46 protein-coding genes (1 of these 46 running past the window's edge) are annotated in these 55,990 nt (G+C 41.9%); 38 read left to right on the top strand and 8 right to left on the bottom strand.

Features of this window, described 5'->3' with window-relative positions; genetic code table 11:
- Positions 1-214: 214 nt before the first annotated feature.
- Positions 215-2,710 carry a C1 family peptidase gene (locus ACTNB8_RS04720; RefSeq protein WP_441052730.1) on the bottom strand — a complete coding sequence of 832 codons (2,496 nt, stop codon included), beginning with the start codon at positions 2,708-2,710 and terminating at the stop codon, positions 215-217.
- A 191-nt stretch (positions 2,711-2,901) separates the two neighbouring features.
- The gene (locus tag ACTNB8_RS04715) at positions 2,902-3,345 is read right to left on the bottom strand and encodes an RbsD/FucU family protein (protein WP_441052729.1); all 444 of its coding nucleotides are present in this window, start codon (positions 3,343-3,345) and stop codon (positions 2,902-2,904) included.
- Between the two features lie 352 nt (positions 3,346-3,697).
- On the opposite strand from ACTNB8_RS04715, the gene ACTNB8_RS04710 reads away from it, so the two are divergent.
- The 6 genes from ACTNB8_RS04710 to ACTNB8_RS04685 all read left to right on the top strand — a co-directional run bounded on the left by ACTNB8_RS04710 (position 3,698) and on the right by ACTNB8_RS04685 (position 10,351).
- Positions 3,698-4,549 (top strand): class II fructose-bisphosphate aldolase, encoded by an 852-nt coding sequence (locus ACTNB8_RS04710; protein WP_441052727.1) that lies wholly within the window; start codon positions 3,698-3,700, stop codon positions 4,547-4,549.
- Positions 4,550-4,580: 31 nt separating this feature from the next.
- On the top strand, positions 4,581-5,588 hold the full coding sequence (locus ACTNB8_RS04705) for a LacI family DNA-binding transcriptional regulator (protein ID WP_441052725.1): 1,008 nt from the start codon (positions 4,581-4,583) through the stop codon (positions 5,586-5,588).
- Positions 5,589-5,619: 31 nt separating this feature from the next.
- A complete protein-coding gene (gene xylB, locus ACTNB8_RS04700) occupies positions 5,620-7,134 on the top strand; it encodes a xylulokinase (protein WP_441052723.1) in 1,515 nt (504 codons plus the stop codon).
- Positions 7,135-7,315: 181 nt separating this feature from the next.
- The gene (locus ACTNB8_RS04695) at positions 7,316-8,368 is read left to right on the top strand and encodes a galactitol-1-phosphate 5-dehydrogenase (RefSeq protein ID WP_441052721.1); all 1,053 of its coding nucleotides are present in this window, start codon (positions 7,316-7,318) and stop codon (positions 8,366-8,368) included.
- Between the two features lies 1 nt (position 8,369).
- Entirely contained in the window at positions 8,370-9,299 is a 930-nt protein-coding gene (gene pfkB / locus ACTNB8_RS04690; RefSeq protein ID WP_441052719.1) for a 1-phosphofructokinase, read from the top strand.
- 50 nt (positions 9,300-9,349) lie between these two features.
- Positions 9,350-10,351: an aldo/keto reductase gene (locus ACTNB8_RS04685; protein ID WP_441052717.1), complete on the top strand. Its 1,002-nt coding sequence runs from the start codon at positions 9,350-9,352 to the stop codon at positions 10,349-10,351.
- A 768-nt stretch (positions 10,352-11,119) separates the two neighbouring features.
- On the opposite strand, the gene ACTNB8_RS04680 is transcribed toward ACTNB8_RS04685, so the two are convergent.
- Positions 11,120-11,512: a VOC family protein gene (locus ACTNB8_RS04680; protein ID WP_441052716.1), complete on the bottom strand. Its 393-nt coding sequence runs from the start codon at positions 11,510-11,512 to the stop codon at positions 11,120-11,122.
- Positions 11,513-11,779: 267 nt separating this feature from the next.
- Here ACTNB8_RS04680 and ACTNB8_RS04675 point away from each other — a divergent pair, with 267 nt between their 5' ends.
- From ACTNB8_RS04675 to ACTNB8_RS04600, 16 genes are all read left to right on the top strand, one after another.
- Positions 11,780-13,399 (top strand): response regulator, encoded by a 1,620-nt coding sequence (locus ACTNB8_RS04675; RefSeq protein ID WP_441052714.1) that lies wholly within the window; start codon positions 11,780-11,782, stop codon positions 13,397-13,399.
- Positions 13,396-15,183 carry a cache domain-containing sensor histidine kinase gene (locus tag ACTNB8_RS04670; protein ID WP_441052712.1) on the top strand — a complete coding sequence of 596 codons (1,788 nt, stop codon included), beginning with the start codon at positions 13,396-13,398 and terminating at the stop codon, positions 15,181-15,183. Before ACTNB8_RS04675 ends, ACTNB8_RS04670 begins: the two co-directional genes overlap by 4 nt.
- Entirely contained in the window at positions 15,180-16,190 is a 1,011-nt protein-coding gene (locus ACTNB8_RS04665; RefSeq protein ID WP_441052711.1) for a substrate-binding domain-containing protein, read from the top strand. The genes ACTNB8_RS04670 and ACTNB8_RS04665 overlap by 4 nt, the downstream gene beginning before the upstream one ends.
- A gap of 179 nt (positions 16,191-16,369) precedes the next feature.
- Positions 16,370-17,341 carry an ABC transporter permease gene (locus ACTNB8_RS04660; protein ID WP_441052709.1) on the top strand — a complete coding sequence of 324 codons (972 nt, stop codon included), beginning with the start codon at positions 16,370-16,372 and terminating at the stop codon, positions 17,339-17,341.
- 48 nt (positions 17,342-17,389) lie between these two features.
- On the top strand, positions 17,390-18,886 hold the full coding sequence (locus ACTNB8_RS04655; protein ID WP_441052707.1) for a sugar ABC transporter ATP-binding protein: 1,497 nt from the start codon (positions 17,390-17,392) through the stop codon (positions 18,884-18,886).
- Between the two features lie 16 nt (positions 18,887-18,902).
- Positions 18,903-19,910, top strand: a complete 1,008-nt coding sequence (locus tag ACTNB8_RS04650) for an ABC transporter permease (RefSeq protein WP_441052705.1) — start codon at positions 18,903-18,905, stop codon at positions 19,908-19,910.
- A 93-nt stretch (positions 19,911-20,003) separates the two neighbouring features.
- Positions 20,004-21,107 carry a substrate-binding domain-containing protein gene (locus ACTNB8_RS04645; protein WP_441052703.1) on the top strand — a complete coding sequence of 368 codons (1,104 nt, stop codon included), beginning with the start codon at positions 20,004-20,006 and terminating at the stop codon, positions 21,105-21,107.
- A gap of 351 nt (positions 21,108-21,458) precedes the next feature.
- Entirely contained in the window at positions 21,459-22,562 is a 1,104-nt protein-coding gene (locus tag ACTNB8_RS04640; protein ID WP_296155142.1) for a substrate-binding domain-containing protein, read from the top strand.
- A 286-nt stretch (positions 22,563-22,848) separates the two neighbouring features.
- Positions 22,849-23,721: a glycyl-radical enzyme activating protein gene (locus tag ACTNB8_RS04635; RefSeq protein WP_441052701.1), complete on the top strand. Its 873-nt coding sequence runs from the start codon at positions 22,849-22,851 to the stop codon at positions 23,719-23,721.
- A gap of 105 nt (positions 23,722-23,826) precedes the next feature.
- Positions 23,827-26,217 carry a pyruvate formate lyase family protein gene (locus tag ACTNB8_RS04630; RefSeq protein WP_441052699.1) on the top strand — a complete coding sequence of 797 codons (2,391 nt, stop codon included), beginning with the start codon at positions 23,827-23,829 and terminating at the stop codon, positions 26,215-26,217.
- A 13-nt stretch (positions 26,218-26,230) separates the two neighbouring features.
- Positions 26,231-27,259: a GntR family transcriptional regulator gene (locus ACTNB8_RS04625; protein ID WP_441052697.1), complete on the top strand. Its 1,029-nt coding sequence runs from the start codon at positions 26,231-26,233 to the stop codon at positions 27,257-27,259.
- A gap of 25 nt (positions 27,260-27,284) precedes the next feature.
- Positions 27,285-28,667 carry a sedoheptulokinase gene (locus ACTNB8_RS04620; RefSeq protein WP_441052696.1) on the top strand — a complete coding sequence of 461 codons (1,383 nt, stop codon included), beginning with the start codon at positions 27,285-27,287 and terminating at the stop codon, positions 28,665-28,667.
- 23 nt (positions 28,668-28,690) lie between these two features.
- Positions 28,691-29,362: a fructose-6-phosphate aldolase gene (locus tag ACTNB8_RS04615; RefSeq protein ID WP_441052694.1), complete on the top strand. Its 672-nt coding sequence runs from the start codon at positions 28,691-28,693 to the stop codon at positions 29,360-29,362.
- Between the two features lie 17 nt (positions 29,363-29,379).
- Entirely contained in the window at positions 29,380-30,888 is a 1,509-nt protein-coding gene (xylB, locus tag ACTNB8_RS04610; protein ID WP_441052693.1) for a xylulokinase, read from the top strand.
- A 164-nt stretch (positions 30,889-31,052) separates the two neighbouring features.
- Entirely contained in the window at positions 31,053-32,453 is a 1,401-nt protein-coding gene (gene rhaB / locus ACTNB8_RS04605) for a rhamnulokinase (protein ID WP_441052691.1), read from the top strand.
- A gap of 21 nt (positions 32,454-32,474) precedes the next feature.
- On the top strand, positions 32,475-33,893 hold the full coding sequence (locus tag ACTNB8_RS04600; protein ID WP_441052689.1) for an arabinose isomerase: 1,419 nt from the start codon (positions 32,475-32,477) through the stop codon (positions 33,891-33,893).
- A gap of 65 nt (positions 33,894-33,958) precedes the next feature.
- Here the strand turns inward: ACTNB8_RS04600 and ACTNB8_RS04595 are convergent, their stop codons facing one another.
- Together ACTNB8_RS04595 and ACTNB8_RS04590 are read right to left on the bottom strand one after the other, a co-directional pair.
- Complete coding sequence (locus ACTNB8_RS04595; protein WP_441052688.1) at positions 33,959-35,815, bottom strand: sensor histidine kinase; 1,857 nt, start codon at positions 35,813-35,815, stop codon at positions 33,959-33,961.
- Positions 35,812-37,368: a response regulator transcription factor gene (locus tag ACTNB8_RS04590; protein WP_441052686.1), complete on the bottom strand. Its 1,557-nt coding sequence runs from the start codon at positions 37,366-37,368 to the stop codon at positions 35,812-35,814. Before ACTNB8_RS04590 ends, ACTNB8_RS04595 begins: the two co-directional genes overlap by 4 nt.
- 307 nt (positions 37,369-37,675) lie before the next feature.
- Here ACTNB8_RS04590 and ACTNB8_RS04585 point away from each other — a divergent pair, with 307 nt between their 5' ends.
- From ACTNB8_RS04585 to ACTNB8_RS04545, 9 genes are all read left to right on the top strand, one after another.
- A complete protein-coding gene (locus tag ACTNB8_RS04585; protein WP_441052684.1) occupies positions 37,676-39,181 on the top strand; it encodes a sugar ABC transporter ATP-binding protein in 1,506 nt (501 codons plus the stop codon).
- Positions 39,181-40,176 carry an ABC transporter permease gene (locus ACTNB8_RS04580; protein ID WP_441052682.1) on the top strand — a complete coding sequence of 332 codons (996 nt, stop codon included), beginning with the start codon at positions 39,181-39,183 and terminating at the stop codon, positions 40,174-40,176. The genes ACTNB8_RS04585 and ACTNB8_RS04580 overlap by 1 nt, the downstream gene beginning before the upstream one ends.
- Positions 40,177-40,178: 2 nt before the next feature.
- Positions 40,179-41,186, top strand: coding sequence for an ABC transporter permease (locus ACTNB8_RS04575; RefSeq protein ID WP_441052681.1), 1,008 nt, complete (start codon positions 40,179-40,181; stop codon positions 41,184-41,186).
- An 88-nt stretch (positions 41,187-41,274) separates the two neighbouring features.
- On the top strand, positions 41,275-42,303 hold the full coding sequence (locus tag ACTNB8_RS04570; RefSeq protein WP_441052680.1) for a substrate-binding domain-containing protein: 1,029 nt from the start codon (positions 41,275-41,277) through the stop codon (positions 42,301-42,303).
- A gap of 87 nt (positions 42,304-42,390) precedes the next feature.
- Positions 42,391-43,374, top strand: a complete 984-nt coding sequence (locus ACTNB8_RS04565) for an AraC family transcriptional regulator (RefSeq protein WP_441052678.1) — start codon at positions 42,391-42,393, stop codon at positions 43,372-43,374.
- Positions 43,375-43,389: 15 nt separating this feature from the next.
- A complete protein-coding gene (locus tag ACTNB8_RS04560) occupies positions 43,390-45,075 on the top strand; it encodes a hypothetical protein (protein WP_441052676.1) in 1,686 nt (561 codons plus the stop codon).
- Positions 45,062-46,357 carry a sensor histidine kinase gene (locus ACTNB8_RS04555; RefSeq protein WP_441052674.1) on the top strand — a complete coding sequence of 432 codons (1,296 nt, stop codon included), beginning with the start codon at positions 45,062-45,064 and terminating at the stop codon, positions 46,355-46,357. The genes ACTNB8_RS04560 and ACTNB8_RS04555 overlap by 14 nt, the downstream gene beginning before the upstream one ends.
- Complete coding sequence (locus ACTNB8_RS04550; RefSeq protein ID WP_441052672.1) at positions 46,354-46,995, top strand: response regulator; 642 nt, start codon at positions 46,354-46,356, stop codon at positions 46,993-46,995. Before ACTNB8_RS04555 ends, ACTNB8_RS04550 begins: the two co-directional genes overlap by 4 nt.
- 96 nt (positions 46,996-47,091) lie before the next feature.
- The gene (locus tag ACTNB8_RS04545) at positions 47,092-48,837 is read left to right on the top strand and encodes a hypothetical protein (protein ID WP_441052671.1); all 1,746 of its coding nucleotides are present in this window, start codon (positions 47,092-47,094) and stop codon (positions 48,835-48,837) included.
- A gap of 60 nt (positions 48,838-48,897) precedes the next feature.
- Here the strand turns inward: ACTNB8_RS04545 and ACTNB8_RS04540 are convergent, their stop codons facing one another.
- The 3 genes from ACTNB8_RS04540 to ACTNB8_RS04530 are packed head-to-tail and all read right to left on the bottom strand — an operon-like array spanning position 48,898 to position 50,655.
- On the bottom strand, positions 48,898-49,110 hold the full coding sequence (locus ACTNB8_RS04540; protein ID WP_296155177.1) for a hypothetical protein: 213 nt from the start codon (positions 49,108-49,110) through the stop codon (positions 48,898-48,900).
- A gap of 22 nt (positions 49,111-49,132) precedes the next feature.
- On the bottom strand, positions 49,133-50,107 hold the full coding sequence (bsh, locus tag ACTNB8_RS04535; RefSeq protein WP_441052669.1) for a choloylglycine hydrolase: 975 nt from the start codon (positions 50,105-50,107) through the stop codon (positions 49,133-49,135).
- A 14-nt stretch (positions 50,108-50,121) separates the two neighbouring features.
- The gene (locus tag ACTNB8_RS04530) at positions 50,122-50,655 is read right to left on the bottom strand and encodes a DUF3877 family protein (protein WP_441052667.1); all 534 of its coding nucleotides are present in this window, start codon (positions 50,653-50,655) and stop codon (positions 50,122-50,124) included.
- A gap of 182 nt (positions 50,656-50,837) precedes the next feature.
- Here ACTNB8_RS04530 and ACTNB8_RS04525 point away from each other — a divergent pair, with 182 nt between their 5' ends.
- From ACTNB8_RS04525 to ACTNB8_RS04495, 7 genes are all read left to right on the top strand, one after another.
- Positions 50,838-52,325 (top strand): citrate/2-methylcitrate synthase, encoded by a 1,488-nt coding sequence (locus ACTNB8_RS04525; RefSeq protein WP_441052666.1) that lies wholly within the window; start codon positions 50,838-50,840, stop codon positions 52,323-52,325.
- Between the two features lie 27 nt (positions 52,326-52,352).
- Positions 52,353-53,417, top strand: coding sequence for a tryptophan--tRNA ligase (trpS, locus tag ACTNB8_RS04520; RefSeq protein WP_441052664.1), 1,065 nt, complete (start codon positions 52,353-52,355; stop codon positions 53,415-53,417).
- A gap of 96 nt (positions 53,418-53,513) precedes the next feature.
- Positions 53,514-53,777, top strand: coding sequence for a hypothetical protein (locus ACTNB8_RS04515; protein ID WP_441052662.1), 264 nt, complete (start codon positions 53,514-53,516; stop codon positions 53,775-53,777).
- Positions 53,778-53,991: 214 nt separating this feature from the next.
- Positions 53,992-54,357 (top strand): BMC domain-containing protein, encoded by a 366-nt coding sequence (locus ACTNB8_RS04510; protein WP_296155192.1) that lies wholly within the window; start codon positions 53,992-53,994, stop codon positions 54,355-54,357.
- Between the two features lie 10 nt (positions 54,358-54,367).
- Positions 54,368-54,796 carry a BMC domain-containing protein gene (locus tag ACTNB8_RS04505; RefSeq protein WP_441052660.1) on the top strand — a complete coding sequence of 143 codons (429 nt, stop codon included), beginning with the start codon at positions 54,368-54,370 and terminating at the stop codon, positions 54,794-54,796.
- 15 nt (positions 54,797-54,811) lie between these two features.
- Positions 54,812-55,342: a EutP/PduV family microcompartment system protein gene (locus ACTNB8_RS04500; RefSeq protein ID WP_296155195.1), complete on the top strand. Its 531-nt coding sequence runs from the start codon at positions 54,812-54,814 to the stop codon at positions 55,340-55,342.
- A gap of 456 nt (positions 55,343-55,798) precedes the next feature.
- Positions 55,799-55,990: the beginning of a Gfo/Idh/MocA family protein gene (locus tag ACTNB8_RS04495; protein WP_441052657.1), read on the top strand. Its footprint extends 858 nt past the window's final position; only the first 192 of its 1,050 coding nucleotides appear in the window; the start codon lies at positions 55,799-55,801; its stop codon lies beyond the right edge, outside the window.

Here is a 55,990-nt window from a genome sequence, read left to right as displayed (position 1 = left end):
TTGCCATAACTTATCCTCCGTAATTGTAGTGAAATAGTCTAAATATCTTTCGCCTACAATTATAGAGGGAAACAGAGTGTTAGGAAATCCGCAGGAATATTTGGCGCTTACTGCTGATTTATCATAAAAAGAAAAATAAGTAATTAAAGTTAAAAATCCCGGAGATTATCCGGAGGTCATTTGAGAATGACTCCGGAATTTATCTCCGGGATTTTTATATACGTTTGATTGTGGCTGTTTTTGAGCGTTTCCGGAAAAGTTTCCGATAGGCTTTGTATTTTTTCTTTGGCACTTTGATCACCATTTTCTTAACGGATTTGTCAAAATTTCCGGATACAGTCCGGAGTTTCAGACTTCTGATGGTAATTGTGCAGTTACTTTTTACTTTTGTGAAAGCATGTGTGCTTATCTTGGTAAGTCCTGTTCCGATTGTTACTTTTTTCAGTTTGCTGCACTGGGCAAAGGCATATCCGCCAATAACAGAAACGTTGTTTCCGATGGTAACTGTGGTCAGTTTCTTTTTGCCTTTAAATGCATTGGCAGAAATGGAAGTCACACGATAGGTAACACCCTGATAACGGATTGTCGCAGGTATTTTTAACGTTTTAATTTTTTTATTTGTTGTGCCGATGCAGGAAACGGTAAAGGCGCCATTTACTTTATATTTCAGTCTGGAAACTGTAATACGGTAACCGAAAGGCTTCGCAGCAGGAGCTACAGTCTTTGGTGTTGCTTTCGGAGTCGGAGTAGCAGTTGGAACCGGAGTAGCAGTCGGTCTCGGAGTGGCAGTCACCGTCGGTGTTGGGGTAACAGTTGGAACCGGGGTAGCAGTCACCGTAGGAGTTGGAGTAGCAGTTGGAACCGGGGTAGCAGTCACCGCAGGAGTTGGAGTAGCAGTTGGAACCGGAGTGGCAGTCACCGCAGGTGTCGGAGTAACTGTCGGGTCAGGTGTATCGGTTCCGGAGTCAAGGGTGCGCGTATGGGCTTTCAGAGAAAAACAGCAATTATTTTTAACTGCCATATCCTGCCATGCTGTAGCCTGTGATGTTCTCAGAAAACTCTGATCCGAACTGATCTCAGGAACTGCCTGAAACCAGGACGTGTCTTTGACTGTAGTAGTTTTTTCAAAATAATAAGGAACCTTAACATTGCTGAGCAGGGTCACGATCACAGAATATCTGGAACCGGCTTTCAGAGTTACCGGTGTATCGAGGGTTACAGTATCAATTCCTGAATATTCTTTTGTATAGCTCATTGGTTCTTCGTAAGCGGGCGTTCCGCTGGTCGGATTCGAAGGATCAGTAAGATCTGTATAAACCTGAATCTGATAATTGATATTGTCCTCTTTGGCAGCGAGAACGATTTCTCCAAGTTCTTCATCTTTGCTGTTACCGGCTGAAGCGGTAAAGATGCTTGCAATGGAATCCCCCTGAGACAGCTGCCAGGTAAAACTTCCTGTAGATGCGCCGTCATAAAAATAATTATTCGTGTATAACGGAGTAGTAGTGCCCGTGTTGCATACGAGATTTTTCATAGGAGTGTTCTCGTATGATAAATAAAAATATCCATTATCTCCCCAGTCGGTACCATAGCTGTTTTTTACGATCCAGGCACCGTCAGAGGTAACTTTGGAAGCAGCTGCGAAATTGTCTTTTGAGTATGTGTCATCCCATCCTACTATAGTGACGGCGTGGTTGATCGTATTACCTCCATTTGGATAGCTGTAGGCAGCAGTGTTTCCATTCAGATAATTGGAATACATGAGGATCATCACAGAAACAGAATTATAGTTCATGATGAGCTCTTTCATTCGTGAGTTGCTGTAATCTGAAAAGACTGCATCTTCCATATACACATCAGTATCGTATGCAAGACTGTCATTATATGTCTGGCATGTCGCACTGAAAGGAAGCTTATCTTCAGTAGTCATACCAGACCAGGTGCTTAAGAAGAAGGAGGAAACCCAACCGTTTCCACTTTCGTGATAGCCTTTGTTTGGGGTGCTGGTATAAATGCGATTGATTTTGTCATTGGGCGTATTTCCCAGTGGATCATTCACACGGTTTGCCCAGAAGTAGGCCAGATGTTCTTCCGAAAGATCCCAGGTTCCAAGTCCCTGGCTCAAGAGACTGGTTTCAACATTGGAGATCTGGCTGAAAGCCCAGCACATATTTGTGCCGGACTGGTTTTTGACAGAAGTGACAAGATTCTGGCTGCGGGAATCGTATTTAGATGGAAAACTGCGGGCACTTCTGAACATGCTGCTGCCGCGTCCATTCCCGGAAAGACTGCTGCCTGCATCACTGTCTTCTATGGTATAGGGAACAAGGCTTTCAAGAGGAGCAAGCTGTGCTTCATATTCTTTCTGCGTCATGGGACGGCCGAGAATGTAATCCAGCTGATCGTCATCAGAGGTACCGGAAGAAAAAACAGCAGTGCTGTTGTCCGCTGAGAAATCCTCAGTACTGTCAGCAGGTTTTCCAGGAGAAGATTCAGTATCAGCAGAGGAATCTGTATCGTTTTCAACAGTTATTTCATTTTCTGAAAGTTCCGAATTCTGTATTGAATCAGAAGACTCGTCCTCTGATTCAAAAGATATCTCCGAAGAAAAATCATCGGCAGAAATGGCAGAAACATTTCCAAACAGGAGTGATGCAGTCAGAAAAAAAGCAAGTCCGGACCGGATTTCAGGTTTTCGAGTATGTTTCATTAAGAGTAACCTCCTGTGAATATTTGCATAAATATTACAAAAATATTACTTCCATAATATAACACAGAGATTGAAGAAATGTCCAGATATGGAAAGAAAAATTTGAACAGTAATTAAAAACCCTGAAAGTATAAAACTTCCAGGGTTGGTAGAAAAGATGTAACTTATAGAAGTTACTAAAGATGGCCGAATTAATTATTAATAACGACACCTTTCTGCAGCATGATGTTTGCATACAGAGCTTTTTCACTTGTAGCAATGATGCAGTAAGCTGTTTTTGCTTCATCATAGAAGCTGAAACGTTCGATATTGCCAACAGCGGCATCTCCTCTGTCATCATATTTACGAACGATTTCTTTGTATGTATCCCAGATAGGAGTTTCTACATTGTCACCCTTCATAACTTCCATCAGGTTTACCGGATGTTCTACATAAGTATCCAGAGGGAAAACTTTCAGGATAGCTTCGAGGATTTCCGGAACTCCATGTCCGTCACAGCGGATTGTGATGGCATTTTTGCCCATGGACTCAACCGGGAAGTTTCCATCAGCGATTACCAGGCGGTCACTGTGTCCCATTTCGCATAAAACTTTTAATAATTCAGGTGATAAAATTTCAGGAATTCCTTTTAACATGTCAATACCTCCGTTAATTACTATATCGTTACTGTTCACTCCGTTCACAGCAACTTGGTCAAAATCCATTCCAAATCACCTTCGGTGATGGGATTTTGCCCCCGTATGTCTCGGGATTTTGCCATATTCATGGCAAAACACCTCGCGGGATATTACCTGTGAACAGTTACACTATATCTTTTATCAATTTAACTTTTATCCGGAAATATTGCAAGGAAATATTTTCCTGTAAAAGATGAATATTTTACGGTTGACATGAAGAGAAGAAAGCACTATTATGAACTCAAACAGAAACGTTTCGGTTTCTGAAAATTCACGTAGATCATATGTCAATGATGAGGAGGAAAACATTATGCCACTTGTTACATCAAAGGAGATGCTGTTAAAAGCACAGGAAGGCGGTTACGCAGTAGGAGCTTTCAATGCGGAGAATATGGAAATGGTCAAAGCAATCATTCAGGCAGCAGAAGAACTGAAAGCGCCTGTTATGATCCAGACAACACCATCTACTATTAAATACGGAACAGTAGAGACATATGCCGCAATTGTAACAGCAGAAGCAAAAAAAGCATCTGTTCCGGTGTGTCTCCATCTGGATCACGGCAGCAGCTTTGAATTGGCAATGCAGGCAATGCATGCGGGATATACATCTGTAATGATCGATGGTTCCAAGCTTGATTTTGAAGGAAATATCGCAGAGACAAAGCGTGTTGCAGATGTTGCAAATGCACTGAACATTCCATGCGAAGCAGAGCTTGGCAAAGTAGGCGGAAAAGAAGATGACCTGGAAGCTGAGGCAGATACAAATACAGATCCGCAGGAAGCTAAAGAATTTGTAGAACGTACAGGTGTTACTTCTCTGGCTGTAGCAATCGGAACAGCTCATGGATTCTATGTTGGAACTCCTGTCCTTGACAAAGAAAGACTCAGCGAGATCCGCAAAGTTGTTGATATCCCGCTTGTACTTCACGGCGCTTCCGGATTAAGTGATGAAGATGTAAGTGACTGCGTTAAACGTGGTATCTGCAAGGTAAACTTTGCAACAGAACTTCGTGCAGCATACAGCAGGGCAGTAAAAGAACTTCTGGAAGAAAAACCGGATACGATAGATCCTAAGGCTTATGGAAAAACTGCAATCCAGGCAGTAAAAGAACTTGTTATGGCAAGAATGAAAGTCTGCGGATGTGACGGAAAAGCTGAATAAATTTTAATATATCGGATACCAGGGTGACAGCATGGCAGCAACAATGAAAGATATCGCCAATCGGACCGGACTGGGACTGGCAACCATTTCTTCTTATTTCAATGGAGGAAATGTCAGAGAAAAAAACAGAATAAAGATTGAAGAGGCAATCGAAGAACTTCATTATGAAGTGAATGAGGTTGCCCGCGGACTGAAGACCAATGCGACCAAGACGATCGGAGTAGTGATTCCTGAACTGAATAATACATTTTGTGCGGAGATCATTACCGGTATGGAAGATGTCCTGCGCAGTCACGGATATGCAACAATCGTCTGTGACTGCCGGACAGACAGGAAACTGGAGCGGGAAGCAGTGGAATTCCTTACTCGTAAACGGGTTGACGGAATTATCAATATGCCGGTAGACGGTGAGGGAAATCACCTGAAAAAATTCCGCAAAACCGGTAAACCTGTTGTACTGATCGACCGGAGCATACAGGGACTTGTCTGCGACAGTGTGCTTGTTGATAATCAGAAAGCAGCAGAAGATGCTGTGAATATTTTCCTCGAAAAAGGTCACAGATCCATAGGAATAATCGGAGGACCTGAGGATATTTTTACAGCACAGGAACGCCTGAAAGGTTACTGCAAAGCTCTGGAACATGCAGGAATACCGATCAGGGATTCTCTTATCAGTCATGGTGATTATACAATTCAGGGCGGTGTGAGAGAACTGGAAAAACTGGTCAGAGATAATCCGGATATGACAGCTGTGTTTGTTACTAACTATGAAATGACTATGGGAGCGATCATAGGTATTAATGAGCTGGGAATCAGCATACCGGAACAGCTTTCAGTGATAGGGTTTGACAATCTTCAGTTTGCCAGAGCATGCAATCCGAAACTGACTGTCGTATCACAGCCTACAGAGGAAATTGCCCATAAGGTTGCAGGAATTATTCTGAACCGGCTGGAACAGGGAAAAGATGAAAACCAGGAGCCGGTCTGCGAAAAACTGTTTACAGAAGTAATAAATGGAAAATCTGTGACAGCATTGTAACATGAATTCAGGAACATGGAGAAGGTCAATAATGACAAAGAAATATTTACTGGGAATAGACATAGGAACCAGTGCCTGCAAAGTTACTCTTTTTGACAGAGAGGGACAGGTTCTGGCAGCAGCTAACGGTGATTATCCGGTGTACTATCCTCATGAAGGATGGGCTGAGCAGAATCCGGAGGAATGGTGGACTGCAGTCTGTGGTGCAACACGTAAGGTGATCACACAGGCGGGAATACAGCCGGAAGAAATTGCGGGCGTGGGCATTGACGGACAGAGCTGGTCTGCAATCGCCATTGACAAAGAGGGAAAGGTTCTTACAAATACACCGATATGGATGGATACCAGGGCACAGTCCATATGTGACCGTCTGAATAAGGAAATCGGTGAAGAGAAGATTTTTGAGATTGCCGGGAATTCACTTCAGCCATCTTATACAACAGCAAAAATCCTCTGGTACAGGGAAAACCTGCCGGAGGTATATAAAAACATCTGCAAAATCCTGCAGTCAAACAGTTATATTGCATATCGACTGACAGATGCCATTACACAGGATGTTTCACAGGGATATGGAATTCACTGTTTCAATATGAAAACAGGTAAATGGGACTCTGAAATGTGCAGACTTCTCGGAATTCCGGAAAGCTTTCTTCCGGAAAAAATATGTGCATGCGATGAAATTGTTGGAACTGTAACAGCGAAAGCAGCAAAAGAAACAGGACTTGTGGAGGGAATACCCGTAGTTGCCGGCGGACTTGATGCAGCCTGTGGAACACTGGGAGCAGGGGTTATCCATCCTGGCGAGACGCAGGAACAGGGTGGACAGGCAGGTGGAATGAGCATCTGTCTTGACGATTACAAAGCAGATCCGAGACTCATCCTCAGTTTTCACGTTGTACCGGGACAGTGGCTCCTTCAGGGAGGAACTACCGGTGGCGGTGGAGTCATGCGCTGGTTCGAGCATGAGTTCGCAGATTATGAACGTATGATGAAAGCACAGACAGGTGAGTCTTCGCTGAACCAGCTGAATGATATTGCTGAAAAAGTTGCTCCGGGAAGTGACGGGCTGGTATTTCTTCCATATATGTCGGGAGAAAGATCGCCGATCTGGAACCCTTATGCAAAAGGTGTTTTCTACGGACTTGACTTTGCGAAGACAAAAGGTCATATGGTACGTGCCTGCATGGAAGGTGTGGCACTTTCTGTAAGACACAACCTTGAGATTGCCGAGGCGGCAGGAGCAAAAGTTGAAGTACTCCGTGCAATGGGTGGTTCCGCAAATTCACTTTTGTGGACACAGATCAAATCCGACATAACAGGAAAACCGATCGTGGTACCGGCCTCTGATACAGCAACAACACTTGGAGCGGCAATACTGGCAGGTGTAGGCTGCGGTCTCTACAAAGATTACGACGAGGCAGTATCCCTTACAGTAAAAGAAACACGGCGCCACGAACCAGATCCTGCTAATAAAAAAGTGTACGATGAAACATATAGAATATATCTCGAACTGTATAAGTCACTGAAACATATGATGTCCAGGTAGATAAATAATCAACAGAGTGTCTCCATACGGGATATCTAACATATACAAATATCTTTGAAAGAACACATAAACCCATACATTCTGATTTGAATAACTCAGATGATTTTTATAAAAATGCAGGGGGAGTCTGAGGGGGCGATGCCCGCCACCTCAGGGGCTTTCGCGAAAGGAGTAATTAAAAATGAAAGCAGCAGTAGTAGTAGCAAATGAAGATGTACAGTATCAGGAAATAGAAGAGCCAAAAGTAACAAAAGGCACTGTAAAAATCAAAGTAAAATATTCAGGTATCTGCGGATCAGATATTCCGCGAGTACTGCATAACGGTGTACATTTTTATCCGATCGTCCTGGGTCATGAATTTTCCGGTGATGTTGTAGAAGTCGGTGAAGGCGTTACAAAAGTAAAAGTTGGAGACCGTGTTTCAGGTGCACCGCTTCTTCCATGTATGAAGTGTGATGACTGTCAGAAGGGAAACTTCTCTCTCTGTAAACATTACAGCTTCATCGGTTCCAGACAGCAGGGTTCAAATGCAGACTATGTTGTAGTTCCGGAACAGAATGCAGTACCGTTTGACAGCTCAGTACCGTACGAGCAGGGTGCAATGTTTGAACCTGCAACAGTAGCGATCCACGGTGTATTCCAGAATGACTACCACGGCGGAGAATATGTTGCAATTCTTGGCGGCGGAACAGTAGGTATGTTCACAATGCAGTGGACAAAGATTTTCGGATCCAAAAAAGTAGTTGTTTTTGATATCAGTAATGAACGTCTTGACCTGGCAAAACGTCTTGGCGCAGATGAAGTTATCAATACAAAAGAAGAAGGATACATGGAAAAAGCCATGGCCATTACAGGTGGAAAGGGATATGGATTTGTATTTGAGACAGCAGGACAGGTTCCGACCATGCAGATGGCGTTTGAGCTTGCCGCAAACAAAGCAAATGTATGCTTTATTGGTACTCCTCATGAAAATCTTACTTTCACACCTGCAATGTGGGAGAACATGAACCGTAAGGAATTCAAACTTACAGGATCATGGATGTCATACAGCGCACCGTTCCCGGGACGTGAATGGGATCTTACCGCACATTATTTTGCAACTGGTCAGCTGAAATTTGATCCAGGTTTCATCTACAAGAAGATTCCTATGAGTCAGGCACAGGAAGCATTTCAGCTGTTCAAGACACCTGGACTTGTAAAAGGCAAGATTCTTTTATCTAATGAGGAAGACTGAGATGATACTTACAGTTACATTAAATGCCGCCATCGACAAAAGATATGTGGTAGATGATTTTAAAGTCGGAGAAGTAAACCGTGTACGTGAATGTTCTTATGTCCCGGGAGGAAAAGGGCTGAATGTTTCAAAACCTGCTTCTATTTTCGGAGCTGAGGTAGTAGCTACCGGATTTGTAGGCGGACATGCGGGAAATTACATAGAAGATGCGCTGAAGCCATTTGGAATAAAGAGTGCTTTTTATCATGTGGCTTCAGAGAGCCGTTCCTGTATCAATATCTGGGATGATGTAAATCATGTACAGACAGAATTTCTGGAGCCTGGATTTACTCTTACAGAAGATGATTTTCTGGGATTCGAAAAGAAATTCCGTGAACTTGTAAAAGACGCCGAAGTTGTTGCAATGTCAGGAAGTGTTCCAAAGGGACTTGACGGAACGGCTTATCAGCGTCTTGTAAAAATTGTCAAAGAAGCAGGAAAACCTGTGATCCTTGATACAAGTGGAAAACTTCTTGAAATGGGAATTGAAGCGGCACCGACTCTTATTAAGCCAAACATTGACGAGATCCGTATGCTGACAGGCAAACACTGCGATGATATCAATGATATTATCGAGGCTGCAAAGAGTATTCATGCGGGCGGTGTGGAAACCGTGGCAGTTTCACTTGGGGCTGATGGTTCTCTGGCGGTAGGTGAAGAGGGGATTTTCCGTGCAAGAGTCCCGAAGATTGATGCAGTCAATACGGTTGGCTGCGGAGACTCTATGATAGCGGGCTTTGCACTCGGACTGAGTGAGGGGCTTTCTCTTCCGGAAACCCTCAGAAGAGCAAGCGCAATATCAGCAGCTGCGGCAATGAGAGAAGAAACAGGATTTTTTGTAATGGAAGATATGGAAAAACTTCTTCCGCAGATCGAAATAGAAAAGCTTTAAAAAGTATAATAAAACGAAAATTATATAATGAATATCAGGAGGAATTAAAAATGGCAGAATTTGTTAATCCGGCAATCGTACCGAAAGTAACTCTTCCTTCAGGTGAAGAAGTACCATGTGTGGGAATGGGAACATTTGGTTCTGACCGTGTGAGCCCGGAAGATGTTTCAGGAGCAGTTGCAGGAGCTATCCGCAGCGGATATCGCATGTTTGACTGCGCTGCATGCTATGGAAATGAAGATCAGATCGGAGATGTTTTCAAAGAAGCTTTCGATGAGGGAGTTGTAGAAAGAAAAGAACTCTTTATCATGACAAAAGTATGGAATGATATGCACAGAAAAGTTGAAGAGGCATGTGATAAGAGTATCCATGATCTTAAATGTGATTATATCGATCTCTATTTCATTCACTGGCCATTCCCGAACTATCATGCACCATTCTGTGATGTAGATGCGAGAAATCCGGAATCAAAACCGTTCAGTGTTGAGGAATTTATGGATACATACCGTCAGTGTGAGGAATTGGTCAAAAAAGGAAAAATCCGTTATATTGGTATTTCCAACATGACAATCCCGAAACTTGAAGCTGTTCTTCCGTTAATGAATATCAAACCGGCTGCATGTGAACTGGAACTTCACCCATGTTTCCAGCAGCAGGAACAGTTTGATTATCTTGTTGCGCATAATATTCAGCCGGTTGGATATATGCCTCTTGGTTCACCGAGAAGACCGGAAAGAGATATCTGCCCGGAAGATGTTGCTGATATGCAGACACCAGAAATGCAGGAAATCGCAAAAGCACACGGTGTTCATCCGGCTCTGATCGCACTGAAATGGGCTCATCAGAGAGGTGAGATTTCCATTCCATTCTCAGTACATAATTATGTGAGCAATCTGAAATCTGTAACAGAGGATCCGCTTACAGATGAGGAGATGGCGAAGATCGGAACACTTGAAAGAGGAAACCGTCTTGTAAAAGGACAGGTATTTCTGTGGAAAGGCGCAAAAGACTGGCATGATCTGTGGGATGAAGATGGATTTATAGTTAAATAAATGTGAAGGACAGGGACAGGCTATGGCTTGTCTCTGTTTTTTATTTGTATCAGAAAACTGGAGAGAATCTTCTGCCCTTTATATGCAGTAAATGCAGTAACGCGCCTAGAAATATGATAGAAAGCTTCTGCCTTTTACATATATAAACCGTTCTGGAAACGGACTGCGTTTCCGGCTTCTCCCGTTCATCTATGGATTGCTGCTTTAGCAGAACTCGTGCTTCGCACTCAGACAAGCACAGCAGCAATCATTAGAACGGATCGAAGCTCGGAAGCCTCGCCAGGTTTCCATTACAGTTTATATATGTAATGCGGCAGCACAATTGCCGGATTCCTGAATCGTTACTGTATATAATACGGCAGCGCCAATCGGCTGTGGTTTCCGAAAAAAGAGAACGAAGGTTAGCCGTTCCCTGTCCTTGTGAAGCCTCCGGCGGGTAGTTAGCAGCTGCGCTGCGGTCCGCTGCCGCAGGCCCCGGAGTCAGCATCTGAAAATGATATGTTTATGAATTCAGGCAATCACGATTATTTCTTATGTAAGGGAACGCCAGCCTGAATTTTCAGGTAGAAAAACACTCACTTCCATGAGTGAGCACTAGCGATATTTTCTGTTTAGCCGTCGAGCATAGCTTCGGCTTTCGCAGCTTGTCTGAGCGTAGCGAGTTAGCGGAGAAAGTCGAAAATCAGCGGCGCAGACGGATAAGAAAATATTGCGTAGCGAACGGTGGAAGTGAGTGCTTTTTCTATCGTGAATTATAATTTCAACAAATCACAGATACTGACTGAACTCAACTTTCTCTTTATTTGGCCCTTCTATAGTGAAAAATTTCACCCCATTCTCCCAGTACGGAAGAAAATGAACTTCATCCTCCAGCGTATTCAGCCCCTTTTCACAGACAAGTTTATAAACAGCATCAATATCCGTAACATCAATAGCCACATGCTCAAGAGCACCATAACACATGGCAGCTTTGTCAATATCATAAACTTCCATAACCACATTCTGAAGCTTCATAAAACGAACTCTCTGTCCGGTCGCCTCATTGACAGTAGCATGAGCAATCGTGAAGCCAAGTGCCTCATAAAATTCAACAGTTTTTTCAAGATTTTCAGTAGGAACTCCAATGTGCTGAAGTCCAAGTGCATAGTCTTTGATTTCCATAAAAATAGCCCCTTTACATTATTTAATATAGAAATAGAATAACACTTTTTGTTTCATATTTCTACTTCATATGATAAAATGAATCTATTAGTTACTGTTCACAGGTAATATTCCGCGAGGTGTTTTGCCATGAATATGGCAAAATCCCGAGACATACGGGGCAAAATCCCATCACCGAAGGTGATTTGGAATGGATTTTGACCAAGTTGCTGTGAACGGAGTGAACAGTAACATTTATTATATAATGATTGGGAGAAATATACGTATATGTATAGAATATTACTGGTAGATGATGAAATTCTGGTAAGAGATGCCATAAAAGAAAATATAGACTGGGCAGGAATTGACTGTGAACTTGCAGGAGACTGCGAAAACGGTAAACAGGCAATTGAATTTGTCCAGGAACATCCGGTAGATATAGTACTTACAGATATACTGATGCCCTATGTAGATGGAATGGAACTGTGCCACTTCCTTCATGATAATTATCCGGATATTGTGATTGTCGTATTCAGCGGATTCGGAGAGTTTGAATACGCAAAGAAGGCAATTCAGTATAATGTCAGCGAATACCTTCTGAAACCGGTAACAGCAGTGGAACTTACCGGAGTGATCAATAAAATGAAAGAAAAAGTGGATCGGATACGCAGAGAAAAACAAAAAATGGAAAGTTTAACAAAAACCTCTGAAAACTACAGGGAAAACGTGCAGATGATCCGCTCCAAAGCAATAGAAGCACTTGTAAACTGTACAACAGATGTCCGGAAAAGCCTGGATCGACTTGAAAAAATGGGGATTGAACTATCAGCAGTCAGATACAGAGTAGCGGTATTTGACATAGATATATATTCAGGAATGTATGAGGTGGATCTTGAAAAACAGCAGGAAAGTGCGCTTATGGCATTTGTTCTCTACAATATCAGCGACGAGATTGCAGGAAGAGAAGGCGCAGGAATTGCCTATCAGGAAGGTAGCAACCGTGTCTGTATACTTTTTCAGGAAAAATGGAGCCATAATTTTACCGAGAAAACAAAAGCAATCTGTCAGGAAATACAACAGAAGATATATGAACTCATGGGAATCGATGTATCCATGGCAATCGGAAGCTGGGTCAGGAAACCGGAAGAACTGGTTACTTCTCACAATGAGGCAGTAGAGACACTTCAGTATCGTTATCTTCTGGGAGGCAGAATTCTTATTGACAGAGAAGAACAGCATTTCGGACAGAAAGCGGATCTGGAACAGTCACTGTTACAACTCAAAGATGCTGTGAAATATGGGGAAAAAGAAAGAATCAAAAAAACATTTCTTACAATAGAAGAAAAAATCAAACAGTCACTTGCAGAAAAAAGCCGTGTGTGCATGTACCTCCAGCAGGTGATCCGAAGCGTAGATTCCGCCTGTGAAGAAGTGTCCGCTGATATGAACAGGATCAGAGCAGGAAGAGAAGAACTTCTCCGCAGGATTACATTGCAGAATTCTTTTCAGGCAGCCTGTGAGATTGTAAAAAAACATATAGAAAACATCTCTGAGATTCTTGATGAACAGAATACCTCAAGCAGTGAAAAGCAGGCAAGAATGGCAGTGGACTATATTCAGAACAATTATATGGATCCTAATCTCAGCCTGAACAGCATCTGCTCATATCTGAATATAAGTACAAGTTATTTCAGTACCATATTTAAAGAAGAAACAGGTGAGACATTTACAGAAGTTCTAATACGAACCAGAATGGAAAAGGCGAAAGAATTACTGGAGAATACAACACTCAAAAACTATGAGATTGCAGAAAAAGTAGGATTTGCAGATCCGCATTATTTTGGAATTTCATTTAAAAAAATGACAGGCTGTACACCTACGGAATATGCAAGGGAGAAACGTAAATGAAAGATGGCAGGCTTTCCACAACGATCACAGGACGATTCAAAAGCATTCAGAGCGTTATTTCTGTTGCAATGGGAATTCTGATAGTCTGTGCAGTTCTGATCGTGACAGTGGTTTCTGTGCGGTTTACTAACAATTCTATTTTTGACAACTCATCAGAATATACACACACCATTATTGAACAGATGAACCAGAATATAGATTCCTATATTGATTATATGGAAAATATTGCATATCTGATCGCAAGCAATGAGGATGTACAGGATTATCTTTTTGGCAGAAGTATTGATATAGAAGCAAGGGCAAGACTCTTAAATCAGTTCAAGACTATTCTGGACAGTCGAAGTGATATACGTAATCTTGGAATAATTGGAAAAGACGGTCGTATGATCATCAATGAGGGAAAAGAATCTGTAAACTCTGATCTGGACCTTTCTACTCAGTACTGGTATACTCAGGCACTTGAAAGCCAGGAGGGACCGGTGCTTACATCTTCTCATGTCCAGCATATTATCAGCGGACAGCGCCCCTGGGTTATCACACTGAGCAGAGGAATCAGGGATAAGAACGGAAGTGGAGAAAAAGAGGGAGTTTTCTTTATAGACCTTAATTACAGTGCAATCAGTGAGTTATGTGATCAGAGTACCGTTGGAACAAAAGGATATGCTTTTATTCTGGATGCAGATGGAAATATTGTTTATCATCCACAGCAGCAGCAGCTTTATAACGAGCTTCAGACAGAAAAAATACAGATGATCATGGATACAGAGGAAGATACTGTTCTGACAGGGACAGGAAACAGTGACAAACTTTATTCTATTTCCAGATCCACAAAGACAGGCTGGACCGTTGTTGACTGTACAAGTGTCCGAGAACTTCTGAAACAGAGCCGGCAGGCAGAAAGCATCTATATGATAACAGCAGTGGCTCTTGTTGTGGTGGCGCTTCTTCTTTCAAGATTTATTGCCGGAAGTATCACCAGACCGATTCAGAAACTTCGTGATTCCATGAAACAGGTTCAGGAAGGTGATTTCAGTATTTCTGATGTTGTAGTTGATTCGAGAAATGAAATTGGAAGTCTGACGAAATCCTTTGATGTAATGACTCACAAGATTCAGGATCTTATGGAACAGAATGTGCACGAGCAGGAAGAAAAGCGTAAAAGCGAACTAAAAGCGCTTCAGTCGCAGATAAACCCGCATTTCCTTTATAATACACTGGATTCTATTATCTGGATGGCAGAGGGAAAGAAAAATGAAGAAGTTGTTCTTATGACTGCTTCACTTGCAAGACTGCTTCGACAGAGTATCAGTAATGAAGACGAAGTTGTGCCGATTTCACGGGAAGTGGAATATGCGAGGGGATATCTTACAATTCAGAAGATGCGCTACAAAGACAAACTGGAATTCCAGATAGAGGTTGATCCGTCAATCATGCACATACCACTGATTAAACTTGTTCTCCAGCCAATCATTGAAAATGCTATTTATCATGGACTTAAATACAAAGAAAGCAAAGGACTTCTTATTGTAAGGGGTTTTATGAGAAACGGAAATGCAGTACTTCAGGTGATCGATGATGGAGTTGGAATGGATGAAGAAACCCTGAAACACATTTATGACAGACACAAAGTAAATTATCAGTCCAACGGAGTTGGTGTTTATAATGTACAGAAACGTCTGAAACTTTATTATGGAAACGATTACGGAATTGTATATGAGAGTGAACCGGGCAAAGGAACAACAGCTACTATCACAATTCCGGGAACACAGGAGGGACAGGCATGAAAAAATACAGAAAATGGCTTGCCATTGGTATTATGATCTGTCTTGCCGCAGGTACAGTCGGGGGAGTCTGTCTGCACCGAAAGGAACTTAAAGAAAAAAGACTTTCACTTATTTATATCCCCAAAGTTGTTGACGGAACCAATGATTTCTGGACATCTCTTATCCAGGGAGCCAGGATTGCAGCAAAAGAATATAATTCGGATATTGAAGTTATGGCCCCTAATGAAGAAAATGATGTGGAAGGACAGAACAGACTTCTTGAAGAAGCTATTGCCGAACAGCCGGATGCCATACTGATTTCTCCCTCAAGTTTTACAGAATCGGACGAACTTCTGGAACAGGCGAAAAAAGCCGGAATCAGGATTTGCTTTATAGATTCCTATACAGATAAGAATGTTCAGGATCTTACAGTAGCCACAGATAACCTGGAAGCAGGGGAACAGCTTGGCAAATTTGCGTCAACGCTTCTGGGAGCCATGGATCAGATCGCAATTATTTCGCATGTAAAAGGCGTATCTACAGCTGTAGAAAGAGAAGAGGGATTCCGCAGGGGGCTTGGGGATCTTGAAAAAAATATTGTTGCAGTGGAATATTGTGATTCAAACTATAACAAGGCATATAAACTTACCCTTGAAGTTATGAAAAAGTATCCAAATCTCAAGATGGTGGCAGGTATGAATGAGTATTCTTCAGTGGGTGCTGCCAGGGCTGTAAAAGCTGCAATTGCACAGAACGAAATCAAGGTAGTCGGTATAGACAGTTCCCAGGAGGCAGTACAGTTGATGGAACATGGAGTTTTTAAAGGATTTGTGGTACAGAAAGCTTTCAAGATGGGATATGTGGGTGTCAGGGAGACGGTCCGTATGCTGCGAGGCGACACTTACCGCAAAGAAGTGAATTCAGGCAGTCAGCTGGTTACCCCCGAAAATATGTATTCTGAAGAGATAGAGAAGCTTCTTTTCCCCTTTAACACGTTAAAACTACCAACAGCAGACAGGGGAGATTGAAGATATTAGTCAATATTGCCAACATAAAAAGGTTAAAAATTTATGGTTACCGTAAATTTTTAACCTTTTTTTATAAAATATTCCATTTTTTTATTTTTATAAAAAATTTATAATAAGGAAGAATTAAGAGAGGGCGGCATCCAAAAACAGCCGTATTATTGGGAGTAGGAGGAATAGGAATGGGAAACTTAAAAAACAGCCCAATTGTTAAAAAGATTGGATTGAACCGAATCTTGCTGGTAGCAGTTCTGATCGTTATGTACGTGGCATTTTGCATTACGAGCCCGAATTTCTTCGGATTTACACGTATCCTTAACTTACTGAACTATGCATACTTCCTGGGATTCTTATCATTGGGCGTAACATTCGTAATTGCTACAGGAGGAATCGATTTCTCTATCGGACCGGTTATGTTCTGCTGTGCACTGATGGCAGGTTACTGCTTCACAAGCTATGGCGTTCCGATGGCAGCAGCAATGGTTATCAGCGTGCTGATCGGTATTGCGTTTGGTATCTTCAACGGATATCTGGTAGCTTACTGGTCAATCCCGCCATTCATTGTTTCTATGGCGAGTATGAACATTGCAAAAGGTCTTGCATCAGTATTCACAAAGACACAGTCAGTCAGCTGGCCACAGTCAACTGCTGAAGGCGGTTGGTACAGAAACCTTGTAAGATACGGAGATATTCCGGTAGGCCTTATTATTTTCCTTGCATTTGCAGTTGTATGTGCGATCATTCTTAACAAGACAAGAATCGGACGTTACATTCTCTGCCTTGGATCTAACAGAGAAGCAGTCAGACTTTCTGGTGTAAACGTTAAAAAATGGGAAATGGTAGCATACATCATCTGTGGTTTACTTGCAGGTGTCAGTGCAATCTTCTTTGTATCTGCTTACACAACTGTTCAGCCTGGCTATGGCGATCAGTACAACAATGAGGCAATTGCAGGCTGCGTTATGGGAGGTACTTCCATGGTAGGCGGTCTTGCTTCTATCAGTGGTACCGTAATCGGTGTATTCATCATTGCGCTGTTACAGGAAGGTATCCTTGCTCTCGGACTTAACAAGAACTACCAGTTGATCATCACAGGTATTATTGTTATCGTTGCAGTATACTTTGACGTACTCGGAAGACGTCGTAAAAACTAAGAGTCGTGAGATGTTGGTGTATAATAGCAGAAAGGCTGAGGTAAAGATATGGGCGATATTATTTTAACAATGAAGGGCATTGACAAGTCATTCCCCGGTGTTCATGCCCTGGATCATGTAGATCTTGAAATACGTAAAGGTGAGGTTCTTGCACTGATGGGAGAAAACGGTGCAGGTAAATCTACATTGATGAAGGTTCTGACAGGTATCTATACAAAAGATTCCGGAACCATTACATATGAAGGCAAAGAAGTAGAATTCCACAGTGCAAAAGAAGCACAGGACAATGGTGTTGTAATTGTACACCAGGAACTGAACATGGTTAACCACCTGACAGTTGCACAGAATATCTTCATCGGAAGAGAATTCAAAAAAGGCTTCGGTATTGATGATAGAAAAATGAATGAAGAAGCCAGAAAACTTTTCGACAGACTGAACATCGACATTGATCCTACAGAGACAATGGGAAATCTTACTGTTGGTAAACAGCAGATGTGCGAGATCGCAAAAGCAATTTCCCATGATGCAAAGGTTATCATCTTCGATGAGCCTTCAGCAGCTCTGACAGAAACAGAAATCGAAGATCTGTTCAAGATTATCCGCGATCTGAGAGAAAAACAGCTTGGTATTGTTTATATCTCACATCGTATGGATGAGATCAAGGTTATTACAGACCGTGTAACAGTTATGCGAGATGGTACATATGTAGGAACACTGATCACTAAAGACTGTACAAAAGATGATATCATTAACATGATGGTTGGTCGTGTTATTTATGAAGATCCTAAGACAGAAAACATGGTGCCGAAGGATGCACCGGTAGTTCTGAAAGTTGAACATCTGAATGCAGGTAAGATGGTACAGGATGTAAGCTTTGAACTTCACAAAGGTGAGATCCTTGGATTCTCCGGACTGATGGGTGCCGGACGTACAGAGACTGCAAGAGCAATCTTTGGTGCTGACCCGAAAGAAAGCGGAGATATCTACGTAAATGGTAAAAAAGTTACTATTAATAATCCACAGGACGCAGTTAAAGTTGGAATCGGTTATCTTTCTGAAGACCGTAAACGTTATGGCGTGGCAGTTCAGAAAACAGTTGCTGAGAATACAACACTTGCAAATCTTGAGGATTTCTGCAGTGGTCTCTTTATTGATAAAAAGAAAGAAAAAACTGCCGCTCAGAAACAGGTTGATGCACTTGCAACAAAGACACCGAGTGTTGATCAGCTTGTTGTTAACCTGTCAGGTGGTAACCAGCAGAAAGTCGTTATTGCAAAATGGCTGACAAAAGACTGTGATATCCTTATTTTCGATGAACCGACAAGAGGTATCGACGTCGGAGCGAAAAATGAAATTTACAAACTGATGAATAAACTTGCTGAATCTGGCAAAGCAATCATCATGATTTCCTCCGAAATGACAGAAATCCTTCGTATGAGTGACAGGATCGTTATCATGTGTGAAGGTAAGATTACCGGAGAAGTTGATATTTCCGAGGCAACACAGGAGCATATCATGAATCTGGCAACCAGAGAAATTCATTAGGAAGGAGAATAAGATCATGGCAAACAATACAGCAGTGCCGGCAGCTAAAAAGAAATCAGTTTTAGACAGGCTTGGCGGACAGAAGTTCATCGTAGTAATGGTAATCATTGTACTCTGTGCATTCTTTTCCATTAAGAGTCCGAACTTCAGAAAATATACAACAATTGTAAGTATACTGGATTATTCCTACTATATCGCACTGATGGCTATCGGTGTAACATTCCCATTGATTACAGGAGGTGTAGACCTTTCCATTGGTACTGGTCTTGTATGCTACTCACTGATTGGTGGATACCTGGTTTCCTTTAAGGGAGTTCCGGTTATTGTAGGTATCATTGTAACAATTCTCATTGGTGTACTTTTTGGTATCATCAACGGTGCGCTGGTTGCTCTTATGGATCTGCCGCCATTTCTGGTAACATTGTGTACATGTATGATTACCCGAGGATTTGGTTCCATCGTTGTTGGTGGTTTTGGTATTTCCTGGCCTACAGCAACAACTCCGGAAGGAGCATTCCGTAAAATCTTCAAACTTACAACTTCATCAGGAACTCTGATTCCACTTGGTATTGTATGGGTAATTTTGTTAGTTGTAATTATGTCTTTCGTTCTGAATCATACAAAAATCGGACGTTATACAATTGCAATCGGAAGTAACAAAGAAGCAGCCAGACTTTCTGGTGTAAACGTAAAATTCTATCATATCATGGCATATGTAATTGCAGGATTCTTTGCAGGACTTGCAGCAGTTGCTTATTCAGCTGTATTCGCAACAGTTCAGCCTGGTACAGGTGCCGGATTCGAACTTGAAGCAATCGGTGGTGCTATCATCGGTGGTGTATCTGCAACTGGTGGTGTTGGTACAGTAAGTGGATCCCTTCTTGGTGTATTCGTTATCTGTCTTCTGAAAACAGGTCTTCCGTTTATCGGACTGCAGGCAAACTGGCAGCAGATTATCACAGGTCTTGTATTACTTGGTGCAGTACTTATCGATGTATTAAAGAAGAAAAATGCAAAGAATTAATTAAGGTAATATAAACAACAAAAACAAAAATGGTGAATGTGCAGTCGTAAGACTTCATATAGAAATCCAAAACATTTAAGGGAGGTTTTTCAAATGAGAAAAAAAGTTTTAGCAGTAGTATTAGGAGCAGCTATGGTAGCATCCATGTCCAGTATGGTAATGGCAGCAGACGCAGAAGAAACTGTAACACCAAACGAAGAGTACAGTTTTGAAGTAGTAGTAAAGAGCTATCAGTCATCATACTGGCAGGCAGCTGTTAAAGGAATCCAGGACGAAGCGGATGCAATCGGCGTAAAAGTAAACTGCACAGGTCCTAACTCCGAATCCGATATTGCTGACCAGGTAAACATGCTGAACAATGCAATCAGCCAGAATCCGGATGGAATCGGCCTTGCAGCATGCGATCAGGACTCCGTACTTGATTCTCTTACAAAAGCAAAAGAAGCAGGAATCCCTGTAGTATGCTTTGACTCTGGTGTACCGAACGCTCCGGAAGGATCCGTATATTCCACAATCGCAACAGACAACTATGGTGCTGGTGCAGTAGCAGCAGAAAACCTTTATCCTGCAGTAAAAGATAAAATCAAAGAAATGGTAGATGCAGGAACAGTAGTACAGGTTGGTGAAGTAAACCAGGATTGTACAGCTGAATCCACATCAAACCGTGGACTTGGATTCATCGATAAATTCATCGAACTTGCAACAGCAGACGGATATAAAGTAGCAGTAACAGGAAACGAATTCTTCGTCAACAACTGCTCAGATGCAGGAGATGAAAGCTCTGCAAACATCGTGATCCAGACAGCAGTTCCGTCCCAGACAACAGTTGAACTGTGTGCAACAGAAGCTTCCAAACTTCTGAACGTAGAAAATATGGTAGCAATCTTCGGATCCAACCAGGTAGCAGCAGAAGGTATCCTTACAGCAAACCAGAACCTGAGCGTACTGGGAAGCGATCCGGAAACCAAGATCCTTGCAGCAGGATTCGATGCTGGTTCCACAATCAAAGCAGCTGTTCAGGACGGCACAATGTATGGTGCAGTTACACAGTCTCCTCTGGCAATGGGCAAAAACACAGTAGATATCCTTACAAAGATCGCAAACGGCGAAGAAGTAGAAGACCTTCCAACACAGGGTTACTGGTACAATGTTGACAACATGGAAGATGAATCCATCGCTCCTAACCTTTACGACTAATGTGAATGCGATATCCGAGTAGGCATTCGCGGAATATCTAAGACATATTACAAAAGGAGAAGCTTCGGCTTCTCCTTTTTGTATGCAGAATTATTGTAAAAAATATATAAAAGAAAGAGGATATAAATATATAAAAAATAGCATAATGTACAAAAAAGCTACAATTCTTTGTGAAATAATAAGCCTTCGAATTCGTTGACAGCCTAGTGCCGGATTGATATAATTATAAACAGCTGAGGGACATAAATCTTTTTTTATTCCCAAATTGGTATCTGGATAAGATACCAATATCAAACAAGAATATATGTGGCCGGAGGCTTCATATAAGAACCAAAAAGGGAGGTTTTTCAAATGAGAAAAAAAGTTTTAGCAGTAGTATTAGGAGCAGCTATGGTAGCATCCATGTCCAGTATGGTAATGGCAGCAGACGCAGAAGAAACTGTAACACCAAACGAAGAGTACAGTTTTGAAGTAGTAGTAAAGAGCTATCAGTCATCATACTGGCAGGCAGCTGTTAAAGGAATCCAGGACGAAGCAGATGCAATCGGCGTAAAAGTAAACTGCACAGGTCCTAACTCCGAATCCGATATTGCTGACCAGGTAAACATGCTGAACAATGCAATCAGCCAGAATCCGGATGGAATCGGCCTTGCAGCATGCGATCAGGACTCCGTACTTGATTCTCTTACAAAAGCAAAAGAAGCAGGAATCCCTGTAGTATGCTTTGACTCCGGTGTACCGAACGCTCCGGAAGGATCCGTATATTCCACAATCGCAACAGACAACTATGGTGCTGGTGCAGTAGCAGCAGAAAACCTTTATCCTGCAGTAAAAGATAAAATCAAAGAAATGGTAGATGCAGGAACAGTAGTACAGGTTGGTGAAGTAAACCAGGATTGTACAGCTGAATCCACATCAAACCGTGGACTTGGATTCATCGATAAATTCATCGAACTTGCAACAGCAGACGGATATACAGTAGCAGTAACAGGAAACGAATTCTTCGTTAACAACTGCTCAGATGCAGGAGATGAAAGCTCTGCAAACATCGTGATCCAGACAGCAGTTCCGTCCCAGACAACAGTTGAACTGTGTGCAACAGAAGCTTCCAAACTTCTGAACGTAGAAAACATGGTAGCAATCTTCGGATCCAACCAGGTAGCAGCAGAAGGTATCCTTACAGCAAACCAGAACCTGAGCGTACTGGGAAGCGATCCGGAAACCAAGATCCTTGCAGCAGGATTTGATGCTGGTTCCACAATCAAAGCAGCTGTTAAAGATGGCACAATGTTTGGCGCAGTTACACAGTCTCCTCTGGCAATGGGCAAAAACACAGTAGATATCCTTACAAAGATCGCAAACGGCGAAGAAGTAGAAGACCTTCCAACACAGGGTTACTGGTACAATGTTGATAACATGGAAGACGATTCCATCGCTCCTAACCTGTACGACTAAAGTGAACGTAATATCCGAGTAGGTGTTCACGATATATTTATAGAGGATTTCTATATGACAGAAATGTCCCGGGTCTTATGCCCCGGGGCATTTTTGAATTTAAAAGAAAAAATAAAACCAGCTATTTATACAAAAAAATAACCATTATTTTGTGCACTAATATGGGCCTGATTTTGTTGACAAATCAGGGGGCACAGGGTATGATAGAACCATAGTAAATCTTCTTTTTTTATTAATTAAATTGGTATTACATACTAATACCAATATTGATAACATGGAGGCAGTTATGAAATTAAAAATTTTCCAAAAAGGATTTAATTATTCTCAGGATGGTGAGGGAAACCGCCTGATCATTCATTTGCAGGGCTGTAACATGAAATGTCCCTGGTGTTCAAATCCGGAGGGAATGCCTCTGGAGGGAGTACTTTTTGTAGAAAAAGAATGGCTGAAAGAAAGCTGTTGCCCGAAAGGAGCAGTGAAGGAGGGAACACTTGACCGTACCGTCTGTCAGAACTGCAGTGAGCGTCCATGTACAAATAATCGCAGACAGAAAGGTATCAAGCTTTCCTATAAAGAATATGAAGTAGACGAAGTAGTAAAAGAATGTAAGATGTCGAAGCCGATGTTTTTTGAAGGCGGCGGGGTGACGCTTACAGGCGGTGAGATCACAATGCAGTTTGATGCAGTGAAGGAACTGCTTCAGAAACTTGGGGAAGAAGGAATACACAGAGCTATCGAAAGTAATGGCACACACCCGAGAATGGAAGAACTGATTCCTTATGTTGACCAGTGGATCATGGACGTGAAACACTATGACAATGAAACCCATAAGAAATGGGTGGGCGTTCCGAATACCTGGACAATAAAGAATCTCGAAATAGTTTCCGCAAAGCATCAGAATGTACTGATCCGTGTGCCGCTGATCCCGGAATTTAATGATTCCGAAGCTGATGCAGAGGGATTTGCAAAACTTTTTGAGGAACATATTAAAGGAGAACACACGAAGGTTGAGTTCCTTACTTATCATGAGTTTGGTAAAGGTAAATGGGAACAATGCGGACTTGAATATAAAATGAAACCGGGAAGAATTGCACCGGGAACTGCAGAACATTTCGAAAAAGTTCTCAGAGAACATGGAATTGAATGTGTAAGAACCTGATAACACTAAATCAAAAACAAACATAAAAGAAAACATACATATTATTTATCATAACTATTCAAAAGCACTGAACAGTTACCATTTATTTCAAGGAGGAAATTAAGAATGAAGATTACAGAAATCTATAGTCCGCAGGAAATCACAGAGCTTGCAAAAGACAGATTCCAGGAAGAAAGATCCCTGGATCATCTTGAGGGCTGGTTCCTTGCAAGAGAGATCGCCATGAGATGTGATGAGACATACAAAGATGAGCCTGACAGTATCCGTATTGCAAAAACACAGGTAGAGATTATGAAAGAAATCCCGCTTACACTTGGTGATTATCATGTGTTTGCAGGAACTCAGGATGATGCATTTGCACGTTCCTACGCACTGATCAATCCGGCATTTAAAGTAAGTTCTTTCGCAGGTTACTGTGATCCTACAGCAGTATTCGGAGACATTGATCCGATCGGAGACATCACAAAAGAAAGAATCGAACATGTAAAGAATTATTATGCAGAAAATAATTTCGCAAAAGTTCTTACAGCTGCTTATAAACCGGCAGAAAAATATACAAAAGAAGCAGTTTTTTTCATGGAACAGGTTACAGGACATGTAATTCCTGATGTCCGTCATCTTATTGAAAAAGGTGCTCTTTATGTAAAGAATGAGATCAAAGAACATCAGGCAAAAGCTACAGAGCAGAAGAAAATTGATTACTACGAAGCAATGAGCATTACAATGGATGCGCTTCTTGTACTTGCCGGAAGATATCAGGCAATGGCAGAAGAAAAAGCCGAGAAGAGTGAAGGCAAGATGAAAGAACGTTTTGCATACATGGCAGAAGTTCTTAAAAAAGTTCCGGCAGAAGGTGCTGGCAACCTTTATGAAGCAATCCAGTCTTTCCTTCTGATCTGGCAGACAATGTGTCTGGAGCAGACACCGAACCCGTTTGCATTTTCAGTCGGAAATGCTGACCGTATTTTTGAACCATACAGAGCAAAAGAAGATTTGGACAGAGACGCAACAGCAGCTCTTCTGAAACATATGCTTGTATTCTTCAACGTAGCAGACAGAAGCTGGGCAATTTCCCAGAACCTGATCATCGGAGGAAGAGATGTAGACGGAAACGATCTTACAAATCCTACATCCTATGCACTGTTTGACGCATACTTTGACATGAACCTGCCACAGCCGATCCTTTCCGTAAAACTTCATAAGAATACACCGGATAAGCTGTATGAGGAAATGGGAAGATTCTTCTTTACACCAGGAGTACTGACCCCGTCACTGTTTAATGATGATGCACTCTTTGAAGTTCTGGAAAACAATGGAGTAGCAAAAGAAGACCTTCCGGATTACTCCGTAGCAGGATGCCAGGAGCCTCTTATCATGGGTAAAGATAATGGAAATACAACAAACAGCTGGTTGAACCTTCCAAAAGTTCTTGAACTGGTACTCCAGGGTGGTAAATCTGAAATCACAGGAGATCAGATCGGAAAGACAAGAGAAGAACTGGGCTACAGCAGTAACCTGGAACTTCTGAAAAATATCAGAGAGGTATTCTACAAAGAACTGGATCATTATGTGGATGAGATGACAACTGCTGCAAACAATGCTTCCAGAGCGATTGGGATTTATCAGGTACCATTCCTTTCAGCTATGATGGGTGGAATCGAATCCGGCATTGATATGAGAGATACAGAAGAGCAGGGAACAAAATATAACGGAAGCGGATGCCTGATCCACGGACTCAGTGTAATGGCAGACTCCTTCGTCGCTATTGACACACTTATTGAAGAAAGACCGGAAGATGCAGACAGAATGCTGGAAGCACTCCGTGATAACTTTGAACATGACGAGGAGATGCATCAGTATCTTCTGGAATGTGACAAATTCGGAAACAACATCGAAAGAGTTGACAAAGAAGCAAAAGAGATCGCAGAAAAAGTTTCCGCAATGGTATCCTCCAAGAAAAACTATCTTGGAAATCCATTCAGACCGGACTATGCAACCCCATCCACACATCTGATGTATGGATACTGGGTTGGCGCAACACCTGACGGAAGAAAATCCAGAGAAATGCTGAACTATGGTGTTGACCCGCTGTATGGAGAAGCATCCGGAGGACTTGGAATGAGAATGCTTTCCAACAGATATCTGCCATTCAGCACAATGAACGGTGGATATGCTTCTCACTTTGGAATCAACCCGGGATACTTTAAGGGTAAAACAATGGAAGAAAAAGGTCTGGAATTCAAGACAAAGATTTTTACACCACTGTTCTTCAATTCTTACGATGAAAAAGAAGTATCACCATTCTATTTATATGTAAATGTTACAACACCGGATATGCTTCGTAAAGTACTTGCAAATCCGAAGAAATATGCTCCAAGCGGTGTTTATATTGTACGTATCCATGGAACATTTGTTAACTTCCTTGACCTGTCCCCGGAAATCCAGGAAGATATCATCAAGAGACTGGATCCAAACTCTACCGCATTAAGCGCATAAAACAGGAGGCCATATGGAAGAGCAGAGCCTTTACCGGGACGTAAGAACCCGGATATGCCGAATGATCTACAAAGATATATACAGAGACGGTGAGAATATCCCGCCGGAAAGAAAACTTGCAGAAGATCTTGGTGTCAGCCGTGTTACGGTTCGTAAGGCTCTGAAGCTTCTTGAAGAAGAACACATTATAGAACGCATTCAGGGAAGTGGAACAAGAGTGGCTCTGGAATATGGAGCCAGAACCGGAAACATGGACATCATTACTCTTGTGGCTCCTGCCCAGAATGCGTTCTTTTCACGATTCATAGATGCATTTCAGACAACTGCCGAGGAGATGGATTCGCTGGTGCTTTTTAAGCAGAAATCATCAAGACAGTCACTGGAAGAATGTCTGTTCCGTATTTATGAAAAAGATCTCCGGAATGTAGTACTCTGGCTGGAAGACATGGAGATCAGCTACGAGGCACTCCGCAAACTGCGAGGACTGGGAATGAACATTGTTCTTTTTGACTCAATCAGGAAAAACAGTTACGCAGATGCCGTATGTCTGGATAACAGAGGTGCTGTCAGACGGCTGATGGAATGCCTTCAGAATGCAGGCTGCAAAAGACCGGGGTTGGTTAGTTGGGAGGACTTTGCATCAGGAAGCAGTGTGCAGATCCGTGAACAGGAATTTCAGAAACTCTGTCCGGAAGGAACTATTGTAAGAGTCCCGAGAGAATATCATAACCATCTGGACAGACTGAACCAGCAGACTGTGGAGGAATATCTGAAACAGCTGGAAGGCTGTGATGGTGTTCTGTATGCAGTCGGAGAACTGGCATCACCTTTTGAACAGGTGGCGGCGCTGAAAAATATGGTTCATCCGGTGGCAATGATTGATGAGGCACCGGGCGTTTTTGCAACACAGACATTTACAGTGGATCAGGATTTTCAGGGAATGTCCACCAGAATTTTCAGCTGTCTGAAACGTCAGAACGAAAAGGGCAGTGCATGGAAAGCAAAAGTATATCAGGTAAAAGGCATTCTTGAATCTGAATAGAAAAAGGAAAACAGGAGAAAACATTATGCGTGCAATGGGAATTGATATTGGAACAACAACAGTCAGTGTGATCCTTCTGGACAGTGAATCCGGAGAGCTTTTTGGAAGCAGAACAATTTCACATCAGGCTTTCATGGAGGGAAAACTTCCGGTGAACCGTGTGCAGGATGCAGAAAAACTTTACAGTCTCACTGAAAAGGCAGCCAGAGAACTGAGTGAAGAGTTCGGAAAACCGGACAGCATGGGACTTACAGGTCAGATGCATGGTGTCCTCTATGTAGATAAAGATGGCAAGGCTGTTACACCTCTTTATACATGGCAGGATGGAAGCGGAAATGAGAAATATAACGAGACTTCCACTTATGCACAGGTTTTAAGAAAAAAAGTTGGAACAGCAGCAACCGGCTATGGAATGACTACGCATTTTTATCTCTCACATAATAATGAGATTCCGAAAGAAGCAGCAAAAATGACGACGATCAGCGATTATGTTGCAATGCGTCTCTGTGACAGAAAGACACCTGTTCTTGCAAGAGATATGGCGGCAAGCTGGGGTTGCTTCGACACAGAGAACAATCAGTTCCTGAGAGAAAAACTTGAGACTCTTGGCGTAAGAACAGACTGCATCCCGGAAGTTACTAAAGGTCATGGCATTATTGGGAACGCAGTTGTAGACGGACTTGACGGAGTGCCTGTCATGGCATCTCTTGGAGACAATCAGGCAAGCTTTATCGGTTCTGTACAGAGCCTCTGTGATACAGTACTTGTGAATATCGGAACAGGAAGTCAGGTATCTTTCGGAACAGGAGGTTACTATCAGACAGAAGGTTCGATTGAACTTCGGCCGTGTACAGATGATTCATATATTCTGGCAGGTTCAGGTCTGTGCGGCGGAAGAGCATATGCAATGCTGGAGCAGTTTTATCAGCAGGTTCTCTCGGCAGCAGGACAGACAGACAGTGCTGCTTTATATGGAGTTATGGAAAAAGAGGCACGTGCATTTCTTGAGAAAAACAGTGCTGATGCAGCATGGAAGATACGAACGACTTTCTCCGGAACAAGAACCAATCCGGAAGAAAGAGGAAGCATCACAAATATCGGGGTACAGAACTTTACCCCTGGTGCAATGACAGTGGGAATGATCGCGGGAATTCTGGAAGAACTTCATGAAATGTACCGTGAAATGTGTAGAATGACGGGAAGTAAGGCGCTTCGTCTGGTTGGTTCCGGTAATGGAATCAGAAGAAATCCACTGATGCAGGAACTTGCAGAGAAGTTATTTGGAATGACGCTGAACATTCCGAAATGCCAGGAAGAAGCAGCCTATGGTGCAGCACTTCATTCACTTGTATCTGCAGGACTTGCAGGATCACTGGAAGAAGTGCAGGAAAAAATAAAATACATCTAAAAGACAACGGAGGAGTTACAACAATGGAAATTTTACTTGACACAGCCAACATCGAACAGATCAAAAAATATGTAGACCTTTATGAGATTACAGGAGTAACCTCAAATCCGACCATTATTTCCAGAGAACACGCAGAGTTCTGGCCACTTCTTACCGAAATTAAGAAGATTATCGGCGACAGACAGCTTCATGTGCAGGTAACAGGAGAAACATGGGAAGAAATGGTAAAAGAAGCAGAATGTATTCAGGCAAAGCTTGGCAAAGAGACCTATATCAAAGTACCTACCACAGAGCAGGGAATCTGTGCAATGAAACATCTGAAAGCAACGGGTTCTCATGTGACAGCAACAGCTGTATATACAACACAGCAGGCAATGATGGCTGCAAGTGTCGGAGCTGATTATGTTGCTCCGTATTTCAACCGCATGAACAACCTGAATGTAGACAGCCGCAAAGTTATCGGTGATATGGTTCAGTTATTCCGTATCCACAATAAACCAACGAAGATCCTGGCAGCAAGCTTCAAAAACACAGAGCAGGTTATGGATGCATTTACGGTAGGTGCACAGGCTGTGACAGTTTCTGTTGACCTTCTGACAACTATGGTTGAAAACGCAATTATTGATTTTGCAGTAGAAAACTTCAAAAAAGACTGGATCAAAACATACGGGGATAAAAAAATCTACGAATTATAAAATAAGAGGGCGTTCTTATGGGGAAATATTTACTTGCGCATGATATCGGAACATCAGGGGACAAGGCTTCTCTTTTTACAGTAGAGGGTGAATTGGTAAAGAGTACAGTTGCTTCTTATGATGTAAATTATCAGGCAGGCGGCGTAGCTGAACAGAATCCGGCTGACTGGTGGCAGGCAGTGTGTGATGCAACCAGAAAAGTTATCGAGGGGATCCATGCAGAAGATATACTTGCAGTTTCTTTTTCAGGGCAGATGCAGTGCTGTCTGACAGTTGATAAAAATGGAAATGTATTAAGGCCGGCGATGATCTGGGCAGATAACCGTGCCCAGAAACAGGCAGATGAGCTGAAAAAAAATCTCGGGGATATTGATGCATATTCTCTTCTCGGACATCGCTTAAGTCCGTCTTACAGTATTGAAAAACTTATGTGGGTTCGTGATAACGAACCGGAAATATATAAAAAGACCTTTAAAATGCTTCAGGTAAAAGATTATATCATTTACCGTATGACAGGCCGGTTTGTGACAGATTATTCTGACGCGTCCGGAACGAATGCACTGGATCTGGAAGGACTTTGCTGGTCAGATGAGATCCTTGAGGCAGCCCGCATCGAGAAAGATAAACTGCCGGAACTTCACAAATCTACAGATGTAATAGGAAATCTGACGGAAGAAGCAGCAGAAGCACTGGGACTTACAACATCAACAAAAGTTGTATGCGGAGGAGGCGATGGCCCGTGTTCCGCACTTGGAGCGGGCTGTGTTGAAAAGAACCAGATGTTCCTGACTTTCGGGACTTCCGCATGGATAGGAGGAACAACTGAAAAGAAATTTCTGGATAAGGATCAGGTATTTTTCTGCTTTGCCCATGTTATTCCGGGCAAATATATGCCATGTGGAACAATGCAGTCTGCGGGAAGCTCTTATGCTTATGCTCGCAATACTTTCTGCGGAGAAGAAATAAGAAAAGCCAAAGAGCAGGGAATCAGCAGCTGGGATCTGATCAATAAACTGGTAAGCAGTTCTCCGGCAGGGGCAAAAGGACTTGTATTTCTTCCTTATCTGACGGGAGAGAGAGCTCCAAGATGGAATCCGGATGCATCTGGAAGTTTTATGGGTATCCGCATGTACCATAAACGTGAAGATTATATAAGAGCTGTCCTGGAAGGTGTTGCAATGAATCTGGAGCTGATCCTTCAGTCCTACAGGCAGTATATGGATATTGATGATATGATTCTGACAGGTGGTGGAGCCAAAGGGGATATTGTGGCAAAAATTCTCTCTGATGTTCTGAATGTGAATATGCACAGACCGGATCATGTAGAAGAGGCCACTTCCATAGCAGCAGCAGTTATTGCAGGTGTTGGCTGCGGAGTTTATGATGACTTTGATGCGATTCACAGGTTCCTGAAGATCACAGACAGTGTGAGCCCGGATGAAACGGTTCAGGACTGTTATAGGGAACGGAAAAAAGTTTTTGATGACGTGTATCAGGTATTACTTCCATTATATAAAGAATTATAAAATAAATTGCAAATAAAGACACTTTTTTACGCAAACAGGGTTCTTCACACTTGAAGAACCCTGTTGTAATATGTTATTATCAAATGTGAAGAAATACGTTAAATCACAGCATTTTTCACAATGAAAACTCCTGTGAATAATTTACATTTTAGGAGGGTTTTACAATGGCAACATATTATGCAGCAGTAGATATGGGAGCTTCCAGCGGTCGTCTGATTCTGGGACATATGGAAAACGGAAAGATGGAACTGGAAGAAATCCATCGTTTCGAGAATGGAATGGTAAAGAAAGACGGCGAACTCTGTTGGGAATTCGACCGTATTTTCAAAGAAATCGTAACAGGGCTTAAGAAATGCAAAGAAATCGGAAAGATTCCTGTAAGCATGGGCGTTGATACATGGGGTGTTGACTTTGTACTTCTTGACAAAGATGACAAAGTACTTGGAAATACAGTAGGATACCGTGATCATCGTACAGAAGGAATGGACGAAGAAGTTTACAAATACATTCCGCTTGATGAACTGTACGCAAGAACCGGTATTCAGAAAGCTATCTTTAACACAGTATATCAGTTGATGGCAGTCAAAACAAAACATCCGGAATATCTGGAACAGGCAGAAACACTGCTTCATGTACCGGATTACTTCCACTATCTTCTGACAGGACAGAAGACCTGCGAATATACAGAAGCTACAACAGGTCAGCTGGTAAATGCAGAGACAAAAGACTGGGATTATGAGATTATCGACAGACTGGGATACCCGAGAAGAATTTTCCAGAAACTGATCATGCCTGGTACAAGCGTAGGACATCTGACAGAAGAAATTCAGAAGGAAGTAGGATTTGATGTTGAAGTTGTTGCACCTGCAACACACGATACAGGATCAGCAGTTCTTGCAGTTCCGGCAAATGATGATGACTTTATCTATATCAGTTCCGGTACATGGTCACTGATGGGAATCGAAAGAAAAACTCCTGATTGCTCACCGAAGAGCTGTGAACTGAACTTCACAAACGAAGGCGGTTATGCAGGACGTTTCCGTTACCTCAAGAACATCATGGGACTCTGGATGATCCAGTCCGTACGTCATGAAGTAAACGATAAATACAGCTTTGCAGAGATCTGCTCCATGGCAGAGGAAGCAAAGGATTTCCCGTCAAGAGTAGATGCAAATGACGAATGTTTCCTTTCTCCTGAGAATATGACAGAAGAAGTAAAAGACTACTGCCGCAGAACAGGACAGAAAGTTCCGGAAACAATGGGTGAGATCGCAACTGTTATTTATACCAGTCTTGCTGAATGTTATGCAAAAACAGCAAAAGAACTGGAAGAGAGCACAGGAAGAACTTACAGCCGTATCCATGTAGTGGGCGGTGGTTCCAATGCAGGATATCTGAATGAACTGACAGCAAAAGCAACTGGCAAAGAAGTTCATGCAGGTCCTGGAGAAGCAACTGCAATCGGTAATATTACCGCACAGATGCTGAAGGCAAATGAATTTAAATCCATTGAAGAGGCCCGTACAACAATTCACGAGTCCTTTGGAATTAAAATTTATAAATAAAATTTAAATGGAGGTTTTATTATGTTAGTAAACACAAAGGCAAAAGTTGGTGTATTTTCTATTGCTTTAGGTGCATATCTGCCTCAGTTCCCGTCACTGGTACCTGAGTTTGAGGCTCAGTATGATGCATTCAAAAAAACTATTCCTGATACAGTAGAAATCATCGACGGAGGAATGGTAACAACAAAGGAACAGTCTATGGAAGCCGGAGATAAATTCCGCGCAGCAGACGTTGATCTTGTTTTCCTTCAGATGCTGACTTATGCTACATCTTACAATATGCTTCCTGCAATCCGTGATCTTGATGTTCCGGTAGTTCTTGTAAACGTACAGAAACTGAAAGCACTGGATTATGATCATACAGATATTGCTGCATGGCTTGGCGAAGGTTATGCATGTGGTGCTGTAGGTGAAGCAGTTGCTGACCTTGAAAGAGCAGGTAAGAGACATGCTGTTATTACAGGTGTTGTAGAAGGCGGAGATCCGGCTGTTCAGGCAGAGATCGAAGACTGGTGCAAAGCTGCGCAGGTAAGAAGAAGATTTCGTGATACTAACATTGCACAGATCGGAAGACCTTATCCGGGTATGATGGATCTGTACATTGATGAGACAAACCTCTATAACAGAATGTTCCTGTATACAAAACAGTTTGACTGGGAAAAAATGTGGGCAATCGCTGATGATGTGACAGATGAAGATGCAATCCGTGCAAAAGCACAGGATATTCTTGATACTTTTGATATCGAAGGCGGCGGCACAATCGAAAAAGTATGGGATATGGCAAAATACGTTGTAGCATTTGAAAAATGGGTAAAAGACGAACATCTCAGCATGGTTGCTTCCCACTATGACGGATTTGCACAGGGTAAAGCAGGTGTACTTGACAGTATGCTGATTCCGGCATTCTCCATGCTGATCAAACAGGGTACAGCATGTGCTGTTGAAGGTGATATGAAAGTTGCCATGGCTATGAGTATTCTGAAGACAATCTCCGGAACAGGCCAGCTTTCCGAAATGTACTCCATCGACTTCAATGATGATATCTGCATCATCGGACATTCAGGAAGTGGAGATGCTGATATTTCCGACAAGAAACCTACCATGAAGATCGTGCCTGTATTCCACGGCAAAACAGGAGGCGGATACCTGACACAGTTCTATCCATATACAGGCCCTGTTACATATCTTGCAATTACACAGGACGCTGACGGACACTTCAAATTCGTTGTAGCTGAAGGCGTTAACGAAGAAGGACCAATCCTTTCCTTTGGTGATACAAACATGAGAACACGTTTCACATGTGGAGCAAGAGAATTTGTAAACCGCTGGAGCGAAGCAGGCCCGACACATCATATGGCAGCAGCAACAGGACGTCACATTGATACAATACTCAAAGTTGCAAAGATCTTTAACATACCGGTTGATATCGTTACAAGATAATTTCAGATAAGCCATCTGAGACAATACACATATTCAAAAAGTAAAAAAAGCATTCTGGCATAAGCTCAGAATGCTTTTTTTGAACTGTTTTTATCAATAACCAGTGACTGTCTGTGTGCCGGGATACGGATTTCAACTTCTGTGCCCTGCCCTGGAACACTTGAATAGTGGAGTCCGTACTGATCCCCATACAGAATCTGCAGCCTCCGGTGTGTATTGTAGACTGCAATATTGGTGCCTCCGGAAGAACTCTGGCCCTCACCGGAGACGATCGTTGCAAGTTTATCCGGGGAAATCCCCACACCGTCATCAGAAACCAGAAGAACAATATCACTGTCTTCCATCCAGCCGGTGAGAACGATGGTACCGGATTTACTGCTTTTTTCGAGAATACCGTGAAGTACAGCGTTTTCAACAACGGGCTGCAGAGTCAGTTTCGGAATCTGGTATTCTGTCAGTTCATCCGGAATGTCAGATACAAAAGAGATACTGTCATGATATCTCATGTTCTGGAGATCCACATAAATAGAAACATGTTCTTCTTCTTTCCCAATAGTGCTGACACTCTTTTTGCGGCTAAGTGTTAGTTTGTAAAATCGTGAAAGTTTCTGGACAGCATCTGAGACTTCGGAATTACGGCCCTGCAGGGCAAGCCAGTTAATCATATCCATAGTGTTATAAAGAAAATGAGGATTGATCTGAGCCTGAAGAGAATTAAATTCTGCAATTCTGAGTTCTTCGGCAGATTTTACCTGCTCTTCCATAAGCTTGTCCATTTTGCGTGTCATGTAATTATAGGTGTCAATGAGATCACCGACTTCATCATGGTAGACAGGGCTGTCCATGGGCATCAATGTTCCCTGACGTACTTTGCTCATCTGATGGATAACAGAGGAAATGCGGTTTGTTACCGAATGAGTCATAAAGTGAGAAAACAGGAGAGCTACCACAAGGAATACTCCGAATAACAGGAAATACTGAATCATAATGATATTACTCTGACGGATCAGAGGGCCGGACGGAAGTACAGTTACCATGAACCAGCCAGGCTGTTTGATATTATAAAAACCGGCGTAAATTTTGTTATTCAGAATCTCACGTTCAATGAAATTGTTGGAGGACATAAAAGAATCCTCAATTGTGCTGTAATCCAGCCAGTAGATTCCGGAGAGTGATTCATCAGAAGATGCAACAGTGGCATTTCTGTCATTGATGATGTAGGAAACACTTCCGGACAGTGTCAGGTTTTTCTGAAGAATATCCGTAAATTCGTCATTGGAAAAATAAGTGGCAATATATGCCTGGTAGGCATTCTTTTGATAATAAAAAGTGGTCGAAGTAATATATGCCATATTTCCATATGTTTTCTGCTCCTGCTGCCCAAGGTAGAAAGGAGGACAGTAAAGAGAAGAACAGTTTGTACCCTGAAAAATACCATACCAGTAAGTTCCATATGCTTTGCTCATAGGCGAGAAATAATCCATGGTCAGTTTATCCTGAAAAAGCTGCATGGAGGTCTGAGGAAGATCAATAAAAATCTGAAGTCCGGAAATATCTCCATCATTTATTAGCCCTGTTACCTGGTCATGAAAATCTTTAGCTTCCTCAGAATTCTGAAACATGGTAAAAGGAGAATTTACCGGTTTGTGGAACAATGTCTGGAAGAAGGGAAGGTCTGTGATCGTATCATGTGCGTCAATAATTTCCTGGAGTGATTCTTCGATCAGGGGAGCAGTTTTTGCTGATAAATCCTGTTCCTGACGGATCGTGTAGGAAACGACCATTTCATAAAGCTTACCGTAAAAAAAGATTCCCATAAGAAGGACCGGTATGGTCACCGTTACAACCAGAATCAGGGTGAATTTGGATTCCAGCTTCATATCTCCGAAATTCTGGCGGATTTTTTTGAAGATAAAATTCATTGCATATTTTTCTCCCTGTATTCTGAGGGTGAAAGCCCACTGTATTTTTTGAAACTTTTGCCGAAATAATTCCCGTCACTGTAACCGACTCTTGAGGAAATATCGGAAATTTTGTATCTCGCATCTCTGAGAAGCAGTTTTGCTTTTTCCATACGAAATTCTGTAAGATACTGATTCAGTGTCTGACCGGTTTCATTTTTAAAGAAGGTACAGACATAGGAGGTGGAAAGAAATACATGAGAACTGATATCTTTTACAGAAAGGGTTTCGTTCATGTAATTTTTACCGATATATTCTTTGATCATAAAAATTGTCGGATTTTCTTCTGAGGCAGAGGCTGCCTTATGGAAAAAATCAGCGGTTTTTTCTGAAAGAATCTGATGAAGATCCTGAAAAGAAAAACAGCCTTCGATCATCTCTGCGATACTGTCTTTTGTGCCGTCTCCGGTAATCTTCTGCTGGCGGTATGCTTCCTCAATGCAAAGAAAGAGTCTGTAATAAAGATCTTTTACCGGATTTTGCAGGTAGTTGTGGTTCTGATAAAAAGCATTAAAAAGCTGTTCAAGTATCTGGGAAGAATTTTCCTGGTCTCCATGGGAGAGTGCATCAGAAAAAGTTTTTTCCACAGAACCGGAAAAAATATCAGAAGTGCTGTCAGGTGAAGTCTGCAGCAGTTCAGAAGTCAGCAGTATTCCCGGTGTAAAAAAGAAACTGCTCTGCAACAGAATAACTGCAGAAGAATAAGACTGGTAAGCCCTTGAAATTCCGCACAGAACATCGCCCTGTGCCATACAGAATTTGCCGTATCCGGAAAAATAGTCTTTCAGGTATTGACCGGCTGCTGAGAGTGCCTGGGATTGAGGACGGCTCTGGCTGATAAGAAAATATACCAGATAACGGGATTTTTTTTCAATGTAAATACAGTTGATCCGGTATTCTGACATAAAATTCTGAAAATCCTGACAAAAAGATACAAGTGATGTAGTGGTAGATTCCAAAGAAGTATCTGTTTTTACAACATAAGATGTAAAATAAGTGGCATTACCGAGAGAAAGCTGAAGTTCAGTGGCAAGATGCTCAATAGCTTCTGAATTACCGGCATAGGGAAGTGTCAGCTGTAATGCCAGGTTTGAGGCGGTCTCCAGAGAATGCATAGTCTCGCCTCTATGAGAATGCTGTTTCTGAATGTAAGTATCACATGCTTCCTGGATTGCAGCTTCTATTTCAGATGGTTTCAGAGGCTTTTCGATATAATTAACAGCCTTGAGTTTGATAGCTGCCTTGAGGTATTCTTTGTCAGAATATCCACTCATAAAGATAGGAACCATGTCCGGAAGAAATTTTTCCATACGTTCCAGCATGGTGATGCCGTCCATTCTGGGCATACGGACATCACAGAGGATAATCTCAGGCTTATGGAGGCGTGCCATTTCAAGACCATTCACACCGTCATCTGCTTGAAAAACTTCTGTGATCCCGAGAGAATCCCAGTTGATGGAACTGATCACACCTGTTCGTGTAAGCTCTTCATCGTCTACGATTAGTAATTTCATATATTTCTCCATAGTATTGTGATACATAAATTTTTTGGTCGTAATAAGTATAACATATAAAAAAGTGCTTTGCTATCGGGAATTACCATGAAATATATATACCATAAAATGCTGCGAAATCAATAACAAATGACAAACAAATATCAATGTATATGTCAAAAATGGAGAGAGCAGAGATGTTCCCTCCGAATTTTTTGTGCATATAAGTGCAAAATATTTTACCCCATTTCAAAATATATTCCTGTATTAAAAAAAATACATCAATGTTAAAATATATTCAAGATTTAGGAAAAGGGAGGAAAGAGCCGTGTCTGAATATGTTCTTGAGTTAAAAGGCATAACAAAGATATTTCCGGGTGTAAAGGCACTGAACAATGTACAGTTCCAGTTAAAACCTGGTGAGGTTCACGCACTTATGGGTGAGAACGGTGCAGGTAAATCAACCTTCATCAAAGTTATCACCGGTGTACATAAGGCAGAAGAAGGCGAAATGTTCTTAAATGGACAGAAGGTGGATTTCAAAGGACCGAAAGATGCACAGGCAGCAGGTATTGCAGCTGTTTACCAGCATCCGACATCTTATCCGCATCTGACCGTTGCAGAAAATATTTTCATGGGACACGAGATCATCAAACACAAAATGATCCAGTGGAAAGCCATGAACACAGAAGCAAATAAACTTCTGAAACAGCTGGATGCAGATTTTGATGCAACAGCAGAAATGGGTACTTTAAGTGTTGCTCAGCAGCAGATGGTAGAAATTGCAAAAGCAATGTCAACTAATGCAAGAATTATCATTCTTGATGAGCCTACAGCAGCACTGACAAGATCTGAATCTGAAAAACTCTATACACTGGTTGATAAGCTGAAGGCTGACGGAGTTTCCATTATTTTTATTTCTCACAGATTTGAAGATATGTATCGCCTGGCTTCCCGCGTTACAGTATTCCGTGATTCACAGTACATCGGAACATATGATGTAGACGGAATCACAAATGCTGATCTTATCAAGGCCATGGTTGGTCGTGAGATCAAGGATCTGTTCCCGAAACCGGAAGTTAAACTTGGCGATGAGATGCTGAGAATCGAAAATCTTTCCAGAACAGGTTTCTTCAAAGAGGTATCTTTTGAAGTACGTGCAGGTGAGATCCTCGGACTTACAGGCCTTGTAGGTGCAGGACGTACAGAGACAGTAGAAGCTGTATGCGGTATCACAAAACCGGATTCCGGTAAAGTTTACCTGGAAGGTAAAGAAATACATATTAAACAGCCGTCTGAAGCAATGGAAAAAGGTATCATTCTTCTTCCTGAAGACCGTCAGAAAGAAGGTCTGATTATGAGCTGGGGACTTGGAAGAAACGTAACACTTCCTACCATCAGCAAATATGCAAAGGGCGGAATTAACGACGAAAAGACAGAACGTGATCTTGCAAAGAAACTTCTGGAAGAAGTTGATACAAAAGCAGTTGATATTTTCCAGCCTGCAAGTTCTCTTTCCGGTGGTAACCAGCAGAAAGTCGTTGTTGCCAAGGCATTAAGCCAGGAAATGAAAGTTGTTATCATGGACGAACCTACAAAGGGTGTTGATGTAGGTGCCAAGGCTGAGATTTATGCAATCATGGGTGACCTTGCAAAGAAAGGTTATGCGATCATTCTGATCTCTTCTGAAATGCCTGAAATTCTTGGTATGGCAGACAGAATCGTTGTAATGTGCAATGGACGCAAGACAGGCGAACTGAGCCGTAGCGAAGCAACACAGGAAAGAATCCTTGAACTTGCTATGGAAAAAGGTCATACAGGGGGTGCCAAATAATGGAAAAGAAATCAGTTATGAAAAAGATTACAGGCTCCCGTGAAGCACTGCTCGCAATTGTCCTGATTATTCTTTTTGTAATCATTACAGCAATCAATCCATCTTTCCTGACGCCTAAGTCACTGATGGATATGCTTAAAAACAACGCAGTAACAATGGTAATGTCACTTGGTATGCTCTGTGTAATGCTTGTTGGCGGAATCGATATTTCTATTATGTCAACACTTGCACTTTCGGGTATGAGCATTGGTATGCTGTTGAAATATGAACATATTTCCAGCACAGCACTTGCATTTGTGATCGCACTTGCAATCGGTGTTGTCTGTGGAGTTGTTGTTGGTCTCATTATTTCCAGAGCTGACGTACCTCCGATCATTGCAACCATGGGCTTCATGTATATCTACCGTGCACTTGGCTATCAGGTATCCCACGGTGGTGAATGGGCAAGTGCAGCAGCACTTGGTGAGTTCAAGAATTTTGCAACAACAAAATTCCTCGGACTGAATGCAGTAATCTGGGTAATCATTGTATGTTATGTATTTTTCTTCTGGTTTATGAAATGGACCAGAACAGGCCGTATGATCTATGCAGTCGGAAGTAATCCGAGTGCAGCAGAAGTATCCGGTATCAATGTAAAAAATATCAAACTTCTTGTTTATACTATCATGGGATTTCTTGCAGGTCTTGGCGGAGCTCTTCAGGTTTCCGTATATGCATCTGCAATGCCTGATATGCAGTACGGCGGTGAGATGGACGTTATCGCAGCCTGCGTTATCGGTGGTGTAAGCATGAGTGGTGGACGTGGTACTGTAGTAGGTGCTTTACTTGGTTCTCTGATCCTTGCAACAATCGCAAAAGCACTTCCACTGATCCCGTTCTTCAACCAGTTATGGCTGAACACTATCAAGGGCGTTATTATCCTTGTGGTAGTAGTAATGAACGTAATCCTGCAGCGTATCGCTGACAAGAATGCACTGAAAGGAAGGGAGATGTAATCATGGCTGGAAAATCTGGAAGAAGTATTAATAATGTGCCGGAAAGCCCAGTGAAGAAGATGATCTTTTCCTGGGAGGGAATCCTTGTCCTGCTGTTTATTGCAGTCAATATTTTCTGTGCAATGTTTTCTGAGTATTACAACCTGAGCAGTCTGCTCCGTCAGATGCCGGTTTATCTGGCAGAAGTATTTATGATGTTGCCAATGGCATACATTCTGGTACTTGGTGAGATTGATATCTCCGTAGGTGCTATCGTGTGTCTCTCTGCAACAATGAGCTGTATTGTCTGCAATACAAATGCTCCGTTTATCGTAGTAGTTATCACAGCACTTGGTGTTGGTACAATCTGTGGTGCAATCAATGGATTTATTCTTACAAAATTCCAGGAACTGCCACCAATGATCGTTACACTGGCAACACAGATCATCTTCCGTGGTATCTCCGAAATCGTTCTTGGAAGTGGTGGAAGTATTTCAGCAAGCAACACAGACGGCTTCCGTGCAATTGGCGGCAAAGTTGGAAATGTTCCTTATATCCTGTTCCTTGTAGTGATCCTTTCCGTGATCTTTGCAGTAATCTTAGGTAAAAGCACATTTGGACGCCGTGTATATGCAATCGGTACTAACCGTCTTACAGCATATTATTCTGGAGTTCATGTACAGAAGATACGTTTCATCATCTACACTGTCATGGGTACAGTTTCCGGACTGTGTGCATTGTTCCTTGTTTCTTCTTCATACGGTGCAAACACAACAACAGGTAACGGATTTGAAATGGATGCTATCGCAATGGCAGTATTTGGTGGTATCTCCTCTACAGGTGGTAAAGGTAATATCGCAGGTGGATTTATTTCCGCATTCATTATCGTTTGCCTTCGTGTAGGGCTTGGCCAGAGAAATGTCAATGCACAGGTAATCCTGCTGATCATCGGTGTTCTTCTGATCGCAGCAGTAGCTCTTCCGAATATCATCGGAAATATAAAACGTTCTCTGAGCGTAAAGAAAAATTAATACAATTTAATAATGCAAGCCGACTGCTTTCTTGTAGCAGGAAAGCAGTTGCAAATAAAAAACTATATTTCCAAGGGAGGAAAACAAAATGAACAAAAAAATTATCAGCGCACTTCTTTGTGGAGCAATGGTACTTGGCTGTGCAGCACCTGTAATGGCAGATGACAAAGCAGGCGACGGACAGAAAATCGCACTGGTTGGTAAATCAGCAGGTAACGCATTCTTCGAAATCGCAGCAAAAGCATTCAAAGAAACAGCAGAAGCTGAAGGTGCAACAGTAGATGTTGTATATCCGGAAGCAGCAACAGCTGACGCTCAGATTAAAGTTCTTGATAACCTGATCTCCCAGCAGCCGGATGCAATCTGCATCTCCGCAAACGATGTTAATGCGCTTCAGGCTAAACTGGAAGAAGCTATGGATGCTGGAATCAAAGTTTCTTCTTTCGACTCCGCTCCGAACAAAGACAGCCGTCAGGTATTCGTAAACCAGGCTGGTACACAGGCTGTTGGACAGGCTCTTATGGACGCAGTTCTTGATATCTCCGGTGGAGAAGGACAGTTCGCTATCCTTTCTGCAACATCTCAGTCTGCAAACCAGAACGCTTGGATCGATGCTATGAAATCCATCATGGAAGGCGATGAGAAATACAGCAAACTGGAACTTGTAGAAGTAGCTTATGGTGATGATGAACCTCAGAAATCTACAGACCAGACAGCAGCTCTTCTTCAGAACTATCCGGATCTGAAAGTTATCTGCGCACCTACAACAGTTGGTATTGCAGCAGCAGCTAAATACCTTCAGGATAACGAATCTTCCTGCAAACTGACAGGTCTTGGACTTCCTTCTGAAATGCAGGAATATACAGGTGATGATGATGCTCATTCCTGCCCATACTTCTATCTGTGGGATATGGAAGGCCTTGGAAATCTTTCCGCATATGCAACAATGGCACTTGTAAAAGGTGACATCACTGGAGCACTTGACGAAACATTTACAGCTGGTGATATGGGTGAATTCACAATCACAGAAGCTGATGATGAAGGAACAGAAATCGTTCTTGGCGAGCCACTTCAGTTCACACCAGACAACGTTGCTGATTACGCAAAACTGTACTAATCAGAAGCGGGCATTATTAATAAGATAATTCCTTAAAAGAGGGCGGGAGTCTATGACTTCCGCCTTTTTTGGAGAAAGAGAGAATTTATGCAGCGTGCGTTACTTGATCAACTGAAAATAATAACAGAGGAAGAGCGGAAAATACTGGATGGAGTTGCAGAGGTGGACAGAGATCTGTATACTTCAGGGTGTGACTTTATCGTGGACAGTGCCAAGATGTTTAATGAGGGAAAACTGATCACAGTCCGCACGCATACCCGGTTTATTCATTTTCCTGCACACAGACATAACTTTATAGAGGTGCTTTATGTTTGTCAGGGGAAACTTGTCAACATTATCGGTGGAAAAGAAGTTGTCATTCAGAAAGGGGAACTCCTTTTTCTGAATCAGTTTACACGCCATGAGATCCTTCCGGCAGGAAAGGATGACATTGCGATTAATTTTATGATCCTTCCGGAATTTTTTGATGTGGCGTATACGATGGCAGGAAATAATAATGTTCTGGCAGATTTTCTGGTAAATGTTCTGCGTCAGGATGAAGAACGTGGAGAATATCTGCATTTCAGGGTTGCAGAGGTACTTCAGATCCAGAATCTCCTTGAGAATATGATCTATTCACTGGTGACTGGAAAAGGAGATCAGAATAAGATAAATCAGACGACGATGGGACTTATTTTTCTTTATCTGCTGGATTCTGTGCAGTATGTGGAGATGAGAGTTCCGAATCAGTACGAAAACATGATTTCCATGACAACTCTGGAATATATTGAACAGCAGTATAAAACAGCCACACTGACAGAATTATGTGAACAGCTCCACCTGCCTATGCATACATTAAGTAAAATGATAAAAAAAAGTACAGGATTTAATTTCAAGGAGCTTCTTCAGAGGAAACGCCTGAATAAGGCGGTGGAGCTGATGTGTGAGACAGATCTCCCAATCAATGATGTGATCGCGGCAGTAGGATATGAGAATAACAGTTATTTTCACAGGGTCTTTAAGGAACACTATCATATGACTCCGAGGGCATTTCGGGTGGCAAACAGCAGCAAAAAACAGGTTCATCTATGACAGGATGGAGGATTTATGTACAGTAGCCGCAAAACAAAAATTCTGAATATAATCTGTGTATTACTGGTTCTGATGACTGGTGTGATCCGTCTGACCAGAGATTCATATCGTCTGGTTTCCAGTAATATTCTGATATTTTTTCTGTTCATCCTGGCAGCTCTGATCTGGCTTGTGCAGATCAGACGAAGAGTTATCCGACAGGAAGAAAGAAAATATCTTGAATTGACAGCTGTACTGCTTTTATTTCTTATTATTATAAAAACAATAAAATACGTTTTTTTACCCTCAGGCAGTTGTTTCAGCAGATATATATGGTATCTTTATTATTTTCCACAGACATTTATTGTTATGTCGATGCTGTTTGCGGTACTTCATACAGGACTTGCCTGTGGTACACAGATGAATCGAAGATGGAAACTTCTGTACATACCAGCATCAGTAATCACAGGAGGTATTCTCACAAATGATATCCATCAGCTGGCTTTTTCTTTCCCACAGGGAATAGAAATGTGGGAGGAAAATTACGTGCATGGTCCGCTGTACTTTGTGTCGATTGCCTGGCTGATTCTCCTCTTTGTGATCATAATTGTGATCGCACTGCGCAGATGTGCTACAACGGAAAACAGAAGTAATATCTGGATGCCGATTATACCACTGGCAATCGGAATGATCTATGTGGTTTTATTTTTAGTGAACCGTGATGGTGTTTTTCACAGGTTATTTAAAACTACAGAAGTAATCGGTTTTATATTTCCGGCATTTATGGAAGCACTCATCCAGGCCGGACTTTTTCCTACAAATGACGGTTATGGGAATATGTGGAAAATATTCGGACTTCATGGCGGAATTATTGATAATGAGGGTAGATTTCATTTTGAATCAGAGAGCAGCATTTCAGTTTCAAACGATATGATCAGAGAAGCACAAGCGGCACCTGTTATGCTTCAAAACGGTAATCTGGCGCTTCGAAGTCATGCGATTGGGGGCGGTTATGTTTACTGGCTCAAAGATCTGACTGAGATCAATGAGGTAAACAATAAACTTGCTGAACTTGGAAAAATTCTTGAAGAAGACAATGCACTGCTTCAGGAAGAAAAGAAAATTGCCGAAAATAAGACGCAGATCCAGCTGCAGAACAGAATTTACGACAGCATATACAGTCAGATCGCACCACAGCTGAAACATCTGGAGAATATCCTCGATACACTTCCGGATGAAGAGGAGGCTTTTGAAGAAAAAATGAAATACGGCGCCGTACTGGTTGTCTATATTAAAAGATGCTCAAATCTGATTCTTTTGATGCACCAGAAAGAGAAAATATCGACAGGAGAACTGCAGATCGCAATTGAAGAATCTCTGCATTATATCAGACTATACGGTGTGCGGTCAATTGGAAGCATTGACAGTAATATGGAACTCTCGGGCAGCAGGATCCTTTTTCTATATACATTTTTTGAGAATGTTGCAGAGCGTATTATTGGCAACTGCAGTGCTTGGCTTATTAATCTTGAGTGTTCAGAAGACATTTGTTTACGAATTGAAGCGCAGGTTAAAGATCTGGTTATTCCTGTGGATTTTATGCATGACAGAATAGAAGAATTCGCCGGAATTCTTCAGATAGAAAATGAACAGGATGCGACATTTATAACACTGACATTGCCGGTGAGAGTGCCGGCTGAGGATAAAAATGACATTGTTTAGTGAGTTGCCGGTACTGATCCGGATAATAACAGGAATATATGAATTGCTCTTTGTGATCGCCTCAGCCTATATATTTATCAAAAACATAGTTAATGGAGAAAGAAGCATACTATGTATCTATTCGTTTCCGCCAATGGTATGTTCTGCAATTCTGCTCCAGGGTATGGCAGATCTTGAAGAGGATATGCTTCAGGGCGAAAGCAGGTCCTGGCTGGCGGGCTTGACAGGAAATCTTCCATGGTTTATTGTCATATTAATGGTTGCGGCAATGACTTTTTGGGAGGTAAATCTTCTTATAAAAAGTAAAAAGTTTAAAGACAGAGTACTCACAGCTGAGGCAGTGAAAGAGAGTCTTGATAATCTGCCGGATGGAATATGCTTTTCGACTGAAGGCGGTACACCGGTTCTCGTAAATGTTCAGATGAACCGACTGTGTGGAGAGATCCTGGATAGTGGAATTGTAAATGCAAAAGATATGTGGCACAGACTGCAGGCACGGGAAGGTTCGGCAGGCGTAAAATATATCAGAACAGAACCTGTAATCACAGTACAGCTTGAAGATGGAACGGTATGGGATTTCAGGCAGACAGTACTTACGGGGGGAAAAAAACGCATCAGGGAAATCGTAGCCTTTGAGGTGACGAGACAGTATGAGCTGAATCATAAACTAAGAGCCGAAAATGAACGGCTTCAAAAAATGAATCTGCGTCTCCAGGAGTTATGCCGGGAAATAGAAAAAATCACAAGAGAAAAAGAGATACTCGAGACCAGGATAAGAGTCCACGATGAGATCGGAAGGGCATTGCTGGTTTTTCAGATTTATCTTGCCAGGCCAGTCCGGAAGCGTAGTCGAAAAGACCTGCTTTTCTGGTGCAGATATATTGTAGTCGGAATAAAAAGCGGCACATTCAGCAATCCCGAGATAAATCTGGAGCGGATCGTAAGGGAAGCGAAGGATCTGGATATAAAGGTTATCTGTGAGGGAGAACTTCCGGAAGATATTATAGTCAGGGGGATTTTTCTGCGTGCATTAAAAGAGTGCATCAGCAACACGGTAAAACATGCCGGAGGTACTGAGGTGTTTTTCAGAATTATAAATAACAATAATAAGATATATGCGGAAATTACCAATAATGGTATTCAGCCATCCGGAAAAATCAGAGAAAAAGGCGGTCTCAAAAATCTCCGAAGCCTGGCTGAGACTGCAGGAGGAGAAATGAAGGTATCCGGAAACGGATCATTTATGTTAAGGCTGGAATTTCCGTGGGGAGAAGGAATTTGAAAAAAAGAGTAGTAGTGGTTGAAGATCAGTTTGTTGCAAGAGAGCTTTTCGGATTATATCTGAAAAACAGTGAACGTTATGAAATTGTGCGTTCCCTGGATACTGCGGCTCACCTGTCAGAAACGATTAAGAATGAGGCAGTAGACCTGGTCCTTATGGACATTCTGATGAATGATGAATCCAATGGGCTCGATGCATCGAAAGAATTAAAAAGACAGCGTCCTGCAATTAAGATCATTGCCATGACCTCCATGGCTGAGAATTCATGGTTAAAAAGAGCAAGAGAAATAGGGATAGACAGTTTCTGGTTCAAGGAATCTTCAAAAGAAACGATTCTTGAGGTTATGGATCGGACGATTGCAGGGGAATCTGTTTATCCTGACAGTCCGCCAAGAATCTGTCTCGGGATGTCAGATAATCTGGAATTTACAGACAGGGAGCTTGAAGTCCTTCGTGAGATGACCCGTGGAATGTCTAATTCTGCGATTGCAAAGGCACTCTGTATTTCAGAAAATACAGTAAAAGTGCATATCCAGCACATGCTCGACAAGACAGGGTTTGATAACAGAACAGAACTTGCGATAGAAGCGCGTGTCCGCGGAATCGTTGTGAGCATGGAAAAAGCAGATAACAGGTGATAATAATACTTTTGGGTGATGTTGAAATCCCTCCTTTATTATAAAATCAGAGTACGTAGAATTATGTGTTCTGATCATAGTAAAGGAGGGATTTGCATGAAGAGGATATTAAAGAAAACAGGAAGAATTGCAGTAGTTGCTGCAACACTGCTGATTATGCTTTTGGCATGCAGCACAGGGGTAAAGGCGGAGATAACACATCCGATAAACATTGTTGAAGGAGGCGAGGACCATTACAGCGTTTCGCCATATGATCTTTCAGGCGATTATAAAATAAAACTTGTAATAAAAAATAACTGCAATAAGAATCAGAAACTGAATATCAGCATAACCACGAAACGTACAAATGTCATTGTAGAGTCAGGAAGCAAACTTGCTGCATTTGCCAGCAGTAATGCTTCGACCGGGCTCAGCGACACCAAAACTTCCTATGTTATATTTGGACCTAATGAATCAGCAGAAATGTTGCTTGAATTCAAATCGTACTATGATGGAGGAACCAGCTGGGAAATCAATGCAGCAGCAACAGTACCGTTAAGTGATAATGGTGGTAAGAGTTTCGAACGGCCACAGCCGATTCCGCTTGCAGGACCAGTAGAGGGTGTACTTGGAAATGCTTCTAAACAGCCGGAATTATATTCAAGATATTTTTCAGTCTATACACCTAACCGTCGTTTTTTGAAGATTGATCTTCAGAGTGAGAGCAATAGTAAACAAATTGCATTATTTCTGACGAAGAATAATGATCCGAAGTTCAGACTGAGTCTGATCAAGGATATTCATGGAGCAAAGAAGAGCCATACAATTCTGCTTGATCCGGGAACTTATATTATTAAACTTGCTTATTTTTTTTCACCGGTAGAAGATTTCACCACCTATAAGATGAACCTGAGCGGAAGAGATTATATTCCTGCCAGGGGAGTCTCTCTTACCAGTTCACCGTCTAATCTGAATTTTGACAGCAGTATTGTAAAACAGGCGAAAACAGTAACATTTACAGCTACAACAATTCCAGCCAACAGTGATGATAAACTTGACAGCATCAGTTCCTCATGTCTTACCAGTGGGGACATCAGAGGCCGTAATTCAGCTACATTTACTATAACTGTCTGTGGTGATCGTTCAGGTTATTATAAGAGTGATTACGATCTGGTAAGTGTTAAGGCCAGCAATGGAGTAGTATCCAAAGCGCTTAATATTTTCATAAAACCGAAAAAGCCGGAAACGGATGGTTACAGTGTTTATTACAATAAGGTTCTCTGGAACTGTAATCAATACGGAGTACAATCAAAATCAGGCTGGAGTGCAAAAAATCCGGTAAAGGTTTATATGAAATCCGGAAAAAAATGGAAACTTAAAACAACACGTAAAGATGGCGGTAAGTTTACAATCAAGAAACTGAAACCAAACAAAAAATATCAGTTTAAATTCGTACAGCTGGCAAAGAATGCGAGCGGTCAGTGGATAGAAGGAGATCCTGCATACGTAAAGATCAAGACACCGAGAAAAACAAAACTCCCGATCCAGTCTATCAGCGTAGGAAAAGCTTATCTGAAACACAATTACAGATGGGAAAAATGGGGAAGCTCATGGAGATGGCGTAAATACACTTACACGAAGTTCTCAGTTACCGTACGTTTGAACAAGAAACTCCCGGGATTGAAATATATCAATATGTCAGGAGCGAAGATCAAGGGCAAAGGAAATAAATTTACAGTTTATGAGACAGTATACGGTAACAGAATCGGTAAGACATTTAAACTGATCATGACACCTTGTTATTCAAAAGACGATACAGGCGGATATGGACCTACGATCAAACGAACAATACGTATCAGATAACTGAAAGATAAAAAGGCCGCCACAGAATGCTGACCAACGCATTCTGTGGCGGCCTTTGATTTAATACAGATTCCTGATAAGTTCAATATCGGATGCCTTTACCTTAAGATTTGTTTCAATTACTTTGCCTTCGGCAGTTGTGAGTCTGATCTCAATCAGTGTGTCTTCTTTGACAGCAGTACCTGCTGCCTGAAGAAATTTGGGAAATTTGGGATGATTCTGGGTAAAAGTTGCCCAGGAGTTTTTTAATTGCATGATATTTCCTAAATTCATATAGTTACCTCGCTTTAGATATTTAATTCTGGAAATTAATCTGTTCCCCCTGAATTACCGGGTAACAGATAAGAGTATCATCGGTCAGATCTTCACGGTTCATATCTACGGCACTGATCTGGTGATTTTCGTAGGTGTTGTAATAGTAGATACCTTTGGTGGCATTGCAGCATGAAGTATAGAGTGTGATTTCATATTTGCCTTCGGCTACTTCACAGCATCCACGCTGCTGATCCACAGAGCCAAGGATGTGGAAAAACTGACTTACACTTTCTGACTCAGAATTGCCGGATAAAGAATGCAGCTTAGTAAAAGCAACCCGTACAAAGCGTGAAGCAGAAGAGAGATCGCCAGGAAGTCCGAGGGCTCCCATTCCACGACTGTATGCATTAAGGTCAAGTGCCTCAGAAAAAGTATTTACAGGCTGTTTTGGTGAAAGGTGCATATAATTGTTCAGCTGAAACATTTGCTGTGGAAAAGGCGGGTTGTTGGTCAGAACTCCAACTGGATTGTCATAAATATGGAGTCCGTCAGATGTGGATTCTACAGTAATACATGAATCAGCGTCTGATATGAGCCAGTGGAGCTGGGCAAGAGGAAGCTGCTCACTGAAAGGGGTGTTGACAAGATTCATGTGAGTAAGATAGGCGCGTACTTCTTTTACAGAAGCGCACTGACCCAGGATCCATGGAATAAATTCAAACTGTGCAATATTATCACAGCCTGATTTTACGTTCGCATAGGCTGCATTTCCGACAAAATTAAGACCTGCCATGCCAAGTCCTTTTTCGTTAATGCCGTCATAATAAAGAGGATAGTCGCCTGCCACATGTGCCATGCCGATCATTGCATAGTGGTTTTCAGGATAGTCTGCATGGCGGAATTTAAACTGATAATTACGTGGGGTAATAACAATCTGATCGCCATAGGAAAATTCATAATCGAGAGTTCTGCCGAAATAAAAATCTTCAGTCTTATAAGTTGCTGCAGTACACATATAATGCCTCCTTTTTAAAAATCAAAATCGTTGTAATCCTCTGGAAGAAAACGATGATAGATAATGTGACAGCCTTCGTCCTTAAAACAGTAATAATAAGGATCTTCCGGCCTGTCGGTAAAGCGGATCAGGCGGTCAAATTCACCGTTATTCATTTCTTCAGAGATAATATTCTCTGAATAAGTATGGAACAGATTCAGGATTTCATTCATGGTACAGTCATGTCTGGAAACCAGCTCTACAAGTCTGTGGATAAATTCATTGGGAGCTGTGTTTTCATGAACATAAACGGTTCCTTCCTGTGGAATATGAAAGCAGAAACGGTCACCTCTGTGGGAAACTTCAATCTGTCCGAGTTTGTCTGTGATGGATGTAGGAAGTCTCTCCAGACGTGCCTGCATTTCAGCGGCATTATCCTCTGAATCAAAAAAATGATTCAGGGATGAGAGAGGATAGTAAAGTCGGATATCTTCTTTGAAGAAACCAAGTTTTGCCTGCTCTTCCTTTATAATATCAATCAAGTTTTGTTTTAATTTATCAAAACTCATAGCAAACCTCCTGAAAAGTTAAATAACTGTAACATATTGTAGCAGAGAGGAACAAAAAATTCCACTGTTTACCTAAAATATTGAATGAAAATGTTGTTTTTTATTATTTATTCGTGTAAAATAGATTACAATTTAATTTTGTACAGTATTACAATATGAAAAACAGAACGGAGGAAAGAATAATGGCTGATCATGAAATGATGAACCTGGAGGAAATGGGAAACCTGAAAGAAAGCATGGTGCTCCTCCAGGAAGAACTTATAAATAATCATCGGATCGACCCGAACTTATATGTTGAATATGATGTAAAAAGAGGACTGCGTGATTCCGCCGGAAAAGGCGTTCTTACAGGTCTGACTGAAATTTCAGATGTAACAGGATATAATCTGATAAACGGACGTAATATACCGGCGCATGGACGTCTTTATTATCAGGGAATTAATGTGAATGAACTTGTTGAAGGCCTTGAAGGAAGAAAATTCGGATTTGAAGAGACAATTTATCTGCTTCTTTTCGGAAGACTGCCGTCTAAAACTGACATGGAAATGTTTACGGAAGTGATGGCAAATTTTGAAACACTTTCCGGACGCTTTGTACGTGACGTTGTTATGAAGGCATCAAACAAGGATATTATGAATGCAATGCAGAGATGTATTCTGACGTTATATACTTATGACTCAAAACCAGAAGATATCTCTGCAGAGAATGTTCTTCGCCAGTGCATTGAAATGATAGCGAAGCTTCCACTGATCGCTGTGTATTCCTATCATTCTTATTGTCATTTCCGTAAAGATGAGACATTGTTTATCCGCAATCCTCAGAAAGGACTTTCTCTTGCGGAAAATATTCTTTTGATGCTCCGCCCGGCTGGAAACTATACAGAACTGGAAGCCAAGGTACTGGACATTGCACTTATCCTTCATGCTGAGCATGGCGGTGGTAACAACTCCACATTCACTACTCATGTGGTTACTTCATCCGGCACAGATACATATTCTTCTGTAGCTGCATCTATCGGATCTCTTAAAGGTCCGCGTCATGGTGGTGCAAATCTGAAGGTTCAGGATATGTTTGAAGATATTGAGGCAAATGTCAAAAACTGGTCAGATGAAAAAGAAGTGGAAAACTATCTCCGTAAAATTCTGAACAGAGAAGCTTTTGACCGTACAGGTCTGATCTATGGTATGGGACATGCAGTTTATACACTGTCTGACCCGCGTGAGGTGATCCTTAAGAGATTTGCCCGTCAGCTTGCTGAAGAAAAGGGAATGATGAAAGAATTTGCTCTTTATGAAATGGTCGAGAGACTTGCAGGACGTCTGGTAATGGAGCAGCGAAAACTTTTTAAAAATGTATGCGCAAACGTAGACTTTTACAGTGGTTTCGTTTATACTATGCTTGGAATCCCCAAAGAGCTGTTTACACCAATTTTTGCAATTGCACGTATTCCGGGCTGGAGTGCTCATCGTCTGGAAGAAATCCTCAATGCAAGCAAAATCATACGTCCGGCATATAAATACGTAGGACATCACATGGATTTTATTCCATATGATGAGAGAACAGCAGAGGAAGGCTGCGAGGAAGTCCTCGAAAATCTTGAAAGTACATCAGCTGACTCAGGGGAAATTCAGGAAAATCTAATAGAAGAAAAGGCACAGCAGGAATCCTGACAGCTGTGCGCTGATGAGGAGAATAAAATGAAACAGATTATTTTAACAGGAGATCGTCCGACAGGGCGTCTTCATGTAGGGCATTATGTAGGCTCTCTGATGGAGAGAGTGAAACTTCAGAACTCCGGCGATTATGATGAAATCTATATTATGATCGCAGATGCACAGGCTCTGACAGATAATGCAGAACATCCGGAAAAAGTCCGCCAGAACATCATTCAGGTAGCACTTGATTATCTGGCATGCGGTATTGACCCGGAGAAGTCCACTATTTTTATCCAGTCCATGGTACCGGAGCTTACAGAACTTACTTTCTATTATATGAATCTTGTTACAGTAGCACGTGTACAGCGTAACCCTACTGTTAAGGCAGAAATCCAGATGAGAAACTTTGAGGCAAGCATTCCTGTCGGATTTTTCTGCTATCCGATCAGTCAGGCTGCTGACATCACTGCATTTAAGGCTACTCATGTACCGGTTGGTGAAGACCAGATGCCGATGATCGAACAGTGCAAAGAGATCGTTCATAAGTTCAATACTGTATACGGAGAGACTCTTACTGATCCTAAGATCGTTCTTCCGTCAAATAAGGCATGCCTGCGTCTGCCAGGTATCGACGGAAAGGCAAAAATGAGTAAATCTCTTGGCAACTGCATTTATCTTTCTGACGAAGAAGCAGATGTTAAGAAAAAAATCATGTCCATGTTCACTGATCCGAATCATCTTCGTGTGGAAGATCCGGGCCGTGTGGAAGGAAATCCTGTATTTATTTATCTGGAAGCATTCTGCAAACCGGAATATTTCCCGGAATTCCTTCCGGAATACCAGAATCTGGAAGAGCTGGAAGACCACTACAGAAGAGGCGGTCTTGGCGATGTAAAAGTCAAGAAATTCCTCAACAAAGTTATGCAGGCTGAACTTGGACCGATCCGCGAGAGAAGGAAACACTGGGAACAGCGTATCCCGGATGTGCTTGATATCCTGAAAGAGGGAAGTCGTGTTGCAGAAGCAAAAGCTGCAGAAACACTGAATGAAGTTAAGGCTTCCATGAAGATTAATTATTTTGACAGCGATCAGTCAGATATGTATTGATCTATAAATATGATTTATAGAAAACTGTTGTTTCGGCAGATGCCGGGGCAGCAGTTTTTTGTGCTTTCGGGTCAAAAATAAAAGGGGATACGAAATATGATCACTGCAAGAGAAAACATTTTAATGGCATATCATCATGAGGAACCATACTGGGTGCCGTCTCAATATCTTGATCAGAACACTTGCGTATATACTGCATCTCAGGAGGGAGCTCATGGATATGGGTGCAGACAGATTGATTGTTTTGGCGTTTCCTGGGATTTTCAGCCAGGAATGGAAGGACAGATGGTTACACCGGGAACAAAACGTCTGAATGACGTGACAGAATGGGAAGAATGGGAGTGGAAGAAGCTGCGGTAGACCTTCTCCTTGAACCTGAAGCAACAAATGATTTTTTGTATTATTTCACACATGTTGTTTTATGTGGGTTTGAACAATAAAAATAGTTGTTTGTTGACGAATTTGAATAAAATCACCTTGACATTGATTGGGAAAAAGAGTAAAATTTACAGTAAGACATAGAAGGCTGTAGCGTGCGTGCGGCAGCCATATTATTGAAAGCGGGGAACGGTTAATGGCTAATGATCATGGAGAACAGATAAGAATTGTACAGGAAACCGTAGCTGGTAAAGAAATCACTTTTGCACATGTGATGGGCGGTCCGGCTCCGATCATCTATCAGAAACTGGGGCTTAATCCGCAGGTGGATTACGGATCATCGGCAATTGGAATCATGAATATGACACCGCCGGAATCAGCAGTTATTGCATCTGACATTGCAGTAAAGAGCGGTAATGTATATCTTGGATTTGCAGACCGCTTTACAGGAACACTGATCATTACAGGAGAGATTTCAGATGTTATGTCCGCAATGACAGAGATTGTAAATTATTTCAGAGATTCACTGGGATATGTAGTCTGCGATATAACCAAGAGATAGGAAGTGCGGCATGGAACGAATAACGAGAGAAGAATTTCTTGAAAAGCTGTTTCATGATGATTATGAAAATCTGAAAGGAAAAAAACTCCGGCTGACACGTGTGAGAGTTCCGGGAAAGTCTATTGATCTGGCTCATGTCATGAGTCCTTCGGATTCATCTGTTTATCAGAATCTGGCGTTGCATATCGGTGTCCATGAAGGGGAAGACCACAGAGGAGAATCCATAGGGCTGATACGTTTTACACCGTGGGAGGCTGTAGTGGTTGCGACTGACATTGCGGTGAAGGCTGCACATGTGCAGGTTGGTTTTATGGACAGATTCTGTGGAACACTGATTATTACAGGCGGACTTTCTGAAGTGATGACAGCGGTGGAAGAAGTTGTAAGATTTTTCCGTGATGAACTGAAATTCAGCGTATGTGAGATTCACAGGAGTTAAGGACCGGGAGATACAATGAAAAAAGTTTTTCTGATGGGAAGAAGTGAGGCAGGGAAGACATCTCTGACACAGGCGCTGAAAGGCGAGGAACTTCATTATCATAAGACACAGTATACAAATTCAAATGAAGATACAATTGATTCACCAGGAGAATATGCTGAATCCAAACATTTCAGTGTAGGACTTGCCTGTTTTTCTTTTGAAGCAGATGTGATTGCGATTGTACAGGCAGCGAATGAGCCATTTAATCTGTTCAGTGATGGAAGCAGAAACTTCCTTCTCCGGCCGCTGATCGGTATTATCACAAAGGTTGATTCACCTTATGCCAATATTCCTATGGTGAGACAGTGGATGGAAAATATGGGATGTGAGCGGATTTTTGAAGTGAACAATGTGACGAGAGAGGGAATCCAGGAACTTATGGATTACCTGAAAGATGATCTTCCGAAACTCAGTCTGGAACAGGCAAAATTCAAACAGAGTCTTGGGCTTAATGAATGGCAGCCACTTCCGGAAGGCGTGGAATATCCTGAAAATATAAGGTAGGTTTTAACTGAGACATGCAGGAATGCGTGTCTTTTTTGCGTTATAGGAAATTACTCCGGATTCTGAATGATTCGGATCAGTGTTTTTATTATCTTCTGAGTCTGGAAGTTCTGAGAGTTTTTGGAGCAGAGAATGAATAATAAGTGAAAAATCCTGAAAGATTTTAACAAATAAAAATAATCCCGGATAGTGTGGAGTACATTATCCGGGATTTTGCTTTGGCAACTGGAAGGTTCTCTTTATAAAATGAAAGAAATGAAAACATTTCAGAAAAGAGAAGAAAAATATAGACAAAAACATTAAAAATAAATAAAAGAATCATACAATACATAGAAAAAATATACGGATGCCACAAAAAGATTGACCCTAAAAATGAAAAATGCTATATTTTATTTGAAAAATGAAACAAAAGTGAAATAAAAATGAAAGAAAAATGAATCATAAAGGAGGAGAAAAATGATAAAAATCGGAATCATCGGCTGTGGAAAAATTGCCCAGGTTCGTCATATTCCGGAATATCTGGATAATACGGATGCAGAACTGGCTGGCCTTTATGATCTGAATCTGCAGCGTGCAGAAGAACTTGCAGAGAAATATCACTGTAAGGCTTATGAAAGTATTGAAACTATGCTGGCAGATTCGGAAATA

Source organism: Blautia sp. HCP28S3_G10 (genome assembly GCF_052065235.1).
In the GTDB taxonomy this organism is placed as follows: domain Bacteria; phylum Bacillota; class Clostridia; order Lachnospirales; family Lachnospiraceae; genus Blautia_A.
Note: the sequence above shows the minus strand (reverse complement) of the source record. Positions and strands in the feature narration are given on the sequence as shown.

Bases quoted from the DNA above. Each gene is read 5' to 3' on its own strand.
- ACTNB8_RS04720 (WP_441052730.1), bottom strand. From the start codon at position 2,710: ATGAAACATACTCGAAAACCTGAAATCCGGTCCGGACTTGCTTTTTTT.
- ACTNB8_RS04715 (WP_441052729.1), bottom strand. From the start codon at position 3,345: ATGTTAAAAGGAATTCCTGAAATTTTATCACCTGAATTATTAAAAGTT.
- ACTNB8_RS04710 (WP_441052727.1), top strand. From the start codon at position 3,698: ATGCCACTTGTTACATCAAAGGAGATGCTGTTAAAAGCACAGGAAGGC.
- ACTNB8_RS04705 (WP_441052725.1), top strand. From the start codon at position 4,581: ATGGCAGCAACAATGAAAGATATCGCCAATCGGACCGGACTGGGACTG.
- xylB (WP_441052723.1), top strand. From the start codon at position 5,620: ATGACAAAGAAATATTTACTGGGAATAGACATAGGAACCAGTGCCTGC.
- ACTNB8_RS04695 (WP_441052721.1), top strand. From the start codon at position 7,316: ATGAAAGCAGCAGTAGTAGTAGCAAATGAAGATGTACAGTATCAGGAA.
- pfkB (WP_441052719.1), top strand. From the start codon at position 8,370: ATGATACTTACAGTTACATTAAATGCCGCCATCGACAAAAGATATGTG.
- ACTNB8_RS04685 (WP_441052717.1), top strand. From the start codon at position 9,350: ATGGCAGAATTTGTTAATCCGGCAATCGTACCGAAAGTAACTCTTCCT.
- ACTNB8_RS04680 (WP_441052716.1), bottom strand. From the start codon at position 11,512: ATGGAAATCAAAGACTATGCACTTGGACTTCAGCACATTGGAGTTCCT.
- ACTNB8_RS04675 (WP_441052714.1), top strand. From the start codon at position 11,780: ATGTATAGAATATTACTGGTAGATGATGAAATTCTGGTAAGAGATGCC.
- ACTNB8_RS04670 (WP_441052712.1), top strand. From the start codon at position 13,396: ATGAAAGATGGCAGGCTTTCCACAACGATCACAGGACGATTCAAAAGC.
- ACTNB8_RS04665 (WP_441052711.1), top strand. From the start codon at position 15,180: ATGAAAAAATACAGAAAATGGCTTGCCATTGGTATTATGATCTGTCTT.
- ACTNB8_RS04660 (WP_441052709.1), top strand. From the start codon at position 16,370: ATGGGAAACTTAAAAAACAGCCCAATTGTTAAAAAGATTGGATTGAAC.
- ACTNB8_RS04655 (WP_441052707.1), top strand. From the start codon at position 17,390: ATGGGCGATATTATTTTAACAATGAAGGGCATTGACAAGTCATTCCCC.
- ACTNB8_RS04650 (WP_441052705.1), top strand. From the start codon at position 18,903: ATGGCAAACAATACAGCAGTGCCGGCAGCTAAAAAGAAATCAGTTTTA.
- ACTNB8_RS04645 (WP_441052703.1), top strand. From the start codon at position 20,004: ATGAGAAAAAAAGTTTTAGCAGTAGTATTAGGAGCAGCTATGGTAGCA.
- ACTNB8_RS04640 (WP_296155142.1), top strand. From the start codon at position 21,459: ATGAGAAAAAAAGTTTTAGCAGTAGTATTAGGAGCAGCTATGGTAGCA.
- ACTNB8_RS04635 (WP_441052701.1), top strand. From the start codon at position 22,849: ATGAAATTAAAAATTTTCCAAAAAGGATTTAATTATTCTCAGGATGGT.
- ACTNB8_RS04630 (WP_441052699.1), top strand. From the start codon at position 23,827: ATGAAGATTACAGAAATCTATAGTCCGCAGGAAATCACAGAGCTTGCA.
- ACTNB8_RS04625 (WP_441052697.1), top strand. From the start codon at position 26,231: ATGGAAGAGCAGAGCCTTTACCGGGACGTAAGAACCCGGATATGCCGA.
- ACTNB8_RS04620 (WP_441052696.1), top strand. From the start codon at position 27,285: ATGCGTGCAATGGGAATTGATATTGGAACAACAACAGTCAGTGTGATC.
- ACTNB8_RS04615 (WP_441052694.1), top strand. From the start codon at position 28,691: ATGGAAATTTTACTTGACACAGCCAACATCGAACAGATCAAAAAATAT.
- xylB (WP_441052693.1), top strand. From the start codon at position 29,380: ATGGGGAAATATTTACTTGCGCATGATATCGGAACATCAGGGGACAAG.
- rhaB (WP_441052691.1), top strand. From the start codon at position 31,053: ATGGCAACATATTATGCAGCAGTAGATATGGGAGCTTCCAGCGGTCGT.
- ACTNB8_RS04600 (WP_441052689.1), top strand. From the start codon at position 32,475: ATGTTAGTAAACACAAAGGCAAAAGTTGGTGTATTTTCTATTGCTTTA.
- ACTNB8_RS04595 (WP_441052688.1), bottom strand. From the start codon at position 35,815: ATGAATTTTATCTTCAAAAAAATCCGCCAGAATTTCGGAGATATGAAG.
- ACTNB8_RS04590 (WP_441052686.1), bottom strand. From the start codon at position 37,368: ATGAAATTACTAATCGTAGACGATGAAGAGCTTACACGAACAGGTGTG.
- ACTNB8_RS04580 (WP_441052682.1), top strand. From the start codon at position 39,181: ATGGAAAAGAAATCAGTTATGAAAAAGATTACAGGCTCCCGTGAAGCA.
- ACTNB8_RS04575 (WP_441052681.1), top strand. From the start codon at position 40,179: ATGGCTGGAAAATCTGGAAGAAGTATTAATAATGTGCCGGAAAGCCCA.
- ACTNB8_RS04570 (WP_441052680.1), top strand. From the start codon at position 41,275: ATGAACAAAAAAATTATCAGCGCACTTCTTTGTGGAGCAATGGTACTT.
- ACTNB8_RS04565 (WP_441052678.1), top strand. From the start codon at position 42,391: ATGCAGCGTGCGTTACTTGATCAACTGAAAATAATAACAGAGGAAGAG.
- ACTNB8_RS04560 (WP_441052676.1), top strand. From the start codon at position 43,390: ATGTACAGTAGCCGCAAAACAAAAATTCTGAATATAATCTGTGTATTA.
- ACTNB8_RS04555 (WP_441052674.1), top strand. From the start codon at position 45,062: ATGACATTGTTTAGTGAGTTGCCGGTACTGATCCGGATAATAACAGGA.
- ACTNB8_RS04545 (WP_441052671.1), top strand. From the start codon at position 47,092: ATGAAGAGGATATTAAAGAAAACAGGAAGAATTGCAGTAGTTGCTGCA.
- ACTNB8_RS04540 (WP_296155177.1), bottom strand. From the start codon at position 49,110: ATGAATTTAGGAAATATCATGCAATTAAAAAACTCCTGGGCAACTTTT.
- bsh (WP_441052669.1), bottom strand. From the start codon at position 50,107: ATGTGTACTGCAGCAACTTATAAGACTGAAGATTTTTATTTCGGCAGA.
- ACTNB8_RS04530 (WP_441052667.1), bottom strand. From the start codon at position 50,655: ATGAGTTTTGATAAATTAAAACAAAACTTGATTGATATTATAAAGGAA.
- ACTNB8_RS04525 (WP_441052666.1), top strand. From the start codon at position 50,838: ATGGCTGATCATGAAATGATGAACCTGGAGGAAATGGGAAACCTGAAA.
- trpS (WP_441052664.1), top strand. From the start codon at position 52,353: ATGAAACAGATTATTTTAACAGGAGATCGTCCGACAGGGCGTCTTCAT.
- ACTNB8_RS04515 (WP_441052662.1), top strand. From the start codon at position 53,514: ATGATCACTGCAAGAGAAAACATTTTAATGGCATATCATCATGAGGAA.
- ACTNB8_RS04510 (WP_296155192.1), top strand. From the start codon at position 53,992: ATGGCTAATGATCATGGAGAACAGATAAGAATTGTACAGGAAACCGTA.
- ACTNB8_RS04505 (WP_441052660.1), top strand. From the start codon at position 54,368: ATGGAACGAATAACGAGAGAAGAATTTCTTGAAAAGCTGTTTCATGAT.
- ACTNB8_RS04500 (WP_296155195.1), top strand. From the start codon at position 54,812: ATGAAAAAAGTTTTTCTGATGGGAAGAAGTGAGGCAGGGAAGACATCT.